Source organism: Paenisporosarcina sp. FSL H8-0542, assembly GCF_038632915.1.
Taxonomy (GTDB): Bacteria; Bacillota; Bacilli; order Bacillales_A; family Planococcaceae; genus Paenisporosarcina.
Window position 1 is genome coordinate 156,666 of record NZ_CP152050.1, and the last position, 57,671, is coordinate 214,336.

Below are 57,671 nucleotides of genomic sequence, written 5' to 3' on the forward strand. Positions count from 1 at the left end.
TTACCAAAACGGTTCCAGAAAAATCATTTTCGCTTTGAAGGGAAACAATTCGATCCATAATCGTGTTTTTCATGTGAGATTCCTCCATTTCTTTAACTACCATTTACATTAAATTCTTGCTAGTCCGCCCTCCTTAATCGAAAGGGAACGATCCATATTTGCCAAGTTTCGTAAAGCAAATGATGTATCTATTTATTATTCGCCAACCACCTAGTCTCTTCCTTTTTCTTTAAGAGAATCTAACTAAAACGAGGATTTCGAGGAATGGAAACGAATAGGTATGTATAGATGGAAAGAAAAATGAAATGAGGAAACGCAATGTTGGAACAAGAGGGACCTGCATTTGTTATGTTTTCGACGGCACATCAGATCGTAATTGTGGGATTGGTTCTATTAATTGTTTTGTTATTTGCTTTCAAAAATAGATGGACGCTTCAACCTCGCAAAGCGCAACAAATCGAACGTCTTTTTGCCCTGTCCTTACTGGGCATGGATATCGCGTTTTATATTTGGCTCTTTCAAACCGGAAGATGGAACTTGAGTAGTTCGTTGCCACTCGAATTGTGTAGCATTAGTTTAGTGTTGACCATCGTCCTGCTGTGGACCGGAAATAAGCATGTCTATGATTTTGTTTTCTATGCAGGAATAGGCGGTGCACTTCAAGCAATTGCAACACCAGTATTGGATTTAAGCTTCCCGCATTTCAGGTACTTCCACTTCTTTTTCACGCATGCGGGAATTGTCCTTGTAGCGCTATATTTTACATGGGTGAAAGGGTGCCGCCCTACTTTTAAAGGAATCCTCAAAACGATGCTCGCATTGAACGTATTGCTGCCACTCGTGTTTGTCATCAATGTTTTAGTTAACGGAAACTATATGTTTTTACGGACAAAACCAGTGAACGGAAGTCTGCTTGATTACCTGGGACCATATCCATGGTACATCGTATCTCTTGAATTGGTGGCTTTCTTCATTTTCGTATGTTTATGGTTGGTTTTCAGAAAAAGGCGTTCAGGATAGGGGGAACTATTATTAAAAGCAAAAGAACAGGGACGCAATCGTCACGTGGTCAAGAATGGTGAGCGATCATCTGTTTATGCATAAGCCGAATCTCCTCGATGTTGTTGAGGAGATTTTTTATGTTCATTTGTAGATAAAAACAAAAGTACCCCACACTAACACAGCAAACCAAATCATGAGGATAATCCCCGCAGCAAACCAATTTTTGGGTTTGTCCGATAGCAAATGTTCTTCAGCTAATTTAGTGCTGTCCTGAATGACGATTTGAGGAAGCATTTTCAGTGCAAAATAAATGCCGACGGGTACAATCAATACATCATCGACATATCCGAGAATCGGTATGAAGTCGGGAATCAAATCAATTGGGCTAAATGCATAAGCGACGACTGCGATAGTAAATACTTTCACAGGCAAAGAAACACGTGTGTCTTTTGTTGCGAAGTAAAGCGTATAAAGAGATTTCTTCATGAAACGTGCCCATTCCTTCAATTTTCTCCACATAGGTTGAATCCTCCTTTCTACAATACTTGTTTTTTTCATCATATACCCCGCTCCAATTTGTCACAAGACCATCATTGACTTTGCATAGTTTACCCCCTAAACTACTATTATTGGTTTAGGGGGTAAACTATTATGGATGAAAGAATAAAAGAAGCGGTATCACTCTTTGAAGAGGTACTCATATATGGGACTGAACGCGTCATTCGAAGTGTGGATGAACCGATATGGAAAGAATATTCACCTGAACAAATTCAAGTATTGAAACTGATTTACAAAGAAGGGGAAATAACATCAAGTCGACTCGCCATTTTGCAAGGCGTACATAAAAGCGCCATATCCAATCGTATAAAAAAACTGATGGAAAAAGAGTTGATTGACACAAAGCCTTCAGGAGATAAGCGAGAGAAGATTCTTGTGCTGACGAGTTTAGGGGAAGATGTCATCAATGAATCAGACCGAGTATTGCATGAATATATTGGAAAATTGATGTCCAATCAAGTTGATGATCGGGAAATTGACCAATTTTTAGTGACGTTCCGCAAGTTAAGAGAAATTTTGAAAATGAATGGAGTCTGACGAATGAAAACGATATTAAAATGGAAATGGCCGATCACCATTGGTTTGCTCGCCATCACGATTCTCTTATTTATCATCGCCCCAAATTTGACGAAACTAGCGGAAGAAGCGGGCTCAATTCAGCTGTCTGGAGATGCGTCGTCACAACAAGCCGCCAAAATGTTGGCGGATGCAGGCGAAAGTGACCAAACGATTTCCGTTGTTGTGGAACTTGATAAAGCACTGAGGGATGTTGACCGTGAACAATTGGGCAATATGGCGAAGAAAATCTCAGCACTTTCAGAAACGGTGACCAGTGTCTTAAATCCCGTTGAAAGTGAAGAGCTCGAGAGTCAACTCGTTTCGGAAGATAAAAAAACAGTACTCATTCCCATTACAGTGGATGGGTCTGATGAAGAAGTTAATGATGTTGCACAAGAAATTCGCGATTCAATCATTCCGTCAGACATGACAGCTTACGTGACAGGCGAAGCCATCATCAACAATGATGTTAATAAAAGTGCGCAAGAAGGCTTAAAGCGGACAGAGATTATTACAGTTGTTTTGATTTTTGGTTTGTTGCTTGCGGTTTTCCGTTCGATTGTCACACCATTCATTCCTTTGGTGGCAGTGGGTCTTACGTATTTATTGAGCCAATCACTTGTAGCATTTTTCATCGATTGGTTTGGTTTCCCGGTTTCTAACTATACCCAGATTTTCTTGGTGGCGATATTGTTCGGGATTGGAACGGACTACTGTATTTTACTGCTGAGCCGTTACAAGGAAGAATTATCTGCAGGTCACGCGGTAGAAGAAGCCATTGTAAACACCTACAAAACTGCCGGCCGTACGTTACTGATCAGTGGTCTTGCTGTATTTATTGGGTTCTTCGCGATCGGTTTTGCGGATTTCCCAATATTTAAATCGGCCGTAGCCGTTGCGGTAGGGATAGCTGTTCTATTGCTCGTGTTGTTTACGATTGTGCCAGTGTTTATGTTGGTATTGAGAGAAAAACTATTCTGGCCTTCGAAAAAATCGGCAGCGCACCACGACAGCGGCTTATGGGGATGGATGAGCAAGCTTTCCGTCAATCGCCCCGTTCTATCTATGCTGGTTGTCGCAATTATGACGGTTCCTTTGTTGCTGACATACGATAACTCCTTGTCATTTAACACAGTGGATGAAATCGGCAGTAACTATGAATCGGTTAAAGGCTTACGCGCCATAGAAAATGGCTTTGGCAAAGGGGACTCGTTGCCAGTTCAAGTCATTATTGAATCGGATGAGAAGCTAGCAAACGAAGAAATGATTCCGTATGTGGAGAGTTTAAATCAACGCTTTGAACAAATCGAAGGTGTTGAGAAGATTAGAACAGTCACCCGACCTACTGGGGAAATGATCGAAGACTTATATGTCGATCATCAACTTGGTTTGATGGCGGATGGATTAACGGAAGCTCACGAAGGACTCACTGAAATTGGAGCGGGTCTTGAGCAAATTCAAAGGGGATTGGCTGGAGCTGGCAATAGTGGTGGACTTGGAGAAGTTGCGGCAGGACTTGGTCAGCTAAACGACCAGTTGGCACTGACAACACAAGGGTTACAACAGACCGGTAATGTGCAACAAACAGTCGGTGCTTTGACTGCCATCAGTGGTCAACTTGATCAAATTCAGCAAGGCCTTGCCGGAGCAAGTGGTGGCGGTGAAGGATTATCTCAGGTAACTGAGGGGCTTGCAGCTTCCAGCCAGGGTCTTACACAAATTGCAGATGGACTTACGGAAGTCAGCGACATGATGAAGGCGATGAGTGAAAGTGATAGTGTTCGTGATACTGGACTGTATATTCCTGCAGGCACACTTGAAAGTGAAGAGTTTTCTCAAGTATTGGACCGATATACATTCGCTGATGGCAAGGGGATAAAAATGGAAGTAGTCCTTTCGGATGACCCATATTCTCCTGAAGCCATTAAAACTGTGCAACGCTTGAAAGACGCGGTGGCATCCGAAGTAAAGGAAACGCCGTTTGAAGATGCAAGCATTGCCTTTGGTGGCATATCGAGCGTAAATAGTGATTTAGCCGATATCTCTTCGAGCGATTTTTCAAGCACTGTCATGATTATGTTGATTAGTTTGTTTGTCGTCTTGACAATTTTATTCCGTTCCATGATCATGCCATTGTTCATGATCGGCTCGTTATTACTGACGTACTTTACGTCAATTGCCATTGCTGAACTGATTTTCGAGAATCTACTTGGATATGACGGCATCAGCTGGGCAGTTCCATTCTTCGGTTTCGTCATGCTGATTGCACTTGGCGTCGATTATTCCATTTTCCTTCTCGACCGGTTCCGAGAAGAGGCGGAAAGTGGTTTGTCTGTTCGAGAAGCTATGCGTGTTTCGATGGCCAAAATGGGAACGGTCATCATCACGGCAGCTATTATATTAGCGGGTACATTTGGTGCCATGATGCCTTCAGGGGTTCTGAGCCTGATGCAAATCGCGTCCATCGTGGTTATTGGATTATTGCTGTACGGTTTGATTGTCTTACCATTACTCATACCGGCCATTACCGTATCATTTGATCGTGGTGTATGGTGGCCATTCGGCATTAAAAAGAAAAAATAGCTGTAAGAAAAGCCCTTCGAATTATTCTCGAAGGGCTTTTTGATTTACTATGATATTGTTTATCGTACATTTGCGCGAGCACGCATGTTCCGCAGGAGCCAACAAGTATGAAAACCAAATACTTGTGGGTCTCACGCTTCAAAAGTGCTACTCCTGCGGTTACTCGTCGCAAAGAATCGGTCCAAATCAAAACCTTTGGCCCGCTTCTTTCCTGCGGAATAATGGGCAGGCAAGACCCCGCAACGAGGACAAAGGAGCGAAGGCTAAGAACGCCACCTCGTGTGGCAACGCCTTCGTGACCAACATCCTGTTGGCCCGAGCCGATTCATTTCTCTATTTAAAAGAGAATAAATTTACAACCCAATCGGCAATTGAAAGAGCAGGAAATTGCCTGTCCATTGTTGACTTTCAATGAATACTTTTTCATTGCCCTTTTCAAACAAATAGCTGGAGCCGTTCTGTTCGACAAATTCCCATCCATTCTTTTTCATTCGCTGCTTGAGGGAGTTAAGTGCCACATCGAGAGAATCATCCGTTACAAGCCAAACAAAGCCGTCTTGCTGTGCCACTTTAGAAAGCGGCAATTCCGATGAGACAGCAAGTTTTGCGACTTCCTGCTTGGTTTTATTAGAAAATGGAAGCTCGGGATAATGAAATTTAGTTGACAGAGCAGCATATACCGCAAGAAGGAACAGTATGACAAACAGAAGTATCCACTTTTTCATCTCAAAACCCATCCCATCCATCACGAAATTAATAGTTACTTATTAGACTCTAAAACCCACTCAAAAGTTCCAACATTTCACTAAATTACCAAACAAATTAACTGAAACTTCATCTTTGGAATTTCGTATAGTAGCTAAGGGAGTGATGGGCTATGTGGTCAACGTTTCAACAAAGACAATCGGAGCTAAAACTATTAATCAATGAACAAGAACGCTTGCAAAAGAAATTAGCTTCTCTTCAAACGGAAATCCTGGAACACACACACAAACGAAATGAACTCGAAAGTAAGCTGACAAAAGAACAACGGGATGTCGCAAAATTGGATGAGTTTTCATTTTCCAACGTGATGAGAAAGTGGAAAGGGACGCAGGAAGATGTCCGTGATCAAGAAATGGCTGAAGCAGCTTCAATAGAATTGAAGTGGAACGAAGCGGTGAAGGTGGTTCGAGACCTGGAAGTAGAATCAGCTATCATTCGTCAAGCATTAGCAGATGTACAGTTCCAAGACCTTCATGCGAACTGGCAACGGTTAATGATTGAAAAAGAGCGATGGTTGCGAGTCAATTCCCCGCAAGATAAAGCGGTGATGGAAGAACTGTATGACCGGAAAACAGTTGTCCAAACGATGCTTCGTGAAATCGAAGAAGCACGGGATGCAGGAAGTAGAGCAAATGTACTTTTATCCAAAGCAATTAGTCAGCTCGAATCTGCCCGCAACTATTCAACATGGGATACGTTTTTGGGTGGCGGAATGATTGTGACTGCAATGAAGCATAGTGCAATCGATGACTCAGAAGATATGATTCATAAAGCACAAATGGCTCTCCATCGCTTCAGAACGGAAGTCAAAGATGTGCAGGCACTTGAAGCCAATTCTTTTATCGTGGAACGCGGAGAGTTTATCAAAATGGCCGATTACTTTTTTGATGATATTTTCAGTGAGTGGACCATTCATTCACGAATATCCAAATCTCAAGGGAACTTGCAAAATACGGTAAAAGAAATCATGAAAGTCATGAACTCATTAGCCGGCAAAAAGCATGTATTGGATGCTGAACTCGTTGACATTGAAGAGAGAAGAAAACAATTAATCGAAGCGTAAGGAAGGTATTTTGACTATTGTCACGAAAGATACTTAAGAGGAAAGAAATCTTAAGGAGGAAAATTATGTATCATACAATTGATGAGTTTTTAACTGAATGGACTTACGAGAGTGACTCTACCCAACAAATACTGGACTTGTTTAACGATGATTCGTTAGGAACAAGAGTCAAAGAAGGAGAGCGTTCGTTAGGTTTCCTTGCTTGGCATACGATCGTTTCTATCAATGAAATGATGTCACGTGTCGGACTGAAGTTTGAAGCACCACATCACGATGCACCAATGCCGGAATCAGCAGCAGAAATTGCTGCTGGATACAAACAGGCGAACATGGCATTCAAAGAAGCCATTCGTTCACAATGGACGGATGTCAATCTTTCTGAAGAACACGACATGTATGGAGAAATGTGGACGAATGCTACTACACTGAACGTTATCGTTAAGCACCAAATCCACCACCGCGGCCAAATGACAATGTTGATGCGCCTGGCAGGACTGCCGATGATCGGAGTGTATGGTCCATCCCGTGAAGAATGGACATCCTATGGGGGCGACGTTCCAAAATAAGGTAAACAAAAGCAACTTCGAAAATGGAGTTGCTTTTTTGTATGCGAAAATCGATGTTCGCCTCATCTATTGAATGACTTTCCAACCTAACGTGGTCATAACCACTTGGCATGCCATATACCTAAAGTAAGTCAATTTTGGGAGATGGAATTATGGTGGTTTGGATTGATGTAAATGTAAGTAAACGCCAGCTGAAACTTTACGATGCCAGTAGATTGCTGAAAACATATCCGATAGCAGTCGGGAAAATGTTAACACCTACACCAAGAGGAAATTATATTGTTGTGAACAAAGAGTATGACCCAGGTGGCCCATATGGGGTGTTATGGATGGGTTTATCTAAACCACATTACGGAATACACGGCACAAATAATCCCTCGTCCATTGGCAAGAAAGTTTCGCACGGGTGTATTCGGATGTATAACGATGACGTAACGGAGCTTTCATCCTTCGTGCCAATCGGAACAAATGTCTATATACATGCTTGAAGAAGAACAAAAAAAGCCCTCACAAGGGGCTTTTTTGATGTCTATATATGATTGATGGAAATTAAACGGGTACGTTTGCTTCTTTCTTAAAGACAGTTATTTTTCCGTTATCCGTAGAAAGTTGAACCGTATTCGTGCCACTTCCGAAAGTCGTGCGGGAATTCTTCTCCCCAAACACATCAATTTTTCCATGGTCAACCCTTGCACGAATCGAAACATCTGTCGGATTATTTTCAGTCGCAACCGATATGCTGCCATTGTCCGTTTCCAAATCAATCATGCGGTCAAGGCTCGTTGTTAAAAGTGAAATCCGTCCGTTATCCGTTCTTCCGGTAATATTTCCATTCACATATTCCATGATGATTCGTCCGTTATCTGTTTCTGTGTGAACCTGTTCGGCATCGACATTCCGCATTTCAATTCTGCCATTGTCCGTCCCGGTAGTTAGTTTGTCGACTTGAACGTTATCGATTGCTATACGGCCATTATCTGTTTCAACGTCCAGAACCATTGCTGCAATTTCTTTTATTTCAATGCTTCCATTGTCAGAAGTTGCTTTCACTGTTTTTCCAAGAACTTTTATCGCTACAATGCCTCCATTATCTGTCTTCATGGAAATAGCTGTATATAGTTTTTTGGGGAGAGCCACATTGACCTTTACGCCTTTGAAGATCTGAAGAAAACCAAAGAATGCAAATTTGGGGGCTTTAAGGTCAATCGATAGTGTGTCTCCAATAACGTCTGCTGTTAATGCTAATTTTTCATGCGCGTTTATTAGCTCAATAGTGGTGACATCTGAATCAGATGGATATACATGTAAAGAGCCAATTTTGATGTTCATGGCAACTTTTGTGAAGTTATCATTCGTTATAAGAATCTTTTTCGTGTCTGCATTTGTATCAATTTTCTCGGGCACATAATTGGCAAGAAGCTCTTCAGCAATTTCTTTTGGAGAGCCAAGGGACGCGGCAATTTCGCTATCAGATTTACCATCTACACGTCCATCCGTAAAATACTCTTTAATATCCTGGAAAATATCGTTTCTTTCATCGGAAGGAAGTTTAGTCAAAGCCATTTCAAGTTCATTTAGAAATTGTTGTTCCGTCATCTTTTACACTCTCCTCAATTAAAGTATTCACGCCGTTTGTGAAGCTTTTCCATTCATTTAACTGTTCCTGTAAATATGTTCTGCCTAAATCGGTCAGTTTGTAATATTTACGGGAAGGACCTTCTGTAGACTCTTGTAAATAAGTAGTGAAATAACCTTCCTTGGTCAGACGTCGCAATAACGGATATACAGATCCCTCGGAAATTGAGATTTGGTCCGAGATTTTTTGTACAAGTTCATACCCATATCGATCTTTTTGATCCAATAACACAAGGACGCAAAGATTAAGTACGCCTTTCTTGAATTGAATATTCACCTTAAACCCCCTCCTTCCACTACTAGACAATATGCAGTACTGTTAAGAACAATATATCATGCAGTATTATTCTATGCAAGGTACTGAAAAATAATTATTTTTTTGTGAAAGGGTCTTTGAGATTTTTCAAAAGTTCTTGCTTATGAAGAGAGCAGACATGACAATGTACGTATATTCTTTACCTGTACCTAAAGTGTTTATGGGCACTTTTTATAGATGTTTGTGCGAATGATAAGTAATGGAAGAAGGGGGTTTCTTTATGCATGTATACGTTCTGACGAAGGACTCACTAGAAGCACAAGGAATAAAATGGATGATTTCTTCGCAGTTACGAGATGTTTTTGTGGAATTGGGGGACTCAGTCACTACTCTACAAAAAGATATGGTTTCCAGGGAATTTGATTTTTATATTATTGATATGGACTTATGGTCTGCCTCGGAAGAAAGTATCCTGCCTTCAGGAGCGAGGTGGCTAGGGGTATCCTCAGATCGAACGTTTCAAACTGCATACCGTGCACTTAAACATAAAGCGGAAGATTTATTGTTCCGTCCTTTCCAGCCCGAACATCTGATTAAGCATATCCAGCAAACGCGTTTTCGTGTGCGCAACGAAAAGAAAGGGATTCCTCAACTGGATGCATATCAAGAATCGAATTTTACATATGAAGATTTATTGTTGGCGAAAACGTACCCAAGGACTTCTGTACTCTTAAGTGCAATTGTTCCTGCGAGCCGGGAAGAGGGAACGCAATTGGTGAAATCGCTGGAAGAGTTCGCATTCCCCTCGCATTTTGAACTATTTCCGTTTACTAATTTTATTGTTGTTGTACACCGACTACCTGAACTTGAAAGCATGCAGGAAGCCTATCTGGCGTTTTATGCGTCTTGGAAACGCCAATCCAATACACTATTGTCCATTTACTTATACGAATCACCTGGCGACCAAGATATTCGTTCACTTTATCAAAAAATGCGTCGCTTCCAAGAACGTGTTTTTTATGATGGCTATGATATTTTATCCGTTGAAGCTGAAGATTTATCGTGGTGTGAAATGGATCCGTTTTTGTCTCCCATAGAGCAACGCATGTGGATTGAAATGCTAGGAAAACAGGACGTTAAAGCAATTCGTCAATGGTTGGAGCAAGATTTTCTAACCCTTGAAGCACCTTACCCGGATCCTGAAATGGTGCGAATCCGTTTGACTAGTGTTCTTGCGCAAATCAGAAGATATATGTCGGCCAATTCGATTCAAAATCCCCCCCTTGAAAAACAGTACCATCAACTATTTCAAGACATCATCCGCGAGCCGGTTATGTATCACATCATTCAAAGCTTTGGTGACTTCACAGCGGATTTGATGAAAGTAACAAGTTTAGTGGAATCAGGGACGTCTAATTTCTCAGATAGAGTAAGAATGATGATGGAATCAAATTATTGGGATTCGAATTGGAACTTGGCGGCTTGTGCAGATGCTTTGCAAATGAATAAAAGCACATTAAGTCGAAGGTTTTCGAAAAGTACAGGCAAGAATTTCAGGGAAACGCTACAAGAAATTCGCCTTGGAGAAGCAAAACGATTATTAAAAGAAACAAACGCAACTTTAGAAGAAGTATCGAGATTGGCGGGTTTCACACATCAATCTTATTTCAATGCGAAGTTCAGAGCATCAACTGGAAAGACCCCAACCCAGTATCGATTTAATTGGGGAAGATGAATCGAGTTTTTCGATTATAAATTAGTTTCTTTGGTTATATCATTAGTTGTCTCTCCGAAGAAAAGATTATTTAAAAAGGCCGATAATCCAATCGGTCTTTTTGTATGTAAAAATGATTGAAACGGGAACAGATTATAAAAATATTTTCAAATCAAAGAAATAATTCAATAAAACATAAAGAATGAACTAAATTATAAATAAATTATCAGAACTTTCACGATACAATGAAACTATTAATAAGGGGGCGAATGAAAATGAAAGCGAATACAATTGAACGAGTTATCCAATATAGAGGAACAGAATTGAACACGAAAGGATGGCAACAAGAAGCCGCACTTCGTATGTTAAACAACAATTTACACCCAGATGTGGCAGAGCATCCTGAAGATTTAGTGGTATACGGAGGAATCGGTAAAGCTGCGCGTAACTGGGAAAGCTACGACGCTATTGTGCGCTCATTAAAAGAGTTGGAGAACGATGAAACCTTGCTGGTTCAATCCGGAAAACCGGTAGCGATTTTCAAAACTCATACAAATGCACCACGTGTGTTGATTGCCAATTCGAATATTGTGCCAGCGTACGCAAATTGGGAAACGTTCCATGAGCTAGATAAAAAAGGCTTGATGATGTACGGCCAAATGACAGCAGGTAGCTGGATTTATATCGGATCACAAGGGATTGTCCAAGGAACATATGAAACATTTGCTGAACTTGCAAAACAACACTTCGGAGAATCGTTGAAAGGTACCATTACATTGACAGCTGGTCTTGGTGGAATGGGCGGTGCTCAACCATTAGCAGTAACAATGGCTGGCGGAGTTTGTATCGGTATTGAAGTAGACGAGACGCGTATCGATCGACGTATTGAAACGCGCTATACTGACGTAAAAACAGATTCGTTGGACGAAGCAATCCGTTTAGCGGAAGAGGCAAAAGCGGAAGGTAAAGCGTTATCGATTGGGTTGCTTGGCAATGCCGCAGACGTCTTACCGGAAATGATCGCACGGGGCTTTATTCCGGATGTGTTAACGGATCAAACTTCTGCACATGATCCATTGAACGGCTATATCCCATCAAAAATGTCATTGGAAGAAGCAGCGAAGCTCCGTTCAGAAAACCCGACGGAGTACGTCAAGCTTTCTAAAGCATCGATGGCGAAGCATGTTTCTTCAATGGTAGAGATGATGGACAAAGGCGCCATTACATTTGATTACGGCAACAACATCCGTCAAGTGGCAAAAGATGAAGGGGTTGAACGTGCGTTTGACTTCCCAGGATTCGTTCCAGCTTACATTCGACCACAGTTCTGTGAAGGTAAAGGGCCATTCCGTTGGGTAGCACTTTCTGGTGACCCGGAAGATATTCGCAAAACAGACGAAGTGATTTTACGCGAATTTAGCTACAACAAGCATTTATGTAACTGGATTAAAATGGCTCAGGAGAAAATTCAGTTCCAAGGCCTTCCTTCACGCATTTGTTGGTTGGGTTATGGCGAACGTGCACGTTTCGGGAAAATCATTAACGATATGGTAGCAAGCGGCGAATTGAGTGCGCCAATCGTTATCGGACGTGACCATTTGGACTCAGGATCAGTAGCTTCACCGAATCGTGAAACCGAAGCAATGAAAGACGGCTCGGACGTTGTTGCGGATTGGCCGATTTTGAACGCGATGGTCAATGCAGTGGGCGGCGCGACATGGGTATCCGTTCACCATGGCGGCGGTGTAGGCATGGGCTATTCCATTCATGCCGGAATGGTCATTTTAGCGGACGGTACAAAAGAAGCAGAAGTTCGTCTGGAACGTGTATTAACAACTGATCCAGGAATGGGTATCGTCCGTCACGTCGATGCAGGCTATGATTTGGCGATTGAGACTGCGCGTGAAAAAGGCGTCAACATTCCGATGCTAAAGGGGTCTGAAGCATGATTCCGGTTTGGATAAAAAATGCAGCACAACTTGTAACGGTAGCCGGTGAAAACGGCCCCCGAGTTCGGGAAGGAATGTCTGACCTCGGGTTGATCGCAGATGGCAGTGTGTGGATGGAAAATGGAAAAGTAGTGGCGGTGGGCACGACGTCTGAGCTTGAAGCTTTATATGGCACACGTGCCCATGAAGCGGATATTATCGATGCAACAGGGCGTTTGGTGACACCGGGTCTGGTCGATCCGCATACGCACATAGCATATGGAGGAAGCCGCGAACGTGAATTCGAAATGCGTCTCGAAGGTGCAACGTACATGGAAATCATGAATGCTGGTGGCGGTATTCATGCGACAACACGTATGACACGAGATGCGTCAGAAGACGAACTGGTGGAACAAACAACGCGCCGCCTAGACTCGTTCCTTGAGCATGGCGTGACAACCGTGGAAGGCAAAAGTGGCTATGGACTAGATTTGGAAACAGAATTGAAACAACTGAGAGTGATGAAACGATTGAATGAAAGTCATCCGATTGACTTGGTTCCAACGTTTATGGGCGCTCATGCAGTCCCTCAGGAATATAAAGGACAAGAAGACGAGTACATCGATCTTTTGGTAAATGACATGTTGCCGAAAGTTGCGGAAGAAAAATTAGCTGTTTTTAACGATGTTTTTTGTGAAGTCGGAGTATTCACACCAGAACAGTCCGAACGAATTTTAGAAGCAGGCAAAAAACTCGGCTTGATTCCCAAAATTCATGCTGATGAAATTGAGTCTTACGGTGGCGCGGAACTGGCTGCCAAAGTTGGTGCAATTTCAGCGGAACATCTATTGAAAGCATCTGATGAAGGTGTGCGTTTAATGGCTGAAGCAGGCGTCATTGCCTGTCTTTTGCCAGCGACCGCTCTGTATTTACGTGAAGAAGCAGCAAAAGGCCGTGCGATGATTGATGCAGGTGTAGCCGTAGCCATCTCAACAGACTGCAATCCTGGTTCGTCACCAACGACTTCGATGCCCTTGGTCATGAATTTGGCCTGCATCTCTATGCGTCTAACTCCTGCAGAAGCATTGGTTGCCGCAACGATGAACGCTGCGTGTGCCATTGGCATGCAAGAGAAAGTCGGTTCATTGGAAGCGGGCAAACAAGCGGATGTCGTAATGTGGAATGTATCCAATTACCAGGAGCTACAATATCTTTTCGGCGTGAATCACGTTGGTTCGGTGTGGAAAAAAGGCGTGCAGGTGGTGGGTTAAATGAAACATTTACAACCGCCTGAATGGTCGTGGCGCGATACTTCCGGAGATTTCGTACATCAGTGGGTAAAACCTCTTGCTGAACAGTCTCCGGACATGGTGATTTATGGCGCGCCCATTTCCCGTTCTTCAATCAGTGTTTCCGGCGCTTCCTTATATCCAATGGAATTCCGCAAATTGTGGAAAGGGTTCTCCTCGTATAACTTAGATGAAGACTTGGATTTGTCTAGCTACATCGTTCGTGATGCGGGAGATGTCGTTATGCATACGACCGATATTTTAATGTCACATGAACGCATTGAAGACACTACATATGAATTAGTCCGCACATTTGAACAATCAACTACATGTTTAATTGGTGGCGATCATTCTGTAACTGCATGTGCGGTAAGAGGTCTTAAGAAGGCCTACCCAGACGAGCGGATTGGCATTTTACAACTAGATACACATCTAGATGTGCGCGACCCGGCCGATTTGGGACCTGCAAATGGTACACCCATTCGTCAACTGATTGATGGGGGCACTGTCTACGGGGAAGATGTCGTCAATATTGGTCTTCACGGGTACTTCAACGCAGCACCATTGGTGGCTTATGCGAAGGAACACGGTATTCGAATGATTACTTTACGTAAAGCACGTGAGCTAGGGGTGGCTCAGTGCGTCGAAGAACAATTAAAGGAATTAGCACAACGAGTGGACCGTGTTTATGTAACTGTCGATATGGATGTGTTGGACATTGCAGTCGCACCGGGTGTTCCCGCTTCTACACCAGGAGGCATGACGGCGGAAGAGCTATTCCAAAGTTTAGTGCGGATCGGCCAACAGGATGCGGTTCGACATATCGATTTTGTCTGTCTGGATCCAACACGAGATGTACCGACAAGTGCCACGGTCAAAACAGGAGTGTATGCATGGTTGGAATTTATCACGGGGAGAGTTCTATCACAAAGGGGGATTTAATATGCAACAAGTGGGAGAACGTTCAAAAATACGTTCAAGTACGGGAATGTGGAAGTTTTTTGTATACAGTTTTATTGGTGCGTTCATGTTTTTCGTGCCGGTCACAATTGGTGAAAAAAATTCAATCATGCTTGACCACATCGTGTCATGGATTCAAGCAAATGCAACTGGGGTTTTACCATATTACTCATTAGTACTTATTCTAGCTGGTGCATTATACCCGTTTTACTCGGGGACTTGGAAAAAATCGACCGTCAACATGGTGTTTTCATTCTTTAAAATCATAGGTTTAGTCGTTGGGATTATGATTGTTTTTGGATTTGGTCCGGCGTGGTTATTTGCTCCTGATATGGGACCATTCTTGTTCGATAAATTAGTGATTTCCGTAGGTTTATTAGTCCCAATCGGGGCGGTATTTTTAGCATTATTAGTAGGTTATGGATTACTTGAATTTATTGGGGTTCTCATGCAACCGATTATGCGGCCAATTTGGCGAACACCAGGTCGATCTGCAATTGACGCAGTAGCTTCTTTCGTTGGTTCATATTCATTGGGCTTGCTAATAACGAATCGTGTTTATAAAGAAGGGAAATACACAGCACGAGAAGCAGCAATTATTGCAACGGGCTTCTCGACTGTATCTGCTACGTTCATGGTTATCGTTGCGAAAACACTTGGCTTAATGGATATGTGGAATTTGTACTTTTGGGTAACACTAATCGTCACGTTCATCGTGACGGCAATTACAACTCGCATCTGGCCGCTGAATCGTATTAAAGATGATTATTATGAAGGCAGTGTGCCACAACCAGAGGTGAAACCTGAAGGAAGTCGCTTGACAGCCGCTTGGAATGAAGCGCAGGAAACCGTTAAACAATCACCTAGTTTACTTGCGAACATATGGGAGAACTTGCGAGACGGTTTATTAATGGCTATGGCGATTTTACCATCAATTTTATCAATTGGATTACTTGGTTTAGTGTTAGCGGAATTCACGCCGATATTTGACTGGATTGGTTACATCTTCTATCCGTTCACCTACATTTTGCAGCTTCCTGAACCGATGCTAGTCGCAAAAGCAAGTGCACTTGGAATAGCTGAAATGTTCCTACCTGCATTGCTGGTTGTGAAATCGGGGATGATTGTAAAATTCGTAATTGCGGTTGTATCTATATCGTCCATCATTTTCTTCTCTGCAGTTGTTCCTTGCATCGTGGCAACAGAAATTCCGATTTCAATACCGAAATTAATCGTTATCTGGGTTCAACGTGTCATTCTGACTTTAATCATTGTTACGCCGATTGCTTTCATGCTGTTTTAATAGAAGTGCCATCCTTGCATAAAAGGATGGCACTTTTTTGTGTTATAGGAGCGTAGCGGAAATAAAAACCATTAAATCAATGAACTTGTAGAAGTATCTCTAAAAGTTAACAAGGATGTGAGACGTGTTTGAGTGATAATCTTGCTCGTTTAATTGATAAATTTTCACAAACTCAAAGTAGGCCGTGAAATCGTCACACTATCTAAGTATACTAGTCAATAAGATTGATAATATCTGAATATTCTTGCTATAATTTTCACTTAAGAAAATAGCTTTTTATTTTAGAAAAAACGGAACGAAAGCATATGAATTGCACACTTCCTATCTCCCCTTATATAATAAAGTCAAAGTTAGTCAAAGTCAGGTACATGGTGCATCCTATTGGGATGCCCACGTGAAATATAGCCACTAACCTTAATCGCACTCAGAGTTAATTGATCAGGAGGTGATTGCATGCGGAATATATCAGATATTATTGAAGGGTATTTAAAGAAAGTTATCGAATTAGATGAAAAAGGGCATGTTGAGATAAAGCGCAGTGAGATTGCGGAGCAGTTTCAATGTGTGCCTTCACAAATTAATTATGTGATTAATACGCGCTTCACCGCTGACCGTGGTTACCTCGTTGAAAGTAAGCGGGGGGGCGGGGGGTATATTCGAATAGTTCGGGTACGCGCTCATACGAAGGCTGATTTAATTGAAACCATTCTGGCAAGTTTAGAGCGTGGAGCTTCTCAAACGATGACGGAAGATATTATCTTTCGTTTAATCGATGAGAATGTAGTGACGAAGCGTGAGGCGAAAATGATGCTCGCGGCACTCGATCGTACAACCCTCAATACCCCATTGCCGCATCGAGATGAATTGCGTTCACGCATATTGCAAGCGATGCTTATGACATTCAAGTATGAACAGTTAAAGTGAGGCGAGCGCGAGATGATTTGTGAGAATTGTAAACATCGTCCGGCAAAAGTTACCGTGACGCAAATACAAAATGGAGAACAGGTGCAACGACATTATTGTGAGGTCTGCGCAAAAAATTTCCATCCGTTTCATTTGGATTTTCAGCAGGATCCACTTTCGCTACATCAGTTATTGTCCAATTGGTTTGGCGTCCCGGAAAGCAAACAAGTGCAACAAAAACCTCAACCAGAAGCTAAGACATGCAGTTCATGTGGATGGACATTCCGACAGTTTTTAAACCAAGGGAAGTTTGGGTGTGCACATTGTTATGAAAGTTTTCACGAACAATTACCGGATGTCTTCAAAAAATTGCACAACGGCAATGTGAAACATGTGGGAAAAGCGCCAGGTACATTTGGCCAAACACTGCAATTAAAAAAACAAATTGAAGCAATTCGCACGTCCATGCGCACGGCGATTGAGATTGAAAATTTTGAAGAGGCGGCACGACTTCGGGATGAAGCTCGCTCGTTAGAGGAACAGCTGCACAGCGGAGGTGAAAACCGAGATGTCCATTGAACGTTTTCTGAATAATTCCGTTACAAGTTGGATGGCCGGCGAGGGAGAGCATGCAGATATCGTGATGAGCACGAGAATCCGGCTCGCCCGAAATTTAACAGGTTACCGATTTCCACTTTCTTTTACGGAAAATGAAGCGCTGCAAGTAGATCAAGCGATTTCCTCAGTTTTACTTGATGCAGAAGCGGAACTTGAGTCGACCTTTTCGTATATAGATATAAAAGAGCTATCTGCGCTCAATCGGCAAGTGCTGGTTGAAAAGCATTTAATCAGTCCGAAATTGGCTCACTCGGAAATAGCAGGGTCCGTTTTATTATCAGATGATGAAGCGGTCAGTGTGATGGTCAATGAAGAAGATCATATTCGCATACAATGTATTTTCCCGGGAATGCAGTTAAACGAAGCATGGCGTCAGGCAAACCATATAGATGACGTCCTTGAAAAAGAACTGCCCTATGCATTTGATGAACAGTTTGGCTATTTAACGAGTTGTCCGACGAATACGGGCACTGGCCTACGGGCATCGGTGATGATGCATTTACCAGCACTCACTATGACAAAGCAAATGGATCGCATTGTAACAGCGATTACACGTCTCGGGATGGTCGTACGAGGAATCTACGGAGAAGGTAGTGAAGCCCTCGGCAATGTGTATCAAGTATCAAATCAAACAACTCTCGGGAAATCAGAAGAAGATATCTTAACTGATTTGCAAAGCATCACGGAACAAATTATTCAAAAAGAACGTGAAGCAAGAGCGGCTCTCTTACATACGAGACCGAATGTATTGGAAGATCGTCTGTATCGTTCACTTGGTGTTTTGACGTATGCACGGCTTTTAACAACAGAAGAAGCGGGACGCTGTTTATCAGACGTGCGTCTTGGCATCGATCTAGGTTTGATTAAAGGTGTCGATGTTTCAATTTTGAATGAATGCATGGTTTTCATGCAACCAGGTTTTTTACAGAAGTATGCAGATACGTCCCTGCAACCCGAAGAACGCGATGTGTTTCGGGCAAAGTTGTTTAGGGAACGGTTGCAAGTAGACAATAATTTAGACAATGAAGGAGAGGAACCTCATGATGTTTAATCGATTTACACAACGCGCACAAAAAGTACTCCAATTAGCTCAAGAAGAAGCCATTCGTATGAAGCACGAGTCAATTGGTACTGAACATATATTATTAGGATTAATTCGAGAGGGTGGCGGAATTGCTGCCAAAGCAATGGAAGCAATCGAAGTCAGTCCGCAAATGATTGAAGAAGGCATTGAAGAACTGGTAGGAATGGGAACTGGTGACGTAGGTCCAATCGTTCATTACACACCACGTGCGAAGAAAGTCATTGAGTTATCAGTAGACGAATCGCGTAAACTGGGCCATTCATACATCGGCACAGAGCATTTATTGCTGGCATTGATTCGCGAAGGTGAAGGTGTAGCTGCTCGTGTGCTTAACAATTCAGGTGTCAGTTTGAATAAAGCACGTCAACAAGTGCTGCAATTACTAGGGAGCAACGATCATGTTCAAGCGAACAGCGGAAACAATCCTGCTGCGAGCACACCAACGCTTGATAGCTTGGCTCGTGATTTAACACAAATTGCACGCGAAGGAAGCTTGGATCCAGTCATTGGACGTAGCAAAGAAATCACGCGTGTCATTGAAGTGCTATCACGTCGTACGAAAAACAACCCTGTTCTTATTGGGGAACCGGGTGTCGGTAAAACAGCCATCGCTGAAGGTTTGGCACAACAAATTGTGCAAAATGAAGTACCGGAAATTCTGCGTGACAAACGCGTCATGACATTGGATATGGGTACAGTTGTTGCGGGTACAAAATACCGTGGTGAGTTTGAAGATCGCTTGAAAAAAGTGATGGATGAAATTCGCCAAGCGGGTAACGTCATTCTATTTATCGATGAGCTCCACACATTGATTGGTGCCGGTGGTGCAGAAGGCGCTATTGATGCATCAAATATCTTGAAACCGTCACTTGCTCGTGGCGAACTTCAATGTATTGGTGCAACAACGCTTGATGAATACCGTAAATATATTGAAAAAGATGCTGCTTTGGAGCGTCGTTTCCAACCGATTCAAGTGGATGAACCTTCAGTTGAAGAGTCCATTCAAATCATCAAAGGACTTCGTGATCGTTATGAAGCCCATCACCGTGTGAAAATTACGGATGCAGCGATTACTGCAGCGGCTAAAATGTCAGACCGTTACATTTCAGACCGTTTCTTACCGGACAAAGCCATTGATTTAATTGATGAAGCCGGTTCGAAAGTGCGTTTGCGTTCATACACGACACCGCCGAATTTGAAAGAACTGGAAACTCGTTTAGAAGCAATCCGTTCGGAGAAAAACGCGGCTGTTCAAAGCCAGGAGTTTGAAAAAGCAGCATCATTCCGTGATACGGAACAAAAGCTGAAAGAAGAACTCGAAAGCACGAAGAAGTCTTGGAAAGAAGAACAAGGCAGAGCCGAGTCTGAAGTAACTGTGGAAGATATCGCGGCAGTTGTTTCCATGTGGACGGGAATTCCGGTTTCAAAACTGGCACAAACCGAGTCTGAGAAATTATTGAAATTAGAAGATACATTGCACCAACGTGTTATCGGTCAAGCGGAAGCAGTTACAGCGATTTCTCGTGCAGTACGCCGAGCACGCGCTGGATTGAAAGATCCAAAACGTCCAATTGGTTCATTCATTTTCCTTGGGCCAACTGGTGTCGGTAAAACAGAACTTGCCCGTGCACTTGCAGAGAGCATGTTTGGCGACGAAGATGCAATGATTCGCGTCGACATGTCCGAGTACATGGAAAAACACTCGACTTCACGACTTGTCGGTTCACCTCCTGGTTATGTTGGATTTGAAGATGGCGGTCAATTGACAGAAAAAGTTCGTCGCAAACCGTATTCTGTTATTCTTTTAGATGAAATCGAGAAAGCACATCCAGATGTCTTCAATATTTTGTTGCAAGTGTTGGAAGATGGTCGCCTAACTGATTCTAAAGGACGCACAGTCGACTTCCGCAACACGGTTGTTATTATGACATCCAACGTTGGCGCGGAAGCGTTGAAGAAAAACAAATACGTCGGCTTCAACTTGCAAGACGGCGAACAGAAATACAAAGACATGAAAGGCAAAATGCTCGAAGAGTTGAAAAAAGCCTTCCGTCCTGAATTCTTAAACCGTGTCGATGAAATGATTGTGTTCCATTCTTTAGAAAAAGAACACTTGAAAGAAATCGTGACATTAATGACTGCTCAATTAACGAAACGCTTGAAAGAGCAGGAAATTGAGCTTGTGTTAACAGAAGCGGCTCAAGAAAAAATCACAAAAGAAGGGTACGACCCAGAGTACGGTGCACGTCCGCTCCGTCGTGCACTTCAAAAACACGTGGAAGATCGCTTGTCTGAAGAACTATTAAAAGGTACGGTGTTGACAGGAAACAATATTGTGTTCGATGTTGAAAACGATGAATTTATCGTTCGTACAAAAGAAGCAGTAACAGAATAAAACTATTGGAGCATTCCGGCGAGGCTGTTCGGAATGCTCTTTTTTACATAATGCTCTATGTAAACGATGTTGTTGATAGTAGTAAAGGAATCTGCGAAAGTAGGAGGTACTATGGCTAAACGTAAAACAAAATTCTTGTGTAACTCATGTGGCTATGAATCTGCTAAATGGATGGGACGCTGCCCTGGTTGTGGCGCATGGAACACCATGGTGGAAGAAGTGGAAGTGGTCGTAAAAGGACCCCGCCGCACGTTCCAGCATTCTGAAAAAATCGCACAAAAAGCGACCCCGATTACAGCTGTTGAAACGGTTGATGAACCACGCGTAGATACGGATCTTGCTGAATTGAACCGTGTACTTGGAGGCGGAATTGTACCTGGGTCACTTATTTTGATTGGTGGAGACCCCGGTATCGGTAAATCCACACTGTTGCTGCAAGTTTCCTCATTACTGGCGAACAAAGGGCAACGCGTATTGTATATGTCTGGGGAAGAGTCCATCCGACAAACGAAACTTCGTGCAGAACGTTTGGGTGTGGCATCTTCTGAGCTCTATATTTATTCAGAAACCAACTTGGAACTAGTGAATGAGGCAATCGATCAAGTCGAACCAAAGTTTGTCGTAATTGACTCCATTCAAACAGTTCACCATCCTGAAGTTACGTCTGCCCCAGGTAGCGTTTCACAAGTGCGGGAATGTACAGCGGAATTGATGCGCATTGCCAAAACGAAAAACATTGCGATTTTCCTTGTGGGTCATGTAACGAAGGAAGGTCAGATTGCCGGACCGCGATTACTTGAACATATGGTGGATACAGTTCTGTACTTCGAAGGCGAACGTCACCATACGTATCGCATTTTGCGTTCACAGAAAAACCGTTTTGGTTCAACCAACGAGATTGCTATTTTTGAAATGTTACAAGGTGGATTAAAAGAAGTATTGAACCCTTCTGAATTGTTCTTGCAAGAACGTTCACAAGGAGCGGCAGGTTCAACCGTTGTCGCTTCTATGGAAGGGACACGACCGATTCTGGTTGAAATTCAGGCTTTGATTACGCCGACGAGTTTCAACTATCCGAAGCGTATGGCAAGCGGGATTGATCAAAACCGGATTTCTTTACTGATGGCCGTATTAGAGAAGCGGGTCGGAATGCTGCTGCAAACGCAAGATGCCTACATTAAAGTAGCCGGTGGCGTGAAGCTGGATGAGCCAGCCATCGATTTGGCTGTCTTGACGACCATCGTTTCCAGTTTCCGTGATGTTGCGGCGAGTGCACATGACTGCTTTATTGGAGAAGTGGGGTTAACAGGTGAAGTGCGTCGTGTGTCCCGAGTGGAACAACGCGTGCAGGAAGCGGCGAAACTTGGATTCAAACGCGCAATTATTCCAGCGTCGAACCTTGGCGGCTGGGACTATCCGAAAGGTATTCAAGTGGTTGGCGTTGAAACCGTAAATCAGGCATTAAAAGAAGCTTTCCCGAACGCTTAGGCGTTTTGGGAAAGCTTTTTCTCTAGTATCTCGAAGGAGGAGATTCCGCTGGGAGAATCTAGGTGAAACCGAACCGTGCGGATTAAAACCTCTGCCACGCCGATTAACTTCCCTACACCATAAATTCCAAGTGACTGACGCTTTTCATAAGAAACTTTACGATTGCCTTCTTCGTCAAGTAGGTGTTTCCGTTTGAAAACGTGTATAATCAAAAACAGGAGGTGGGCCAGTGTTAAAGTGGATTATTCGAATTACATTTATCTTGATTGGTGGAACGCTCGGGTTACTTTTTTTACCGCAATTATACGATCTTATACATTTATCTTCTAACCCGTGGCTGAACAATCCGTATGTGTCTGTGCTAATAGGAGCCATTCTTTTGTTTGTACTTGCTTTACTGTTGACCGACTATTTGATCGAGTTTTTAAGTTGGATGGAAGATCGATTGCTGAAAGCGCCAATTGGTGATTTGTTGTTTGGTACACTCGGTCTGATTATTGGGCTTAGTGTCGCATTTCTTTTGAATTTTGCGGTGGATTCCATACAGCTTCCAGTCATTGATGCGGTACTTCCCATATTGCTGACCATCACTTTAGGATATCTTGGTTTCCAGGTAGGCTTCAAGAAGCGCGATGAAATTGTTCAAATGTTTACTGCTAATAAAACGGTTGTACAAAAGAAAAAGTTCGATGAAAACAACCCTCAGGAATTGCAACAAGCATCATATAAATTACTCGATACAAGTGTCATTATCGATGGTCGGATTTCTGATATTTCTGCAACGGGTTTCCTTGAAGGGGTGCTTGTCGTACCTCAGTTTGTATTAACTGAACTTCAGCATATTGCCGATTCTTCGGATACATTGAAACGTACACGAGGTCGACGTGGTCTTGATATCTTGAAACAACTTCAGTCCGAGCGAGCTTCAGCTGTTTTGATTACAGAAGAAGATTTTGATGATGTGGCAGAAGTTGATTTGAAACTGATGCGTCTTGCGAAGAAAATGGACGGCATGGTAGTGACCAATGATTTCAACTTGAATAAAGTGTGTGAATTGCATCAAGTGCCTGTTCTGAATATCAATGATCTTGCGAATGCGGTCAAACCAGTCGTGATTCCCGGTGAAGAAATGCATATCGTGGTCATCAAAGATGGCAAAGAACAAAATCAAGGTGTAGCTTATCTAGACGACGGAACGATGATTGTCGTGGAAGATGGCAAGTCGTATATCGGCCAAGCAATTAACGTCATTGTTACAAGTGTTCTTCAAACTTCGGCTGGGCGAATGATTTTTGCTAAAACGAAATAAACAATTACACCTAAAATAAGAGGCTGCCCTTTCTGTCAACAACACCAGACAGCTAAGGCGGCCTCCTTTTCCATCAAGAAAGAGGAGAATACTTGAAATGAAATATATCGTTGTATTACCGGCTGCGGGTAGCGGGAAACGGATGAAGGCCGGACGTAATAAATTATTTCTTACATTGCGCGATAAGCCAATTCTCATCCATACACTTGAGGTCTTTGAACAAGATACAAATTGCGTTGGGATCTGGCTCGCAGTGAAGCCTGAAGAGCGTGTGACGATTCAGGAGATGTTGAACGAGTATAACATTACGAAAGTGAAAGGGATGCCTGAAGGTGGCGAGGAACGTCAATACAGTGTGTATGCCTGCGTCCAAGCAGCTGAGCATGAGGCTGACTTGATTCTCGTGCACGATGCGGCAAGGCCTTTCATCGAACCAGCCGTGATTTCCCAATTGGTTCAAAAAGCTCATGAGACCGGTGCTGCCATCGCTGGTGTGAAAGCAAAAGACACCATGAAACGTGTACGCAATCACATTATTGAAGAAACGGTGGACCGTGATCAATTGTGGATGATCCAGACTCCACAAGCTTTCCGTAAGGACATTTTGATGAAGGCGCAACAGCAAGCAGAACAAGATGGGTTTCTCGGGACAGATGAATCCATGTTAGTCGAACGACTGAATATCCCTGTGTACGTGGTAGAGAGTACGTATGATAATGTAAAAATGACGACACAAGAAGATTTATTGATAGGCGAAGCCATCTTACAAAAACGACAGCAGGAGGAAAACTAAATGTTTCGAGTTGGACAAGGGTTTGATGTACATGAATTTGCAGAGAATAGACCGCTTATTTTAGGTGGCGTGACGATTCCATACGAAAAAGGTTTAATCGGGCATTCAGATGCCGATGTTTTATTACATACAGTAACGGATGCGGCACTGGGCGCAATTGGTGAAGGGGATATTGGACGTCATTTTCCCGATACGGACCCTGAATTTAAAGATGCAGATTCCGCAAAATTACTTGCATACATTTGGAACATCGTTGAAGAAAAAGGCTATAAATTAGGCAATGTGGATTGCACGATTATTGCACAGGCACCAAAGATGGCACCTTATATTAATCAAATGCGTGACCGCATCGCACAACTGCTAAATGCGGAACCAACGCAAGTGAATGTCAAAGCGACAACAACCGAAAAGCTTGGCTTTACGGGACGTGGAGAAGGCATCGCGGCACAGGCGACGATATTACTCATTCAAAAATAAGTATGACCTGTGTTAAACTGGACAAAGTTTAGCACGTATTCGAGGAGGACACACACATGACACAAGAAGTTCGCGTACGCTACGCACCAAGCCCAACAGGAAATTTACATATTGGTGGAGCCCGCACTGCCTTATTCAACTATTTATTTGCACGCCATCACGGCGGTAAATTCATTGTTCGTATTGAAGATACGGATATTGAACGTAACATTGAAGGTGGCGAATTATCGCAACTGGAAAACTTGAAATGGCTTGGCATGGAATATGATGAGTCTGTTGATATCGGTGGACCATATGCTCCTTACCGTCAAATGGAACGTTTGGACATTTACCAAAAGCATGCAGTAGAAATGCTTGAAAATGGTCATGCGTATAAATGTTTCTGCACAACGGAAGAGTTGGAAGTTGAGCGTGAAGAGCAAAAAGCAAAAGGTGTCGCTGCACCAATGTACAAAGGTACATGCCGTAACTTAACGAAAGAACAAGTGGCGGAAAAAGAGGCGGCAGGTCTTGCACATACCATTCGCATGCGTGTACCTGCAGATGTAACGTATACATTTGAAGACTTGGTGCGCGGTTCGGTTTCATTTGAATCGAAAGATGTTGGTGACTGGGTGCTTGTTAAAGCAAATGGTATTCCGACTTATAACTATGCAGTTGTTTTGGATGATTATTTCATGAAGATTTCTCACGTATTCCGTGGGGAAGAACATTTATCAAATACACCAAAACAAATGATGGTATTTGACGCATTTGGTTGGAAAGCGCCTGAATACGGTCATATGACATTAATCATCAACGAAAGCCGTAAAAAACTTTCAAAACGTGACGAATCGATTATTCAATTCGTTGCTCAGTATAAAGATCTTGGTTATATCCCAGAAGCAATGTTCAATTTCTTTGCGCTTCTTGGCTGGTCTCCTGAAGGAGAAGAAGAAATCTTCACGAAAGAAGAATTCATTCGCCAGTTTGACGTCAATCGCTTATCTAAATCACCATCGATGTTCGATAAACAAAAACTAACGTGGATGAACAATCAATATGTGAAGCAACTGTCTCTTGAAGAAGTAGTTGAACTTGCATTGCCTCATTTACAAAAAGCTGGTCGCTTGCCTGAAACATTGACAGAAGAAGAAAAACAATGGGCAACGGGCGTTATCGCGCTTTACCATGAACAAATGAGTTTCGGTGCTGAAATTACTGAGCTAACTGACCTATTCTTTAAGGATGAACTTGCATATGATGAAGAAGCTACTGCTGTTTTAGCTGGCGAACAAGTGCCGGAAGTTATGGCATCTTTCAAAACGCAACTTGAGCAACTGGAAGTGTTTGAAGCAGATGCTGTCAAAGCAGCAATCAAAGTCGTGCAAAAAGAAACGGGACATAAAGGCAAGAACTTATTCATGCCAATCCGTGTTGTGACGACTGGTCAAACACACGGTCCGGAATTGCCTAACGCAATCGCGTTAATCGGCAAAGAAAAAGTACTTGCGCGTGTGGAGAAATTCGCAAAACAATAAGTTTGACTTTCATGCATGATGGTGTGAAAATGAAGCTATCTTTAACCAAAACATCAAAACGCTTTGATGAGGAGAAGTACATAAGGCACGCTCTTTAGAGAGGACCACCACCGGCTGAAAGTGGTCTGAGCTTAGGCACTATGGAAATGCACCTCTGAGCGCTCAGCTGAACCATTTAGTAAGCGAGCCGTACCGTCTACGTTACAAGACGCCAAGTGGGAAGGACCGCAAAACATCCTTCCAATCAGAGTGGAACCGCGCTATTACAGCGTCTCTGTCAGTCAATGACAGGGGCGCTTTTTATTTTGGTCAAAAAACTGTGAGGTTGTCTCGTAAAGTAAACTTGGAGATGAGACCTGTTTGAGCGTTAAATTATTCACAAGCCAAATATAGGGCTACCGATCGAATCAAAATCAAACAAAACATTTAACAAAAACTAACACAGGAGGAACGATGATGTTCAGTCGAATGAAAGAAGATGTTGAAGTCGTCTTCGAGCAAGATCCAGCTGCCAGACGTGTGCTGGAAGTTGTGCTGACGTATGCCGGGTTACATGCGGTTTGGGCACACCGTGTCGCACATGCGCTCTTTAAGCGAAAATTCTTTTTCCTGGCGAGAGTCGTATCGCAAGTGAGTCGATTTTTCACCGGAATTGAAATCCATCCGGGTGCCAAAATTGGTCGCCGCTTTTTCATAGACCACGGAATGGGTGTAGTCATAGGGGAAACGTGTGAAATTGGCGATAATGTAACGATATTCCAAGGAGTGACACTTGGTGGTACAGGTAAAGAACGAGGGAAACGACATCCCACGTTACACGATAATGTATTGGTAGCAACAGGAGCAAAAGTACTTGGGTCGATTACGATCGGCGAAAACAGTAAAGTCGGTGCAGGCTCGGTTGTATTGAAAAATGTTCCGCCAAATTCAACGGTTGTAGGTATTCCTGGAACAGTCGTCGTGCAAGATGGAATCAAAGTGAAACGTGACTTGGATCACCAGGACTTGCCGGATCCAGTAGCGGATAAATGCAATATGCTAGAAGAAAAAATTGCCGTCTTGCGCGAGCAAGTCGCGCTTGTCAGTGAACAATTCGAAAAGGAGCGAAACGTTAAATGAGCATTCATATTTACAACACATTGACGCGTCAAAAAGAACCATTTGTGCCGCTTGAAGAAGGCAAGGTGAAAATGTACGTATGTGGACCGACAGTATATAACTACATCCACATCGGGAACTCCCGTCCGGTAATCGTCTACGATACCGTACGTCGCTACTTGAAGTACCGTGGATATGAAGTGAATTTCGTTTCTAACTTTACGGATGTTGACGATAAAATCATCAAAACGGCAAATGAACTGGGTGAAGAAGTATCCGAATTAACCGAACGTTTTATCGCCGCTTATTTTGAAGATGTGGTTGCACTTGGTTGCCAGAAAGCGGATGCTCACCCACGTGTCACGGAACATATGGACTCTATCATCGAATTCATCGAAGTCTTAATCGAAAAAGGCTATGCTTACGAGTCGCAAGGTGACGTTTATTACCGCACACGCAAGTTTGAAGGGTACGGCAAATTGTCCCAACAATCGGTTGATGATTTAAAAATCGGCGCACGCATTGAAGCGGGCGAAAAGAAAGAAGATGCACTTGATTTTGCATTGTGGAAAGATGCGAAGCCGGGTGAAATTTTCTGGAAGAGTCCTTGGGGCAATGGTCGTCCGGGATGGCATATTGAATGTTCCGTTATGGCTCGTGAAATTTTGGGAGATACGATTGACATTCATGCAGGTGGACAGGATTTGACATTCCCGCATCATGAAAACGAAATTGCACAGTCTGAAGCATATACAGGTAAGCAATTTGCGCGCTACTGGATGCATAATGGATATATCAATATTGACAACGAAAAAATGTCGAAGTCCCTTGGTAACTTTGTATTGGTGAACGACATTCGTAAACAAATCGATCCTCAAGTGTTGAGATTCTTTATGTTGTCGGTTCATTACCGTCACCCAATCAATTTCTCGCAAGAGCTTGTGGAAAATGCGGAAAATGGGCTGGCGCGCATTCGAACATCATACTCGAATTTGGCGCATCGTCTTGAAGCATCTCCTGAACTAGGGGATCACAAGGATATCTGGTTAAACAAAATCGAAGAAGTCCGCACCCAATTCGTTACGGCAATGGACGATGATTTCAATACGGCCAACGGAATTGCTGCCTTGTTTGAACTGGCGAGTCTGGCTAATGTATATCTAATTGAAAAACATACGGAAGCGGTTGTTCTTACTGCATTCATGAAAGCATTGAAAGAACTTTCACTTGTTTTGGGTATTGAAGTGGAAGTAAAAACAGAAGTACTGGATGAAGAAATTGACGCTCTTATTGCGGAGAGAATCCAGGCGCGTAAAGATAAAGATTTCGCTCGTGCAGATGCCATCCGGGATCAATTGAAAGAAATGAATATTTTATTGGAAGATACGGCGCAAGGCATCCGTTGGAAACGCGGATGAACAAAGAATATTCACTTCGTCCGGCAGATGTAAAACAATTGAATTCACTGGCCCTTGCGTATATGGGGGATGCCGTCCTGGAGCAAGCGATTCGTGAACATTTGATTCGTTCAGGACGAGTTAGACCCAATACACTGCATAAAGAAGGAACTAAATATGTTTCGGCGAAAGCCCAGGCATCCGTGGTGCGTGTGCTACTCCAAGAAAAGTTTTTGACGGAAGATGAAGAAGCGGTGCTAAGACGCGGGCGTAATGCCAAGTCTGGCACCATTCCCAAAAATACAGATGTACAAACGTACAAATATAGTACGGCGTTTGAAGCGGTTCTCGGAAGTTTGTACCTATCCGGCAACTTCGAACGCGTGAAGGAAATAATCGAAAAAGCTATTACCACTATAGAAGAACCGAAAGGAGAATCGATATCGTGACTGAACTTGACAATGAAATCGTATCAGGGAAAAATCCAGTGCTGGAGGCCCTTCGCTCCGGGCGAGATATGAACAAAGTATGGGTAGCGGAAGGTGTCAAGAAAGCGGGAATCGCCGAGTTGTTACAACTTGCGAAAGAAGCGGGCATCATCGTCCAGTTTGTGCCAAAAAACAAAGTGGACCAATTGACGGACGGAGCCAATCACCAAGGGGTAGCAGCTTCAGTAGCAGCTTATCGTTATGCAGAAATTGATGAGCTTTTCGAACGTGCTGCTTCACGCAATGAAGATCCATTCTTTTTGATTTTGGATGAGTTGGAAGATCCACATAACCTGGGTTCTATTTTGCGAACAGCTGATGCGACTGGCGTGCATGGTGTCATTATTCCGAAGCGTCGTGCAGTTGGACTAACTGCAGTCGTGGCGAAAACATCTACAGGGGCAATTGAGCATGTGCCGGTAGCACGCGTTGGTAATCTAGCACAAACTGTTGAAGATTTGAAAAAGCGTGGCGTGTGGATCGCGGGAACGGATGCTAAAGGCTCGGCTGATTACCGTCGCATGGATGCGAAATTACCATTGGCAATCATTATAGGCAGTGAAGGAAAAGGAATGAGTCGCTTGCTGAAAGAGAAGTGCGACTTCCTCTATAACATGCCGATGGTTGGGCGCGTAACGTCGTTAAATGCATCCGTAGCAGCTGCTATCCTGATGTACGAAGTATTGCGGAACCGCCTGCCGGTTAATTGAGATGGACATTTTACTCGTCGATGGCTATAACATTATCGGCGCATGGAAAGAATTGCGTGCATTAAAAACAGACAAGCTCATTGATGCCAGAGACAGGCTGATTGAAATGATGGCGGAATACAAAGCTTATTCAGGTTGGCGAGTCATTGTAGTGTTTGATGCACATCTCGTACCTGGGATTGAAAAAAAGAAGAAACAATATGATGTCGAAGTTATTTTCACCAGGGAAAACGAAACTGCGGATGAACGTATTGAAAAATTAACATCACAATTAATGACAAGACGTGATCAAGTGCATGTAGCTACATCTGATTTGACGGAACAATGGGTGATTTTCGCACAAGGCGCACTAAGAAAGTCTGCACGAGAACTTGAAATTGAAATGGAGTTAGTTCAGGAGAATATCACGAAGAAGGTGAAGGCTATCCAGGAGCAGCGCCCGTTTTCCAAAATCCAGCTAAGTAATGAAGTGGCAGAAATTTTTGAAAAATGGCGCAGAGGGATGAAATGAGTCGTTGACGCTCGATTTCCACATCCTGTATACTAGGGTCAAACTATGCAGACGGCCGAGGTGATACTGTTGATTAAGAGTGACTATGTACACGTGAAGCTGCACCAATTTGAAGACTTACTAGATGACGAGCTTGTGGAATTGGTCCACACTGGCGATTCTGATGCGCTTGACTTTTTAATCACCAAATATCGATCTTTTGTGCGTATGAAAGCCAGGTCTTACTTTTTAATCGGGGCTGATAAAGAAGATATCATTCAAGAAGGAATGATTGGACTTTACAAAGCGATTCGTGATTTCAGAGGGGACAAGCTCTCATCGTTTCGAGCATTCGCAGAACTTTGTATTACACGTCAAATTATAACTGCTATCAAAACAGCTACACGTCAAAAGCATATCCCACTCAATTCATATGTGTCATTGGACAAGCCGATTTTTGATGAAGAATCAGACCGCACACTAATGGATGTGATTTCGGGCTCTGCTATTGATGATCCCGAAGAACTGATGATTCACCGTGAAGATTTTGATTACATGGAAGAAAAAATGAGTGAAATTCTGAGCGAATTGGAGAGGCAAGTACTTGCCTTGTATTTGGATGGACAGTCTTACCATGAAATTTCAGAAGAATTAAATCGTCATGTAAAATCCATAGACAACGCATTACAGCGTGTGAAGCGGAAACTTGAACGGCACATTGAAATTGGTGGCGTTCATTGAAATCTTCACCTGGGCGTTTGTTGACAGTCTAAACCGTAGGTGATAGTCTTTAAAAAGACAAATGCTGACTTAAAAGGTGATAAAATGGCTAATAAAGTCGTCTTAAGCTGTGTGCAATGTGGTTCGCGAAACTATACAGTTCCTGCTTCAAAAGAAGGATCGAGTGAGCGTCTGGAACTGAAAAAGTATTGCTCCCATTGCAAAGCGCATACGGTTCATAAGCAAACGTTGTAAATATAGACATAGATAATTTTTACTCGGAGGGTTAAATCAGAATGACTAATATCAGTGGTTTCTTTGGTAATGTTGTCTCGGAAATGAGAAAAGTTAGTTGGCCTAAACGTAAGGAAATGACTCGTTATACAGTCATTGTACTTTCAACGGTCGTAATTATGGCAGTATTTTTCGCAGTCGTTGACCTAGGAATTTCACAAGCGTTTCGCTGGTTCCTTAAACTGTAATTTGATAACAGATAGCACTTGTGGAGAATAGCCCGTCAGAAACTTAGAACGGGTTTTTTCATTTGTCTAAGAAATGGAGGGACGGACGAACAGTCCTGCTACTTATGGAAAAGAATTGGTATGTTGTTCACACGTATTCTGGATACGAGAACAAAGTAAAAGCAAATCTTGAAAAGCGTGTTGAAACGATGGGTATGTCCGATCTGATCTTCCGCGTCATTATCCCGGAAGAGCAAGAAACGGATTTTAAAGATGGTAAAAAACGTACAGTTATGCGTAAAACATTCCCTGGGTATGTTTTAGTTGAACTTGTGATGACAGACGATTCTTGGTATGTCGTGCGAAATACTCCAGGCGTTACTGGATTTATCGGTTCTTCAGGTGGTGGAGCAAAACCGACACCATTATTGCCGGAAGAAGTAGAATTCATCCTGAAACAAATGGGCATGACAGAGCGCAAAATTGAAGCGCAATACACGGTTGGGGAAATGGTTGAAGTTCTTGAAGGACCATTTGCACACTTCCAAGGTAAAGTGGAAGAGATTGATGATGCAAAAGGTAAGTTGAAAGTTTCTGTTGATATGTTTGGACGCGAAACGAAAATGGAACTTGACTACGACCAAGTTATTAAAATGTAATTAGAAAAGTGAAAACGCCACTCGATGCGAAAGCTAGCTTTCGCTAGATTAGGGGAAGGAAGGCTAAATTCCCGACATCGTGTCGGAACGCCTTCATGACCCACATCCTGTGGCCCTAAGCTTAGGTGAGAGCTGGCGCTTGCAACTAGACATTAGCAATCTTGAATGGAAAAAAAGCATTTAAAATCTAGTTCATAGAACCTTTTTCCAAAAGCTACTTGCTTAAGTTTTGGAAAAATGGTATTATTTCAAAGGTCAGACTGAAATAGTGTAGTCTGCGAAAATTTTAGCTTATGCTCAGCTAGTAGCTGACAGACAGATATTGAGTGGGAGGGGCAACCCAATTACCACATCACGGACTTAAGGAGGTGTGTCTCGTGGCTAAAAAAGTTGTTAAGGTAGTAAAATTACAAATTCCTGCTGGTAAAGCAAATCCAGCACCGCCGGTTGGTCCAGCATTGGGTCAAGCAGGTGTTAATATCATGGGATTCTGTAAAGAATTCAACGCACGTACGGCAGATCAAGCTGGACTAATTATCCCTGTTGAAATTTCTGTATTTGAAGACCGTTCATTTACATTCATTACAAAAACTCCACCTGCAGCAGTATTACTTAAAGTGGCGGCTGGTATCCAGTCAGGTTCTGGTGAACCAAACCGCAAAAAAGTTGCTACGGTGAAGCGTGATAAAGTTCGCGAAATCGCTGAACAAAAAATGCCAGACCTAAACGCAGCATCAGTTGAAGCAGCTATGTTGATGGTTGAAGGTACTGCGCGCAGCATGGGTATCGTCATCGAAGACTAATCCCTGCACTTGATGATGCATTAGTTTTTGGGGGGTTGCGGATGTCTATAAGACACGCAACCCTTATTCGTGGGAGGTTTATTCCGCTAAAACCACAATCAAGGAGGACATTTTACAATGGCTAAAAAAGGTAAAAAGTTGCAAGATGCAGCGAAATTGGTAGACCGTACTAAATTGTACGCAGCTCAAGAGGCAATCGAACTTGCTAAAAAAACGAGCACTGTTAACTTTGACGCAACAGTTGAAGTGGCATTCAAATTAGGAATCGACACACGTAAAAATGACCAACAAATCCGTGGAGCAGTAGTACTTCCAAACGGAACTGGTAAAACTCAACGTGTATTAGTTTTCGCTAAAGGCGAAAAATTAAAAGAAGCAGAAGCTGCTGGCGCTGACTTTGTTGGCGATACAGAGTTCATTAACAAAATCCAACAAGGATGGTTTGACTTCGATGTAATCGTAGCTACTCCTGACATGATGGGTGAAGTTGGTAAATTAGGTCGCGTTTTAGGACCAAAAGGCTTAATGCCAAACCCTAAAACTGGTACTGTAACATTCGACGTAACTAAAGCGATCGAAGAAATCAAGGCTGGTAAAGTTGAGTACCGTGCTGACAAAGCTGGTATTATCCATGCACCAATCGGTAAAGTTTCTTTCGACGACAACAAGTTAGTTGAAAACTTCTTGGCAGTATTTGATGTAGTTCAAAAAGCTAAGCCTGCGGCAGCTAAAGGAACTTACATGAAATCAGTTAACGTTACAACTACAATGGGTCCATCTGTAAAAGTGGATTCTTCTAGCGTAAAAGTTAACAAATAAGGTTGACAGTTTAAAGTCTATCTGTTAAGATGACTTTTGTTGTAAATAAATTATTTGTACCGTAGACAGTAGGGGCGACTTGTCGCATAATGATCCTACCGAGGACATGCATTCAGATTCTTTTTAAGATGACGTTTCAGCCCCTGTGTCTATATAGATCCAGGGGCTTTTCTTTTGGCGGTATAAATGACTCATTCTATTAGGAGGTGTCCAGATGAGCAGAGCAATCGAAGCTAAAAAAGTTCGTGTTGAAGAAATTACTGAAAAGTTCCAAACAGCAGCAACTGCAGTAGTAGTTGACTACCGTGGCTTGAGTGTTTCTCAAGTAACTGAACTTCGTAAACAACTTCGTGAAGCTGGCGTTGAATTCAAAGTGTATAAAAACACAATGACTCGCCGTGCAGTTGAAGTTGCTGGTCTTGAAGGCTTGAACGAAAGTCTTACAGGTCCAAACGCAATTGCGTTTTCAACAGAAGACGTAGTAGCGCCAGCGAAAATCCTTAACGATTTCGCTAAAAAGAACGAGAACCTTGAAATCAAAGCTGGTGTGATCGAAGGTGCAATCGCAACTGCTGAAGATATTAAAGCACTTGCAGAACTTCCTTCTCGCGAAGGTTTGTTGTCAATGCTACTCAGCGTTCTACAAGCTCCAATGCGCAACTTCGCGCTTGCAACAAAAGCTGTTGCAGAACAAAAAGAAGAGCAAGGCGCGTAATTCGTTACAAGGCTTAGCTGTTTAAACCCGGGTATAACCCAAACAAAAAAATATTCCTATTAGGAGGAACATACAATGAACAACACTCAAATCCTTGAAGCAATCAAAGGTATGACAGTTCTTGAATTAAACGACTTAGTAAAAGCAATCGAAGAAGAATTCGGCGTTACAGCTGCTGCACCAATGGCTATGGCTGCTGGTGGCGGTGCTGCTGCTGAAGAAGAAAAAACTGAATTTGATGTAATCCTTAACTCTGCAGGAGATCAAAAAATCAAAGTAATCAAAGTGGTTCGTGAAATCACTGGATTAGGTCTTAAAGAAGCTAAAGAAGTTGTAGATAACGCTCCTAAAGCTCTTAAAGAAGGCGTAACTAAAGAAGAATCAGAAGAAATCAAAGCTAAACTTGAAGAAGTTGGCGCTTCAGTAGAAGTTAAATAATTTCTTTTAATAAGTAATGGAAAGCTCGTCAGTTAACGGCGGGCTTTTTCTTCATTTCATCAACAGGTTGGAGGGTGCCCGAATGGCTGATCATTATTATTCAAAAAAACCTCAAACTGAAAGTAAGCCTAAGTCATGGAGTTTTACACTGCGTGGTGAGCTGTTTCATTTTGAAACGGATACGGGTGTTTTCAGTAAAAGCGAAGTAGATTTTGGGTCCCGTGTTTTAATTGATGCGTTTGTAATGCCTGCGACTGAAGGACCTGTGCTTGATGTAGGGTGTGGGTATGGACCAATTGGTTTATCCATCGCTAAAACTGAGGCAGATCGTACAATTCACATGGTGGACATCAACGAACGTGCAGTGCAACTTTCGCGTAAAAATGCGGAGGGTAACGGGGTACAAAATGTACGAATCTATGAAAGTGACGGGTTAACCGACGTTACGGAAACTGACTTTGCTGCAATATTAACAAACCCGCCGATCCGTGCTGGAAAACAAACGATTTTTCGTTTTTATTTAGATGCCTATGCGAAATTGCGTGTGGGTGGAGAGTTGTGGGTTGTCATTCAGAAGAAACAAGGAGCTCCGTCAACTTTCGATCGATTAGAAGGAATTTTCGGTCAAGTTGAAGTGATCGATAAGGTAAGAGGTTACTGGATCATTAAGGCTGAGAAAGTCAAATGATTATTGACTTGACAAAATCGCTATGATATTATAATAAAATGCAAAAATATTATTTTGCGGTCGTATGCCCTTTTGTATAAAGGTGTTTTGCGAGTGGGTATACTTACCAAGAATAAATTTAGTTAACCGAAAATGAGCTCTTATAGAACTCGTTTTCTTTTTGTCTTTTCGACATCATACACTAAATATGGTGTGCCGAAAAGTCCTAATATTGCTTTATTGAGGGGTGAATGAGTTGGCAGGTCAACTAGTTCAGTACGGACAACACCGCCAGCGCAGAAGTTTTGCGCGTATTAATGAGGTGCTGGAACTTCCGAATTTAATCGAAATTCAAACAGCATCTTATGAATGGTTCCTGGAAGAAGGTTTGCGTGAAATGTTCCGAGACATTTCTCCGATTGCAGACTTCACAGGTAATCTTTCACTGGAATTCATCGATTATACATTAGGTGAACCTAAGTATCCGGTCGATGAATCAAAAGAACGTGACGTAACTTACGCTGCACCACTTCGCGTAAAAGTACGTTTGCACAACAAAGAAACAGATGAAGTGAAAGAACAAGATGTGTTTATGGGTGATTTCCCACTCATGACAGAAACAGGTACTTTCGTCATCAACGGTGCTGAGCGCGTAATCGTATCTCAGTTAGTCCGTTCACCAAGTGTTTACTTCCATGATAAGACAGATAAAAACGGTAAAAAAGGTTTCGGTGCAACGGTTATTCCTAACCGTGGCGCATGGTTGGAATACGAAATCGATGCGAAGGACGTAGTATATGTACGTATCGATCGCACACGTAAATTACCAGTAACGGTACTTCTGCGTGCACTTGGCTTTGGTTCTGATCAAGAAATTATCGACCTTATCGGCGATAACGAATACCTTCGTAATACTTTAGAAAAAGATAACACGGAGAGCACAGATAAAGCGTTGCTTGAAATTTATGAGCGTCTTCGTCCAGGCGAGCCGCCAACAGTTGAAAGTGCGAAGAGCCTGTTGTACTCACGTTTCTTCGATCCAAAACGCTATGACTTAGCGAATGTTGGTCGTTACAAAATGAACAAAAAACTGCACATTAAAAACCGTCTATTCAACCAGACAGTAGCTGAAACGCTAGTTGATCCAGAAACTGGTGAAATTTTAGCGGAACAAGGTGCAGTGATTGACCGTCGTTTACTTGATCGTTTAATCCCACATCTTGAGAATGGAATCGGATTCCGCACAATTTCTCAAGTAGGTGGCGTATTAGAAGGCGATATCACGTTACAATCAATCAAAATTTACGCTCCAAACAATGAAGCGCAACAAGAAATTAATGTCATCAGCAATGCTTATATTGAAGATGCGATAAAAAACATCACACCTGCTGATATTATTTCTTCTGTTAGTTACTTCTTCGGCCTACTTTACAACATTGGAAACACGGATGACATTGATCATCTAGGTAACCGTCGTTTACGTTCAGTAGGGGAACTATTACAAAATCAATTCCGTATTGGTCTTTCCCGTATGGAACGTGTGGTACGTGAGCGTATGTCAATTAACGACACACAATCTATAGTGCCACAACAATTGATTAATATCCGTCCGGTTATTGCATCAATTAAAGAGTTCTTTGGTAGTTCTCAGTTGTCTCAATTCATGGATCAAACAAATCCACTTGCTGAATTGACGCACAAACGCCGTCTATCGGCATTAGGACCCGGTGGTTTAACGCGTGAACGTGCTGGTTTTGAAGTACGTGACGTTCATTACTCCCACTACGGTCGTATGTGTCCGATTGAAACGCCTGAGGGACCAAACATTGGGTTGATCAACTCACTTTCAAGTTTCGCGAAAGTGAACAAATTCGGATTTATTGAAACACCTTACCGTCGCGTAGATCCTGAGACAGGCCTTGTGACAACTCGCATCGATTATTTAACAGCAGATGAAGAAGACAACTACGTAGTAGCGCAAGCTAATGCCCGTCTTTCTGACAATGGTGAATTTGTCGACGAAGAAGTTGTTGGTCGTTTCCGCGGAGATAACACGGTATTCAAACGTTCATCAATCGATTATATGGATGTATCGCCTAAACAAGTTGTTTCTGCAGCGACAGCGTGTATCCCGTTCTTAGAGAACGATGACTCCAACCGTGCCCTTATGGGTGCGAACATGCAACGTCAAGCGGTTCCATTGTTAAATCCTGAAGCTCCTTTTGTAGGAACAGGGATGGAACATGTGAATGCGCGTGACTCGGGTGCTGCGGTCATCGCTAAGTTTGACGGAATCGTTGAACATGTAGAAGCGAAAGAAATTCGAGTTCGTCGCATTGAAGAAATCGACGGCAAAGAAGTTAAAGGCGATTTAACAAAATATAAATTACAAAAATTCATTCGTTCTAACCAAGGGACGAGTTATAACCAACGCCCAATCGTTAAAGTTGGCGATCGCGTGAAACCACTTGATATTCTTGCTGATGGTCCTTCTATGGAGCGCGGTGAGATGGCACTTGGACGTAACGTGCTTGTTGCTTTCATGACATGGGACGGTTTCAACTATGAAGATGCTGTTATCATGAGTGAACGTCTTGTAAAAGACGATGTGTACACTTCTGTGCATATCGAAGAATACGAGTCAGAATCCCGTGATACTAAGCTCGGACCTGAAGAAATCACACGTGATATTCCAAACGTGGGTGAAGAAGCGCTTCGTAACTTAGATGACCGCGGAATCATTCGTGTCGGTGCGGAAGTTCGCGACGGCGATATCTTAGTAGGTAAAGTAACACCTAAAGGGGTTACTGAGTTAACGGCTGAAGAACGTTTATTACATGCAATCTTTGGTGAAAAAGCACGTGAAGTCCGTGATACTTCTCTACGTGTACCTCATGGTGCAGGCGGAATTATCCTGGATGTTAAAGTGTTTAACCGCGAAGATGGCGACGAGCTTCCACCAGGTGTGAACCAACTCGTTCGTGCATACATCGTTCAAAAACGTAAAATCTCTGTTGGGGATAAAATGGCTGGACGTCATGGTAACAAAGGTGTTATCTCGCGTATCCTTCCAGAAGAAGACATGCCTTTCCTTCCGGACGGCACACCAGTTGATATCATGCTTAACCCTCTAGGGGTTCCATCTCGTATGAACATCGGTCAAGTATTGGAGCTTCACTTAGGTATGGCTTCCCGTACTCTTGGCATTCATATGGCTTCACCAGTATTTGATGGTGCCAATGAAGCTGACGTTTGGGATACGATGGAAGAAGCAGGTATGAACCGTGACGGTAAAACAACATTGTATGATGGTCGCTCAGGTGAGCCATTCGACAACCGCGTTTCTGTCGGGATTATGTATATGATTAAGTTAGCCCACATGGTTGACGATAAATTACATGCTCGTTCTACTGGACCTTACTCTCTTGTTACGCAACAACCGCTTGGTGGTAAAGCACAATTTGGTGGACAACGTTTCGGTGAGATGGAGGTTTGGGCACTTGAGGCATACGGTGCCGCTTACACACTTCAAGAAATCTTGACAGTGAAGTCCGATGACGTGGTAGGTCGTGTGAAAACATACGAAGCCATCGTTAAAGGTGAAAGCGTTCCAGAACCAGGTGTTCCAGAATCATTCAAAGTATTAATTAAAGAACTTCAAAGTTTAGGTATGGACGTTAAGATGATGACAATCAACGACCAAGAAATTGAATTGCGTGATTTGGATGAGGAAGACGATCTTCAACCAGCTGATGCACTCAACATCCTGCCAATGACGGACGAAGTGCCAGTCGGCTCAGCCGAATAAGGCAATATATATAAATTAGTTTTAAGAAATAAGGGCAGGCCATCATACCTGCCCGCATTTCCATTTCCATAAAAGTTATCCGCCTGAGCTAAGTGGATAAAGTCTTTAAAAGACCCAGACTAAGGGAGGTAGGCTCCTTGATAGACGTTAATAATTTTGAGTACATGAAGATTGGTTTAGCATCTCCTGACAAGATTCGTTCTTGGTCATACGGTGAAGTGAAGAAGCCTGAAACGATTAACTACCGCACACTTAAACCTGAAAAAGATGGTTTGTTCTGTGAACGCATTTTCGGACCAACAAAGGACTGGGAATGTCATTGCGGTAAGTATAAGCGTGTTCGTTATAAAGGTGTCGTTTGTGATCGTTGTGGCGTTGAAGTTACACGTTCAAAAGTGCGCCGTGAGCGCATGGGTCACATTGAATTAGCAGCTCCAGTATCACATATTTGGTATTTCAAAGGGATTCCAAGTCGTATGGGACTTATCCTGGATATGTCTCCACGTTCTTTGGAAGAAGTGATTTACTTTGCTTCTTACGTAGTTGTAGACCCAGCGAATACACCACTTGAGCGTAAACAACTATTGTCTGAGAAAGAATACCGTGCATACCGTGAAAAATACGGTACGAAATTCTATGCTGCAATGGGTGCTGAAGCGATCAAACGTCTTCTTCAAGAACTTGATCTTGAAAAAGAAACAGAAATGCTGAAGGAAGAGCTTAAAACTGCAGCTGGTCAACGACGTACGCGTGCAATTAAGCGTCTTGAAGTAGTTGAATCATTCCGTAACTCTGGGAACAAACCAGACTGGATGATTTTAGACGTACTTCCGGTAATTCCACCAGAATTACGCCCGATGGTTCAATTAGATGGTGGCCGTTTTGCCACTTCTGATTTAAATGACTTGTATCGTCGTGTTATCAACCGTAACAACCGTCTAAAACGTTTATTAGACCTTGGTGCACCTAGCATCATCGTTCAGAACGAAAAACGTATGTTACAAGAGGCTGTTGATGCGTTGATTGATAATGGTCGTCGTGGCCGTCCAGTTACTGGACCAGGTAACCGTCCATTGAAATCACTTTCACATATGTTGAAAGGGAAACAAGGTCGTTTCCGTCAAAACTTACTTGGTAAACGTGTTGACTACTCTGGTCGTTCGGTTATCGTTGTAGGTCCAAACTTGAAAATGTATCAATGTGGTCTTCCAAAAGAAATGGCGATTGAATTATTCAAGCCGTTTGTGATGAAAGAACTTGTTGAGCGTGGCTTAGCTCACAACATTAAGAGTGCAAAACGTAAAATTGAGCGTATGCATTCAGAAGTTTGGGATGTATTAGAAGACGTCATTAAGGAGCATCCGGTTTTACTAAACCGCGCACCGACGCTTCACCGTCTTGGAATTCAAGCTTTCGAACCAACTCTAGTAGAAGGTCGCGCAATTCGTCTTCACCCTCTAGTATGTACAGCTTATAACGCTGACTTCGATGGTGACCAAATGGCGGTTCACGTTCCTTTATCAGCAGAAGCGCAAGCTGAAGCTCGCTTATTGATGTTGGCTGCACAAAACATTTTGAACCCGAAAGATGGAAAACCAGTTGTTACACCATCTCAAGATATGGTATTAGGTAACTACTACCTAACACTTGAGCGTAAAGGTGCAACAGGCGAAGGTTCTACATTCTACGGTCCAAATGAAGTGTTGATTGCTTATCAAAACGGACATGCGCATTTGCATACACGTATTGCAATCGCTGCAGGTTCATTGAACAACCAAACATTCACTGAAGAACAAAACAAAATGTTGTTATTGACGACAGTGGGTAAAGTAATTTTCAATGAAATTTTACCTGAAACATTCCCGTACATTAACGAACCAACGGATTTCAACCTTCAAGTTGAAACACCGTCTAAATACTTTGTTCCAACAACTACTGATGTGCGTACACACATTGATGAAATGGAACTTGTGTCACCATTCAAGAAGAAAATTCTTGGAAACATCATCGCTGAAGTATTCAAACGTTTCCATATTACTGAAACGTCGAAAATGCTTGACCGTATGAAGAATCTTGGTTTCAAATACTCAACTAAAGCTGGTATTACAATCGGTATCTCAGATATCGTGGTACTTCCAGACAAAGGTAAAGTATTAGAAGAAGCTCAAGACAAAGTAGATAAAGTTCTGAAGCAATTCCGTCGTGGATTAATTACAGAAGAAGAGCGCTATGATCGTGTTATTTCTTACTGGAGTGCTGCGAAGGACGTTATTCAGGAAAAACTAATGAAATCATTAGACAACTTGAACCCAATCTTCATGATGAGTGACTCTGGAGCGCGTGGTAACGCATCCAACTTTACTCAACTTGCAGGTATGCGTGGTTTGATGGCCAATCCGGCCGGTCGTATTATCGAGCTTCCGATTAAATCATCATTCCGTGAAGGTTTAACGGTACTTGAATACTTCATCTCTACGCATGGTGCTCGTAAAGGTCTTGCGGATACAGCTCTTAAAACGGCTGACTCAGGTTACTTAACACGTCGTTTGGTTGACGTTGCTCAAGATGTTATTGTTCGTGAAGATGATTGCGGAACGGACCGTGGCTTATTGATCGGCGCATTAATGGACGGAACAGAGGTAATCGAAGGGTTCGACGAGCGTATTGTCGGTCGTCATACACGTAAAACTATTTTCCATCCAGAAACGAAAAAAGTTATTCTGGAGAAAGATGCTTTGATTACTGAAGACGTAGCTCGCGTTATTTTGGATGCTGGATTCGAAGAATTAACTATTCGTTCTGCTTTCACATGTAACACGAAACACGGCGTATGTAAAAAATGTTACGGAATCAACTTGGCAACTGGTGAAAACGTTGAGGTTGGAGAAGCAGTTGGTATCATTGCTGCCCAATCAATCGGTGAGCCAGGTACTCAGTTAACGATGCGTACGTTCCATACAGGTGGGGTAGCTGGAGACGATATTACACAAGGTCTTCCGCGTATCCAGGAGATTTTCGAATCTCGTAATCCTAAAGGTCAAGCGGTCATTACTGAAATTACAGGTGTTATCTCTGCAATTGATGAAATCCGTGAAGGTCAAAAAGAAATTACAGTTCAAGGTGATGTTGAAACACGTAAATACCTAGCTCCTTATAATGGTCGTTTGAAAGTTCAACTGAATGATGCCATTAAACGCGGTGAAGTATTGACTGAAGGTTCGATTGATCCGAAAGAATTGTTGAAAGTTAAAGACGTTTCAACTGTACAAGAGTACTTGTTGAAAGAAGTTCAAAAAGTATACCGTATGCAAGGGGTAGAAATCGGAGACAAACATATCGAAGTAATGGTTCGCCAAATGCTTCGTAAAGTGCGCGTCATCGAGGCGGGTGAAACGGAACTGTTACCAGGTTCGTTACTCGACATTCACCAATTTGCGGATGCGAATAAAGAGGCAGTGTTAAATGGTAAACTACCTGCAACATGTCGCCCAGTTATTCTCGGTATTACAAAAGCTTCACTTGAAACAGAATCGTTCTTATCAGCTGCATCATTCCAAGAAACTACGCGTGTGTTAACAGACGCGGCGATCAAAGGAAAACGCGACGAATTGCTTGGCCTGAAAGAAAATGTTATTATCGGTAAACTCGTTCCGGCGGGTACTGGTATGCAACGTTACCGTCAGATCAAGATTGTTGATGAGAAGAAAAACGAAGCTGCAGTAGCAGTGAGCGCAGAATAATTTCATCCTGTTCCGGGGGTTTGTATAAGCGGCCCCCCGGAATTTTAATGACAACCGATAAGTGTTGCGGTCTTTCCGCTTTTCTTGTGAAATGGGTTGACAGAAAAAATAATGGATGATAATATATTTAAGGTTGATAGTTGAAGGTCTGGGTCTTTGGAGGATATGCTAAATGTCTTATGAAAAAGTAAATCAGGCGATGAAAACCGTCATCGGTACTAAGCAAACAGTAAAAGCAATCCATGGTGGCCATGTAGTAGAAATTCTCGTGGCTCGTGATGCAGACAACCGGATCACCCAACCAGCTATTCTATTAGCGGAAGAAAAAGGTGTGAAGATTGACTTTGTAGAGTCTAAAATAGAACTCGGTAAAGCCTGCGGACTTCAAGTGGGTGCAGCAGTTGTTGCAATTACTGTGTAACAGTTTTTGTGTATGAAAACACAAAGACTTTGTTTTTTACCCAAAAATGAACCACCTGGATGTGTGGTATTACAACGATAACAAGAAGGGAGGAATAATCGATGCCTACAATTAACCAATTGGTACGTAAGCCTCGTAAATCCAAAACAGTCAAATCTGGCTCACCAGCATTGAACAAAGGGTATAACAGCTCTAAAAAAACGTTAACAAACGTTAGTTCACCGCAAAAACGTGGGGTTTGTACTCGTGTTGGTACAATGACACCAAAAAAACCAAACTCAGCGCTTCGTAAATATGCGCGTGTACGTTTAACTAACCTAATTGAGGTTACTGCGTACATCCCGGGTGAAGGTCATAACCTTCAAGAACATAGTGTTGTTCTAATCCGTGGAGGACGAGTTAAAGATTTACCGGGTGTTCGTTACCATATCGTACGTGGTGCTCTTGATACTGCCGGTGTAAACGGTCGTATGCAAAGCCGCTCACTATACGGTACTAAACGCCCTAAAGTTAAAAAAAGCTAATTAAAAATAAAACTATAGATCTCATCGAAAGGAGGAAAACACATGCCTCGTAAAGGTCCTGTTTCCAAACGTGACGTGTTACCAGATCCAATTTATAATTCAAAACTTGTAACTCGTTTAATCAATAAAATGATGGTAGATGGTAAAAGAGGTACTTCTCAAAAAATTCTTTATGGAGCGTTTGAACTTGTTCAAGAACGTTCAGGTAAAGATCCTTTGGAAGTATTTGATGCAGCATTAGCTAACATCATGCCAGTACTTGAAGTTAAAGCTCGCCGTGTTGGTGGTTCTAACTATCAGGTGCCAATCGAAGTTCGTCCAGAACGCCGTTCTACATTAGGTCTTCGCTACCTAGTTAACTATTCTCGTCTTCGTGGGGAGAAAACTATGGAAGAGCGTTTAGCTAATGAAATTCTTGACGCTTCTAACAACACAGGTGCTTCTGTGAAGAAACGTGAAGATATGCACAAAATGGCGGAAGCGAACAAAGCATTCGCTCATTACCGCTGGTAGGATTTTTCATCCACTAATCATTCTAATTTGAGATGGAAGGAGAAATACAAAATGGCTAGAGAATTCTCCTTAGAGAATACACGTAACATCGGTATCATGGCCCATATTGATGCTGGTAAAACAACTACTACAGAGCGTATTCTTTATTACACTGGTAAAATCCATAAAATTGGTGAAACGCACGAAGGTGCATCACAAATGGACTGGATGGAGCAAGAGCAAGAGCGTGGAATCACGATCACTTCTGCTGCAACAACAGCTGCATGGAAAGGCCACCGCGTAAACATCATCGATACTCCAGGTCACGTAGACTTCACTGTTGAAGTTGAACGTTCACTTCGCGTACTTGATGGTGCTGTAACGGTTCTTGATGCACAATCTGGTGTTGAACCACAAACTGAAACAGTATGGCGCCAAGCTACAACATACGGCGTACCACGTATTGTTTTCATTAACAAAATGGATAAATTGGGTGCAGACTTCTTGTATTCTGTAGGAACTCTACACGAGCGTCTTCAAGCGAACGCGCATCCAGTACAACTTCCAATTGGTACAGAAGAAGATTTCAGTGCAATTATCGACCTTATTGAAATGAATGCTACTTTCTACGGTAACGAAGATGGTACTGCAATTACAGAAGGCGAAATTCCTGAATCACATAAAGCTCAAGCTGCAGAATATCGTGAGAAATTAATCGAAGCGGTAGCTAGCGTTGACGAAAATCTTATGGAGAAATACCTAGAAGGTGAAGAAATCTCAAATGCAGAGTTGAAAGCGGCTATCCGTAAAGCAACAATCGCAGTTGAATTCTACCCAGTTATTTGTGGTTCAGCATTCAAACACAAAGGTGTTCGAAAAATGCTTGACGCAGTAGTTGATTATCTTCCAGCTCCAACAGACGTACCAGCAATAAAAGGTATCTTACCTGATTCTGATGAAGAAGTTGTTCGTGAATCTAACGACTCACAACCATTCTCTGCATTAGCATTCAAAGTAATGACTGACCCTTATGTTGGTAAATTAACATTCTTCCGTGTGTACTCTGGTGTTCTTGAATCAGGTTCATACGTACAAAACTCTACAAAAGGTAAACGTGAGCGCGTAGGTCGTATCTTACAAATGCACGCGAATAGCCGTGAAGAGATTTCTAAAGTTTTTTCTGGTGATATCGCTGCTGCTGTTGGTCTTAAAGACACTACAACAGGTGATACTCTATGTGACGAGAAAAACCAAGTTATTCTTGAATCAATGGAATTCCCAGAGCCAGTTATCTCTTTATCTGTAGAACCGAAGTCAAAAGCTGACCAAGATAAAATGGGTCAAGCTTTACAAAAACTTCAAGAAGAAGATCCTACTTTCCGTGCTCATACTGACACAGAAACTGGACAAACAATCATCTCTGGTATGGGTGAACTTCACCTTGATATCTTAGTTGACCGTATGCGCCGTGAATTTAAAGTAGAAGCTAACGTTGGTGCTCCAATGGTATCTTACCGTGAGACATTCCGTGAGTCTGCTCAAGTTGAAGGTAAATTCGTTCGTCAATCAGGTGGTCGTGGTCAATTCGGACACGTTTGGATTGAATTCTCTCCAAACGAAGAAGGAAAAGGCTTTGAATTCGTAAATGGCGTTGTCGGTGGTGTTGTACCACGTGAATACATCCCAGCTGTTGAAGCAGGTCTTCGTGACTCTTTAAACAATGGTGTACTAGCTGGATATCCACTTATCGACATTAAGGCTCGTCTATTTGATGGTTCTTACCATGATGTCGATTCAAATGAAATGGCGTTCAAAATTGCTGCATCTATGGCATTGAAAAACGCAATTTCAAAATGTAAACCAGTTCTTCTTGAGCCAATGATGAAAGTGGAAGTAGTAATTCCTGAAGAATACTTAGGAGATATTATGGGTAACATCACTTCTCGCCGTGGTCGCGTAGAAGGTATGGACGCTCGTGGTAATTCACAAGTTGTTCGTTCAATGGTTCCACTTGCAGAAATGTTTGGTTATGCGACAACACTTCGTTCTGCAACTCAAGGTCGTGGAGTATTCTCTATGACTTTCGATCACTACGAAGAAGTACCAAAATCAATTTCAGAAGAAATTATCAAAAAAAATAAAGGTTAATCATTGAAGTTTGATTTTTAATCTTGTATAACTATTTTGTAAGCTATGAATGGTGATGGATCTAGACCATCATCATTCATAACAAAAACTAATCATATAATTTTGAGGAGGACATCCCTAATGGCAAAAGCTAAATTCGATCGTTCTAAAACACATGCTAACATTGGTACAATCGGTCACGTTGACCATGGTAAAACAACTTTAACAGCTGCAATCGCAACAGTTCTTGCAAAACGTTCTGGTGGTACTGCAATGAGCTATGCACAAATCGATAACGCTCCTGAAGAAAAAGAGCGCGGAATCACAATCAACACTTCTCACGTTGAGTATGAAACTGCAGCTCGTCACTATGCACACGTTGACTGCCCAGGACATGCCGATTATGTTAAAAACATGATCACTGGTGCTGCACAAATGGACGGCGGGATCCTAGTAGTATCTGCTGCTGACGGCCCAATGCCACAAACTCGTGAGCACATCCTTCTTTCACGTCAAGTTGGTGTTCCTTACCTAGTAGTCTTCATGAACAAATGTGACATGGTAGACGACGAAGAGTTACTTGAATTAGTAGAAATGGAAGTTCGTGATCTTCTTTCTGAATATGACTTCCCTGGCGACGACATTCCAGTAATCAAAGGTTCTGCTCTTAAAGCTCTTGAAGGTGAAGAATCTTGGGAAGAGAAAATCGTTGAATTAATGGACGCTGTTGACTCTTATATCCCAACTCCAGAACGTCAAACTGACAAACCATTCATGATGCCTGTTGAGGATGTATTCTCAATCACAGGTCGTGGTACAGTTGCTACTGGTCGTGTTGAGCGTGGACAAGTTAAAGTTGGAGACGTTGTTGACATCATCGGTATCGTTGAAGAGCCGAAATCAACTACAGTAACTGGCGTTGAAATGTTCCGTAAACTTCTTGACTATGCAGAAGCTGGTGACAACATCGGTGCTCTTCTTCGTGGAGTAGCTCGTGAAGATATCCAACGTGGACAAGTATTGGCTAAACCAGGTTCAATCACTCCACATACTGAATTCAAAGCAGAAGTTTATGTTTTATCAAAAGAAGAAGGTGGACGTCACACTCCATTCTTCACTAACTACCGTCCTCAGTTCTACTTCCGTACAACTGACGTAACTGGTATCTGTAACTTACCTGAAGGCGTTGAAATGGTTATGCCTGGAGACAACATCGAAATGACTGTTGCTCTTATCGCTCCAATCGCGCTTGAAGAAGGTACTAAGTTCTCTATCCGTGAGGGTGGACGTACTGTTGGTGCTGGCGTAGTTGCTACTATCACTAAATAATTTAACCTTTTCATAAACCTTGCCGGGACGCTGGCAAGGTTTTTTTCTGTTTAAGCAATGTTAATTAAAGATGTTGATCTTGAATAAGGAAAAAAGTGCATTTGCACCTTAGATGGTACAAGCGAAATGTATGATAAATAGCTATCGTTCAACAAGCTCATAATAAAAGAGGGAATGCTTCTCCCTTTCAGCGGACGAAGCAAGTGTAGCGATGCAGAAACAGAAGCAGTGCTTTTTCATAGATTCACTAAAGCGCAAACACTGAATTTAGCTATTTCTATAGAAAGCTAATTAACTAAGGTAATAAATAATTAATAAAGAACGAAAGTCTGCATTGCGACTAGCTATCCGCAAGAGTGTGAAGTGTGAGTCTCACGTGCACGCCGAATATGTGGCAAGTGCAAATGTACGGTAAACAACAATATCGTTTAAATTAGCCTCGGTTTAGGTACCCCTTCTATTAACCTCTAAATCCACTACCAATATTATTATTGGAATGATTCTCAACACCTTGGATTGTTGACTTTTTCAACACAACTTGATATTCTTTAATCTGTTGTTCTACTACACTAGTGAACTAAAGCGCAAAGGAGATTATATAGATGAATGCTGTATTAATCGCTGTAGGAGTCATGCTGCTATTAAGCTTGTTGAGAGTTAACGTTGTGTTTGCATTACTTGTAGGGGCCGTTTCGGGTGGGCTAGCAGGTGGTTTAACCATGACAGATACAATCACTGCTTTTACAGACGGACTAGGCGGAGGGGCTTCCATTGCGTTGAGCTATGCATTGCTCGGTGGGTTTGCCGTCGCTATTTCTAAAACAGGGATTCCAGAGCTTCTTGTTGCAAGCATACTAAAACTAATTAAAAAAGATGGAGAAACAGAAAAGACCGCTTTGGCTAAAACGCTCATTATTTTGACGTTACTATTAATGGCTGTATTCTCCCAGAATTTAATCCCTATTCATATTGCTTTTATTCCATTACTTGTACCTCCCATTTTGAATGTAATGAATATGCTTAAACTTGATCGTCGGCTGATTGCATCTGTTCTGACATTTGGTTTAACAGCACCTTATATTTTATTGCCGTATGGGTTCGGATTTATCTTCCATGAGATCATCGCAACGCAAATGGAAGCCGCGGGTCTTGCAATTGATATGAAAGATATCCCGTATGCCATGTTAATTCCAACAGGAGGATTGGTCGTCGGACTGTTGATTGCCATCTTCTTTTCTTACAGAAGACCAAGAGAGTATGAACAAGATATTACTATAGAAGCTTCAGAAGCAATTCTAGTTAGTAAAAAAGATATTGTCTTTACAATTGTTGCGTTAGTTGCTGCTCTCGTAGCTCAAATACAAACCGAGTCAATGATAATTGGAGCTCTTGCTGGAATTCTGACGCTGTACGTTGCTGGAGTTCTCAAATGGAAGGAAGCCGATAACTTATTAACTGAAGGTATGCGCATGATGGCATTCATCGGTTTCGTAATGATTGCTGCAAATGGATTTGCTTCTGTTATTCAAGCAACTGGAGACATTGAATCATTGGTAGGCAGTGCTTCTTCATTATTAGAAGGAAACAAAGCGCTCGCAGCAATGCTCATGCTTGTCATTGGATTATTAATCACGATGGGAATTGGTTCTTCATTCGCGACGATACCGATTATCGCAGCAATCTTCGTGCCGCTTGCTGTAGAGTTCGGATTCAGCACGCTCGCCATTATTTCTTTGATTGGCACAGCTGGTGCACTTGGAGATGCTGGATCGCCAGCGTCAGATAGTACGCTGGGACCAACTGCTGGATTGAATGTAGACGGCCAACACAATCACATTTGGGATACGTGCGTACCGACGTTTATCCATTACAATATTCCGCTACTGGTTTTCGGTTGGATTGCGATTATGGTTCTTTAATGGAAGAACTTAATGTTCGGACAATTACTCAAGCTATTGAAAGAAAAAAGGATTCATCATACAATAGGAAAGCGATAAAAAGAATTTCGTGAAACCACTTGCGTTATTCTTTTTCTTTATGTATAATATTGAAGTTGGTCTTTATCTGACTGCGATGATGCGAGAGGTTACCGACACACCCGGCCGCTTTGCCATGGCGGGATGTTGGAAAATTTTCGTTGAGAATGTCTAGTAAATAGGCGAAAAGGAGGGAAAATTATGGCAAAACAAAAAATTCGTATCCGTTTGAAAGCGTATGATCATCGAATTCTTGATCAGTCTGCTGAAAAAATTGTGGAAACTGCGAAACGTTCAGGTGCAAGTGTATCAGGTCCGATTCCACTTCCAACTGAGAAGTCTGTGTACACAATTCTTCGTGCGGTTCACAAGTACAAAGATTCTCGTGAACAATTCGAAATGCGTACGCATAAACGTCTGATCGATATCGTTAACCCAACACCACAAACTGTTGATGCGTTAATGAAGCTTGACTTACCATCTGGCGTTGATATTGAAATCAAACTTTAATGGTAAACAACAAATAGAACTAAACACAATTACTGTAGGAGGTGTGACAAATGACCAAAGGAATCTTAGGTAGAAAAATCGGTATGACGCAAGTATTTGCTGAGAACGGTGACTTAATCCCTGTAACTGTAATTGAGGCGTCTCCAAACGTAGTGCTTCAAAAGAAATCAGTTGAAACAGACGGCTACGAAGCGATCCAGTTAGGTTTTGAAGATAAGCGTGAAAAGCTTTCTAACAAACCTGCTAAAGGACACGTAGCAAAAGCTAGCACTGCTCCTAAGCGCTTCATCCGCGAATTCCGCGGCTTGAATATTGCTGAGTACGAAGTTGGTCAAGAAGTCAAGGTTGAAAGTTTCGCAGAAGGCGATGTAGTAGATGTATCAGGTGTGACAAAAGGTAAAGGTTTCCAAGGTGTTATTAAACGCCACGGACAATCTCGCGGACCTATGGCTCACGGATCTCGTTACCACCGTCGTCCTGGTTCAATGGGGCCTGTTGCTCCGAACCGCGTATTCAAACAAAAGAAATTACCTGGTCAAATGGGTGGCACAATGGTAACGATCCAAAACTTAGAAATCGTAAAAGTTGATGCTGATCGTAACTTGCTACTTGTTAAAGGTAATGTTCCTGGTTCTCGTAAAGCATTAGTAGTAGTTAAAACTGCTATCAAAGCTAACTAATTATATAGAGGAAGGAGGAAACAGGAATGCCAAAGGTATCTTTACTTAACCAAACAGGTTCATCTGTTGGTGAAATCGAATTAAACGATGCGGTTTTCGGAATCGCGCCAAACAGTAATGTATTATTTGATGCTGTAGTCGCTCAACGTGCGTCACTTCGTCAAGGTAATCATAAAGTTAAAAACCGTTCTGAAGTTGCTGGTGGTGGTCGTAAGCCATGGAAACAAAAAGGAACAGGTCGTGCTCGTCAAGGTTCGATTCGTTCTCCACAATGGCGTGGCGGTGGTGTTGTATTCGGTCCAGTTCCACGTAGCTACAGCTACAAATTACCGAAGAAAGTTCGTCGCTTAGCTCTACGTTCTGCTCTTTCTGCGAAAGTGTTAGAAGAGAATTTCGTAGTTCTTGAAGGCTTAGCTTTCAACGCACCAAAAACTAAAGATTTCTTGAAAGTGTTGAAAGACCTTTCTATCGAGAAAAAAGCTTTGTTCGTTACAGCTGAACTTGATGAAAACGTAGCATTATCTGCTCGTAACATCCCAGGAGTAACAGTCGTAACAGCAACAGGCATTAATGTTCTTGACTTGCTTGGACACGACAAAATTGTTGTGACAAAAGCTGCAGTAGAAAAAATCGAGGAGGTGCTTGGATAATGGAAGCACGTGATATTATTAAACGTCCGGTCATTACCGAGCGTTCTTCTGAAATCATGGAAGAGAAAAAGTACACTTTCTTAGTGGACACTCGCGCCAACAAAACTCAAGTTAAACACGCAATCGAAGAAATCTTTGGAGTAGATGTTGAGAAAGTTAACATCATGAACTACAAAGGTAAATTCAAACGCGTTGGTAAATTTGGTGGATACACTAACAAACGCCGTAAAGCAATTGTTAAGTTGACTGCTGATAGCAAAGACATCGAATTATTCGAAGTTTAATCCATACAGGATTCAAATTGAACTAACAAGAAGGAGGGAATAAACATGGCGATTAAAAAGTACAAACCTACCTCCAATGGTCGACGTAACATGACAGCTTCTGATTTCGCTGAAATCACGACTAACAAGCCTGAGAAATCATTGCTTGAGCCTGTCAAACGTAAAGGCGGCCGTAATAACCAAGGTAAGTTAACTGTTCGTCATCATGGTGGCGGCCATAAGCGTCAATACCGTGTCATCGATTTCAAACGATTTAAAGATGGCATTCCAGGACGCGTTGCTACTATTGAGTATGATCCAAACCGCTCTGCGAATATTGCATTAATTAACTACTTAGACGGTGAAAAACGTTACATCCTAGCACCTAAAGGCTTAGAAGTTGGCATGACTATCATGTCAGGTCCAGAAGCTGATATCAAAGTAGGTAACGCACTACCATTACAAAACATCCCTATGGGTTCTACAATCCATAACATCGAAATGAAACCTGGTAAAGGTGGACAATTAGTACGTTCTGCTGGTACTTCTGCGCAAGTACTTGGTAAAGAAGATAAGTACGTAATTATTCGTCTTCAATCTGGTGAAGTTCGCATGATTTTGGGAACTTGCCGTGCTACAATTGGTCAAGTTGGTAATGAACAACATGAGTTAATCAACATCGGTAAAGCAGGTCGTAACCGTTGGTTAGGTAAACGCCCAACTGTACGTGGATCTGTAATGAACCCGAACGACCACCCACACGGTGGTGGTGAAGGACGTTCTCCAATCGGTCGTAAATCACCAATGACTCCTTGGGGTAAACCAACTCTTGGTTACAAAACTCGTAAAAAGAAAAACAAATCCGACAAACTTATCATTCGTCGTCGTAAAAAATAATGTGATTCTTCTGCGGTTCGAACAGAGAGCCGTAGCGAGATCACTGAGGGAGGTTCCAAAATGGGTCGTAGCTTGAAAAAAGGACCTTTTGTTGATGACCATCTTATGAAGAAGGTTGACGCACAAAAGGACTCTGAGAAAAAACAAGTGATCAAAACTTGGTCTCGCCGTTCAACAATTTTCCCGACTTTTATCGGATTAACGATCGCAGTATATGACGGACGTAAACACGTTCCTGTATATGTGACTGAAGATATGGTAGGGCACAAATTGGGCGAATTCGCACCAACACGTGCGTATAAAGGCCATGGCAATGACGATAAGAAAACAAGACGCTAATTGAGAGGAGGATATCCTGATGCAAGCTAAAGCTATTGCTAAAACAGTGCGTATTGCCCCTCGTAAAGTACGATTAGTCGTTGATTTAATCCGAGGCAAGCAAATCGGTGAAGCAGTTGCGATTTTGCGCCTTACACCTAAGGCGGCATCACCTGTTGTTGAAAAGGTGTTGAAATCTGCGGTTGCAAACGCTGAGCACAACTATGATTTAGATGTAAATAAACTAGTTATTTCTGAAGTTTTTGTTGACGAAGGTCCAACATTAAAACGTTTCCGTCCACGTGCAATGGGGCGTGCAAGCGCAATTAACAAACGCACAAGCCACATTACAATCGTGGTATCTGAGAAGAAGGAGGGATAATTCGTGGGTCAAAAAGTACATCCAATAGGATTACGTATCGGCATTATTCGTGACTGGGAGTCTAAATGGTACGCAGAAAAAGACTATGCAACTCTTCTTCACGAAGACTTAAAAATTCGTAGCTACATCGAAACACGTTTGAAAGAGGCTTCTGTTTCTAAAGTAGAAATCGAGCGCGCTGCAAACCGTGTTAATGTTACAATTCACACTGCGAAACCAGGTATGGTAATTGGTAAAGGTGGTACTGAAGTGGAAGCACTTCGTAAAAACCTAAACGCTACTACTGGCAAGCGTGTTCATATCAACATCGTTGAAATCAAACGTGCGGATCTAGACGCAAAATTAGTTGCTGAAAACATTGCGCGTCAATTAGAAAACCGCGTATCTTTCCGTCGTGCACAAAAACAATCATTACAACGCACTATGCGTGCAGGCGCTAAAGGTATTAAAACTCAAGTATCTGGACGTCTAGGCGGCGCTGACATCGCGCGTGCTGAACACTACAGTGAAGGAACTGTACCACTTCATACTTTACGTGCTGACATTGATTATGCACACGCTGAAGCTGACACAACTTATGGTAAGCTTGGTGTTAAAGTCTGGATCTATCGTGGTGAAGTCCTTCCAGTTAAGAAGAATTCTGTGGAAGGAGGCAAATAATATGTTAATGCCTAAACGCGTTAAATATCGTCGCGAACACCGCGGAAAAATGCGCGGAGAAGCGAAAGGCGGTAAAGAAATCACTTTCGGTGAATTCGGCTTACAAGCTGTTGAAGCTAGCTGGATCACTAACCGTCAAATCGAGTCTTCTCGTATTGCAATGACACGTTACATGAAACGTGGCGGTAAAGTATGGATTAAAATTTTCCCACATAAACCTTACACTAAAAAGCCTCTTGAGGTTCGAATGGGTTCCGGTAAAGGTTCTCCTGAAGGTTGGGTAGCGGTAGTTAAACCAGGAAAGATCATGTTCGAAATCGCTGGTGTCTCTGAAGAGGTAGCACGCGAAGCACTTCGACTTGCATCACATAAGCTTCCTGTGAAATGTAAAATCGTAAAACGTGAAGAAATTGGTGGTGAATCTAATGAAAGCTAATGAACTCCGTGACCTTACCACTGCAGAAATCGAACAAAAAGTGAAATCACTGAAAGAAGAGCTTTTCAACCTTCGCTTCCAATTGGCGACTGGTCAATTAGAAAACACAGCTCGCATTAGCCAAGTACGTAAAGCTATTGCGCGTATGAAAACTGTGATTCGTGAAAGAGAAATCAGTGCAAATAACTGATAAAGGAGGTTTTCGAGCATGACTGAGCGTAACCAACGCAAAGTATACACGGGCCGTGTTGTTTCTGACAAAATGGACAAAACTGTAACTGTTATGGTAGAAACATACAAAAAGCATAAGCTTTACGGTAAGCGTGTTAAGTACTCTAAAAAGTTCAAGGCGCATGATGAGCAAAACGAAGCTAAATTAGGCGACGTAGTTCGTATCATGGAAACTCGTCCGTTGTCTGCTACAAAACGTTTCCGCCTAGTGGAAGTTGTAGAAAAAGCGGTTATTATCTAAATAGAAATTTCGGAACAGACCAAATTCCGAGAGGAGGTTACCTAAGTGATCCAACAAGAGAGTCGTATGAAAGTTGCTGACAACTCAGGTGCACGTGAAGTTTTAACAATTAAAGTGCTTGGTGGTTCTGGTCGTAAAACTGCTAACATCGGCGATATCGTCGTGTGTACAGTTAAGAAAGCAACACCAGGTGGCGTTGTCAAGAAGGGTGACGTCGTTAAAGCTGTTATCGTTCGCACTAAAAGCGGTGTACGCCGTAAAGACGGTACTTATATCAAATTCGATGAAAACGCATGCGTTATCATTCGTGACGATAAAGGCCCGCGCGGAACTCGTATTTTCGGACCTGTTGCACGTGAATTACGTGACAATAGCTTCATGAAAATCGTATCTTTAGCTCCGGAAGTTCTTTAATCAACTCGAAAGTGCTAAACAAGGAGGTGCGACAGAATGCATGTTAAAAAAGGCGACAAAGTTATGGTGATCTCAGGGAAAGAAAAAGGCAAAACTGGTACAATCATTGCTGCTTTTCCAAAGAAAGACCGTGTGCTAGTTGAGGGTATGAATCTTGTGAAAAAGCACATGAAACCAAACCAGGCAAATCCACAAGGTGGAATTGTCAGCCAAGAGGCATCAATTCACGTATCGAACGTTATGTTAATCGACCCTAAATCAGGCGAGCCGACTCGCGTAAGTTATAAAGTGGAAGATGGCAAAAAAGTTCGTGTTGCAAAAAAATCTGGCGAACAAATCGATAAATAAGTAAAAGAAGAAGGGAGGTACACACATGAACCGCCTAAAAGAAAAATTTCTTAAGGAAGTTTCTCCTGCTCTAATGAGCAAGTTTGAATATAAATCAGTAATGCAAGTGCCACAAGTGGACAAAATCGTTATCAACATGGGTGTTGGTGACGCTGTTCAAAACACTAAAGCACTTGACGCTGCTGTAGAAGAATTAACTATCATCACAGGTCAAAAACCTGTTGTAACTAAAGCTAAGAAATCAATCGCTGGCTTCCGTCTTCGTGAAGGTATGCCAATCGGCGCGAAAGTAACATTACGCGGTGAGCGTATGTACGAATTCTTGGACAAATTAATTGCTATCTCTCTTCCACGTGTACGTGACTTCCGTGGTGTTTCTAAAAAAGCATTCGACGGTCGCGGTAACTACACATTAGGTGTGAAAGAACAATTGATCTTCCCTGAAATCGACTACGATAAAGTGTCTAAAGTACGCGGTATGGATATCGTAATTGTAACAACTGCGAACTCTGACGAAGAAGCTCGTGAGTTACTAACACAATTCGGAATGCCGTTCCAAAAGTAAACATAAGGGAGGCGTAAACGTGGCTAAAAAATCAATGATCGCTAAACAAAAGCGCACGCCAAAGCATAATGTACAAGCTTACACACGTTGTGAACGTTGCGGACGTCCGCATTCGGTCTTACGTAAATTTAAACTTTGCCGTATTTGTTTCCGTGAACTTGCTTACAAGGGACAAATTCCTGGCGTGAAAAAAGCCAGCTGGTAATCCCCTAAACTGGGAAGGAGGTTAATGTAATGACAATGACAGATCCGATTGCAGATATGCTTACACGTATTCGTAACGCGAACATGGTTCGACACGAAAAACTGGAAGTACCTGCTTCAAACATGAAAAAAGAGATCGCTGAGATCCTTAAACGTGAAGGTTTTGTTCGTGACGTAGAGTATGTTGAAGATAGCAAACAAGGTATCATTCGCATTTTCTTGA

At 42.4% G+C, this 57,671-nt stretch carries 63 protein-coding genes and 2 other annotated features (2 of these 65 cut by a window edge); of the genes, 58 read left to right on the top strand and 5 right to left on the bottom strand.

All coding sequences use genetic code 11. The features are described 5' to 3' along the window. Positions 1–73 carry the 5' end (the start) of a serine hydrolase gene (locus tag MHH33_RS00880; RefSeq protein WP_342542675.1) on the bottom strand. It extends 959 nt beyond the left edge of the window, so only the first 73 of its 1,032 coding nucleotides appear in the window; the start codon lies at positions 71–73; its stop codon lies beyond the left edge, outside the window. Positions 74–318: 245 nt separating this feature from the next. Between MHH33_RS00880 and MHH33_RS00885 the strand changes: the two genes are divergently transcribed. Continuing rightward, positions 319–1,020 (top strand): TIGR02206 family membrane protein, encoded by a 702-nt coding sequence (locus MHH33_RS00885; RefSeq protein ID WP_342542676.1) that lies wholly within the window; start codon positions 319–321, stop codon positions 1,018–1,020. A 123-nt stretch (positions 1,021–1,143) separates the two neighbouring features. Here MHH33_RS00885 and MHH33_RS00890 read toward each other — a convergent pair whose 3' ends face one another. Continuing rightward, positions 1,144–1,521 carry a YkvA family protein gene (locus MHH33_RS00890; protein WP_342542677.1) on the bottom strand — a complete coding sequence of 126 codons (378 nt, stop codon included), beginning with the start codon at positions 1,519–1,521 and terminating at the stop codon, positions 1,144–1,146. A 132-nt stretch (positions 1,522–1,653) separates the two neighbouring features. On the opposite strand from MHH33_RS00890, the gene MHH33_RS00895 reads away from it, so the two are divergent. Together MHH33_RS00895 and MHH33_RS00900 are read left to right on the top strand one after the other, a co-directional pair. Next, positions 1,654–2,097: a MarR family transcriptional regulator gene (locus tag MHH33_RS00895; protein WP_342542678.1), complete on the top strand. Its 444-nt coding sequence runs from the start codon at positions 1,654–1,656 to the stop codon at positions 2,095–2,097. Positions 2,098–2,100: 3 nt separating this feature from the next. After that, on the top strand, positions 2,101–4,701 hold the full coding sequence (locus tag MHH33_RS00900) for an MMPL family transporter (RefSeq protein ID WP_342542679.1): 2,601 nt from the start codon (positions 2,101–2,103) through the stop codon (positions 4,699–4,701). Positions 4,702–5,054: 353 nt separating this feature from the next. Here the strand turns inward: MHH33_RS00900 and MHH33_RS00905 are convergent, their stop codons facing one another. Further along, positions 5,055–5,426, bottom strand: coding sequence for a hypothetical protein (locus tag MHH33_RS00905; protein ID WP_342542680.1), 372 nt, complete (start codon positions 5,424–5,426; stop codon positions 5,055–5,057). A gap of 152 nt (positions 5,427–5,578) precedes the next feature. On the opposite strand from MHH33_RS00905, the gene MHH33_RS00910 reads away from it, so the two are divergent. The 3 genes from MHH33_RS00910 to MHH33_RS00920 all read left to right on the top strand — a co-directional run bounded on the left by MHH33_RS00910 (position 5,579) and on the right by MHH33_RS00920 (position 7,583). After that, positions 5,579–6,529, top strand: a complete 951-nt coding sequence (locus MHH33_RS00910; protein WP_342542681.1) for a hypothetical protein — start codon at positions 5,579–5,581, stop codon at positions 6,527–6,529. A 65-nt stretch (positions 6,530–6,594) separates the two neighbouring features. Continuing rightward, positions 6,595–7,095, top strand: a complete 501-nt coding sequence (locus tag MHH33_RS00915; RefSeq protein ID WP_342542682.1) for a DinB family protein — start codon at positions 6,595–6,597, stop codon at positions 7,093–7,095. A gap of 152 nt (positions 7,096–7,247) precedes the next feature. Next, positions 7,248–7,583 carry a L,D-transpeptidase gene (locus MHH33_RS00920; RefSeq protein WP_016429843.1) on the top strand — a complete coding sequence of 112 codons (336 nt, stop codon included), beginning with the start codon at positions 7,248–7,250 and terminating at the stop codon, positions 7,581–7,583. A 61-nt stretch (positions 7,584–7,644) separates the two neighbouring features. Here the strand turns inward: MHH33_RS00920 and MHH33_RS00925 are convergent, their stop codons facing one another. Beyond that, a complete protein-coding gene (locus tag MHH33_RS00925) occupies positions 7,645–8,691 on the bottom strand; it encodes a DUF4097 family beta strand repeat-containing protein (protein ID WP_342542684.1) in 1,047 nt (348 codons plus the stop codon). Continuing rightward, positions 8,666–9,007 (bottom strand): PadR family transcriptional regulator, encoded by a 342-nt coding sequence (locus tag MHH33_RS00930; protein ID WP_342542685.1) that lies wholly within the window; start codon positions 9,005–9,007, stop codon positions 8,666–8,668. The genes MHH33_RS00925 and MHH33_RS00930 overlap by 26 nt, the downstream gene beginning before the upstream one ends. Positions 9,008–9,266: 259 nt before the next feature. On the opposite strand from MHH33_RS00930, the gene MHH33_RS00935 reads away from it, so the two are divergent. The 52 genes from MHH33_RS00935 to rpsH form a co-directional block, all read left to right on the top strand. Further along, on the top strand, positions 9,267–10,721 hold the full coding sequence (locus tag MHH33_RS00935; RefSeq protein WP_342542686.1) for a helix-turn-helix transcriptional regulator: 1,455 nt from the start codon (positions 9,267–9,269) through the stop codon (positions 10,719–10,721). A gap of 254 nt (positions 10,722–10,975) precedes the next feature. After that, positions 10,976–12,649, top strand: coding sequence for a urocanate hydratase (hutU, locus tag MHH33_RS00940; RefSeq protein ID WP_342542687.1), 1,674 nt, complete (start codon positions 10,976–10,978; stop codon positions 12,647–12,649). Further along, the gene (hutI, locus tag MHH33_RS00945; RefSeq protein WP_342542688.1) at positions 12,646–13,899 is read left to right on the top strand and encodes an imidazolonepropionase; all 1,254 of its coding nucleotides are present in this window, start codon (positions 12,646–12,648) and stop codon (positions 13,897–13,899) included. Before hutU ends, hutI begins: the two co-directional genes overlap by 4 nt. Further along, complete coding sequence (locus MHH33_RS00950) at positions 13,900–14,859, top strand: agmatinase family protein (RefSeq protein WP_342542689.1); 960 nt, start codon at positions 13,900–13,902, stop codon at positions 14,857–14,859. It abuts the gene before it with no gap. Position 14,860: 1 nt separating this feature from the next. Beyond that, positions 14,861–16,180, top strand: coding sequence for a YjiH family protein (locus MHH33_RS00955; protein ID WP_342542690.1), 1,320 nt, complete (start codon positions 14,861–14,863; stop codon positions 16,178–16,180). Positions 16,181–16,633: 453 nt separating this feature from the next. Then, entirely contained in the window at positions 16,634–17,104 is a 471-nt protein-coding gene (locus MHH33_RS00960; RefSeq protein WP_016429852.1) for a CtsR family transcriptional regulator, read from the top strand. 12 nt (positions 17,105–17,116) lie between these two features. Further along, entirely contained in the window at positions 17,117–17,662 is a 546-nt protein-coding gene (locus MHH33_RS00965; RefSeq protein WP_016429853.1) for a UvrB/UvrC motif-containing protein, read from the top strand. Further along, a complete protein-coding gene (locus tag MHH33_RS00970) occupies positions 17,652–18,752 on the top strand; it encodes a protein arginine kinase (protein WP_016429854.1) in 1,101 nt (366 codons plus the stop codon). Before MHH33_RS00965 ends, MHH33_RS00970 begins: the two co-directional genes overlap by 11 nt. Then, entirely contained in the window at positions 18,742–21,180 is a 2,439-nt protein-coding gene (gene clpC, locus MHH33_RS00975; RefSeq protein WP_016429855.1) for an ATP-dependent protease ATP-binding subunit ClpC, read from the top strand. Before MHH33_RS00970 ends, clpC begins: the two co-directional genes overlap by 11 nt. Positions 21,181–21,291: 111 nt before the next feature. Next, the gene (gene radA, locus MHH33_RS00980) at positions 21,292–22,668 is read left to right on the top strand and encodes a DNA repair protein RadA (protein WP_016429856.1); all 1,377 of its coding nucleotides are present in this window, start codon (positions 21,292–21,294) and stop codon (positions 22,666–22,668) included. 229 nt (positions 22,669–22,897) lie between these two features. Beyond that, the gene (locus MHH33_RS00985) at positions 22,898–23,977 is read left to right on the top strand and encodes a PIN/TRAM domain-containing protein (protein WP_016429857.1); all 1,080 of its coding nucleotides are present in this window, start codon (positions 22,898–22,900) and stop codon (positions 23,975–23,977) included. A gap of 97 nt (positions 23,978–24,074) precedes the next feature. Continuing rightward, positions 24,075–24,770, top strand: a complete 696-nt coding sequence (gene ispD, locus MHH33_RS00990; RefSeq protein WP_016429858.1) for a 2-C-methyl-D-erythritol 4-phosphate cytidylyltransferase — start codon at positions 24,075–24,077, stop codon at positions 24,768–24,770. Next, complete coding sequence (gene ispF / locus MHH33_RS00995; RefSeq protein WP_016429859.1) at positions 24,771–25,247, top strand: 2-C-methyl-D-erythritol 2,4-cyclodiphosphate synthase; 477 nt, start codon at positions 24,771–24,773, stop codon at positions 25,245–25,247. Positions 25,248–25,303: 56 nt separating this feature from the next. Further along, a complete protein-coding gene (gltX, locus tag MHH33_RS01000) occupies positions 25,304–26,767 on the top strand; it encodes a glutamate--tRNA ligase (RefSeq protein ID WP_016429860.1) in 1,464 nt (487 codons plus the stop codon). Positions 26,768–26,821: 54 nt separating this feature from the next. Next, positions 26,822–27,046, top strand: a binding site (T-box leader). Positions 27,047–27,223: 177 nt separating this feature from the next. Next, positions 27,224–27,886 (top strand): serine O-acetyltransferase, encoded by a 663-nt coding sequence (gene cysE / locus MHH33_RS01005; RefSeq protein ID WP_016429861.1) that lies wholly within the window; start codon positions 27,224–27,226, stop codon positions 27,884–27,886. Further along, on the top strand, positions 27,883–29,283 hold the full coding sequence (gene cysS / locus MHH33_RS01010; protein ID WP_342542691.1) for a cysteine--tRNA ligase: 1,401 nt from the start codon (positions 27,883–27,885) through the stop codon (positions 29,281–29,283). The genes cysE and cysS overlap by 4 nt, the downstream gene beginning before the upstream one ends. Then, positions 29,280–29,711 carry a Mini-ribonuclease 3 gene (locus MHH33_RS01015; RefSeq protein ID WP_016429863.1) on the top strand — a complete coding sequence of 144 codons (432 nt, stop codon included), beginning with the start codon at positions 29,280–29,282 and terminating at the stop codon, positions 29,709–29,711. Before cysS ends, MHH33_RS01015 begins: the two co-directional genes overlap by 4 nt. Further along, positions 29,708–30,460: a 23S rRNA (guanosine(2251)-2'-O)-methyltransferase RlmB gene (gene rlmB, locus MHH33_RS01020; protein WP_016429864.1), complete on the top strand. Its 753-nt coding sequence runs from the start codon at positions 29,708–29,710 to the stop codon at positions 30,458–30,460. The genes MHH33_RS01015 and rlmB overlap by 4 nt, the downstream gene beginning before the upstream one ends. A 1-nt stretch (position 30,461) precedes the next feature. Beyond that, positions 30,462–30,971 carry an NYN domain-containing protein gene (locus MHH33_RS01025; RefSeq protein ID WP_016429865.1) on the top strand — a complete coding sequence of 170 codons (510 nt, stop codon included), beginning with the start codon at positions 30,462–30,464 and terminating at the stop codon, positions 30,969–30,971. Between the two features lie 69 nt (positions 30,972–31,040). Beyond that, entirely contained in the window at positions 31,041–31,691 is a 651-nt protein-coding gene (sigH, locus tag MHH33_RS01030) for an RNA polymerase sporulation sigma factor SigH (protein ID WP_016429866.1), read from the top strand. 84 nt (positions 31,692–31,775) lie between these two features. After that, positions 31,776–31,925 carry a 50S ribosomal protein L33 gene (rpmG, locus tag MHH33_RS01035; protein WP_081637847.1) on the top strand — a complete coding sequence of 50 codons (150 nt, stop codon included), beginning with the start codon at positions 31,776–31,778 and terminating at the stop codon, positions 31,923–31,925. Positions 31,926–31,966: 41 nt separating this feature from the next. Further along, on the top strand, positions 31,967–32,152 hold the full coding sequence (secE, locus tag MHH33_RS01040) for a preprotein translocase subunit SecE (protein WP_016429867.1): 186 nt from the start codon (positions 31,967–31,969) through the stop codon (positions 32,150–32,152). Between the two features lie 104 nt (positions 32,153–32,256). Further along, entirely contained in the window at positions 32,257–32,790 is a 534-nt protein-coding gene (gene nusG / locus MHH33_RS01045; RefSeq protein WP_016429868.1) for a transcription termination/antitermination protein NusG, read from the top strand. Between the two features lie 377 nt (positions 32,791–33,167). Then, a complete protein-coding gene (rplK, locus tag MHH33_RS01050; protein WP_016429869.1) occupies positions 33,168–33,593 on the top strand; it encodes a 50S ribosomal protein L11 in 426 nt (141 codons plus the stop codon). A 117-nt stretch (positions 33,594–33,710) separates the two neighbouring features. Continuing rightward, the gene (gene rplA, locus MHH33_RS01055) at positions 33,711–34,412 is read left to right on the top strand and encodes a 50S ribosomal protein L1 (protein WP_016429870.1); all 702 of its coding nucleotides are present in this window, start codon (positions 33,711–33,713) and stop codon (positions 34,410–34,412) included. A gap of 41 nt (positions 34,413–34,453) precedes the next feature. Next, positions 34,454–34,593 (top strand) — a sequence feature (ribosomal protein L10 leader region). A gap of 33 nt (positions 34,594–34,626) precedes the next feature. Further along, positions 34,627–35,127, top strand: coding sequence for a 50S ribosomal protein L10 (gene rplJ / locus MHH33_RS01060; protein ID WP_016429871.1), 501 nt, complete (start codon positions 34,627–34,629; stop codon positions 35,125–35,127). 75 nt (positions 35,128–35,202) lie between these two features. Next, the gene (gene rplL / locus MHH33_RS01065; protein ID WP_016429872.1) at positions 35,203–35,565 is read left to right on the top strand and encodes a 50S ribosomal protein L7/L12; all 363 of its coding nucleotides are present in this window, start codon (positions 35,203–35,205) and stop codon (positions 35,563–35,565) included. 82 nt (positions 35,566–35,647) lie between these two features. Beyond that, a complete protein-coding gene (locus tag MHH33_RS01070) occupies positions 35,648–36,253 on the top strand; it encodes a methyltransferase (protein WP_342542692.1) in 606 nt (201 codons plus the stop codon). 235 nt (positions 36,254–36,488) lie between these two features. After that, the gene (gene rpoB, locus MHH33_RS01075) at positions 36,489–40,040 is read left to right on the top strand and encodes a DNA-directed RNA polymerase subunit beta (RefSeq protein ID WP_016429874.1); all 3,552 of its coding nucleotides are present in this window, start codon (positions 36,489–36,491) and stop codon (positions 40,038–40,040) included. A 137-nt stretch (positions 40,041–40,177) separates the two neighbouring features. Beyond that, positions 40,178–43,780: a DNA-directed RNA polymerase subunit beta' gene (gene rpoC / locus MHH33_RS01080; RefSeq protein ID WP_016429875.1), complete on the top strand. Its 3,603-nt coding sequence runs from the start codon at positions 40,178–40,180 to the stop codon at positions 43,778–43,780. Positions 43,781–43,952: 172 nt separating this feature from the next. Next, positions 43,953–44,201 carry a ribosomal L7Ae/L30e/S12e/Gadd45 family protein gene (locus MHH33_RS01085; RefSeq protein WP_016429876.1) on the top strand — a complete coding sequence of 83 codons (249 nt, stop codon included), beginning with the start codon at positions 43,953–43,955 and terminating at the stop codon, positions 44,199–44,201. A 101-nt stretch (positions 44,202–44,302) separates the two neighbouring features. Next, positions 44,303–44,725, top strand: coding sequence for a 30S ribosomal protein S12 (gene rpsL / locus MHH33_RS01090; protein ID WP_016429877.1), 423 nt, complete (start codon positions 44,303–44,305; stop codon positions 44,723–44,725). 42 nt (positions 44,726–44,767) lie between these two features. Next, positions 44,768–45,238 (top strand): 30S ribosomal protein S7, encoded by a 471-nt coding sequence (gene rpsG, locus MHH33_RS01095; RefSeq protein WP_016429878.1) that lies wholly within the window; start codon positions 44,768–44,770, stop codon positions 45,236–45,238. 51 nt (positions 45,239–45,289) lie between these two features. Further along, positions 45,290–47,365 (top strand): elongation factor G, encoded by a 2,076-nt coding sequence (fusA, locus tag MHH33_RS01100; RefSeq protein WP_016429879.1) that lies wholly within the window; start codon positions 45,290–45,292, stop codon positions 47,363–47,365. 120 nt (positions 47,366–47,485) lie between these two features. After that, complete coding sequence (tuf, locus tag MHH33_RS01105; protein WP_016429880.1) at positions 47,486–48,673, top strand: elongation factor Tu; 1,188 nt, start codon at positions 47,486–47,488, stop codon at positions 48,671–48,673. Positions 48,674–49,275: 602 nt separating this feature from the next. After that, positions 49,276–50,592 carry a Na+/H+ antiporter family protein gene (locus tag MHH33_RS01110; protein WP_342542693.1) on the top strand — a complete coding sequence of 439 codons (1,317 nt, stop codon included), beginning with the start codon at positions 49,276–49,278 and terminating at the stop codon, positions 50,590–50,592. 258 nt (positions 50,593–50,850) lie between these two features. Continuing rightward, positions 50,851–51,159: a 30S ribosomal protein S10 gene (gene rpsJ, locus MHH33_RS01115; protein WP_004233624.1), complete on the top strand. Its 309-nt coding sequence runs from the start codon at positions 50,851–50,853 to the stop codon at positions 51,157–51,159. A gap of 50 nt (positions 51,160–51,209) precedes the next feature. After that, entirely contained in the window at positions 51,210–51,839 is a 630-nt protein-coding gene (gene rplC / locus MHH33_RS01120; RefSeq protein ID WP_269926748.1) for a 50S ribosomal protein L3, read from the top strand. 26 nt (positions 51,840–51,865) lie between these two features. Beyond that, positions 51,866–52,489, top strand: a complete 624-nt coding sequence (gene rplD / locus MHH33_RS01125; RefSeq protein ID WP_016429883.1) for a 50S ribosomal protein L4 — start codon at positions 51,866–51,868, stop codon at positions 52,487–52,489. Then, positions 52,489–52,773 carry a 50S ribosomal protein L23 gene (rplW, locus tag MHH33_RS01130; RefSeq protein ID WP_016429884.1) on the top strand — a complete coding sequence of 95 codons (285 nt, stop codon included), beginning with the start codon at positions 52,489–52,491 and terminating at the stop codon, positions 52,771–52,773. Before rplD ends, rplW begins: the two co-directional genes overlap by 1 nt. Before the next feature lie 45 nt (positions 52,774–52,818). Beyond that, on the top strand, positions 52,819–53,649 hold the full coding sequence (rplB, locus tag MHH33_RS01135) for a 50S ribosomal protein L2 (protein WP_016429885.1): 831 nt from the start codon (positions 52,819–52,821) through the stop codon (positions 53,647–53,649). Between the two features lie 60 nt (positions 53,650–53,709). After that, positions 53,710–53,988, top strand: coding sequence for a 30S ribosomal protein S19 (gene rpsS, locus MHH33_RS01140; protein WP_016429886.1), 279 nt, complete (start codon positions 53,710–53,712; stop codon positions 53,986–53,988). A gap of 19 nt (positions 53,989–54,007) precedes the next feature. Further along, on the top strand, positions 54,008–54,349 hold the full coding sequence (gene rplV / locus MHH33_RS01145) for a 50S ribosomal protein L22 (RefSeq protein ID WP_016429887.1): 342 nt from the start codon (positions 54,008–54,010) through the stop codon (positions 54,347–54,349). Between the two features lie 3 nt (positions 54,350–54,352). Beyond that, entirely contained in the window at positions 54,353–55,009 is a 657-nt protein-coding gene (rpsC, locus tag MHH33_RS01150) for a 30S ribosomal protein S3 (protein WP_016429888.1), read from the top strand. 1 nt (position 55,010) lies between these two features. Next, on the top strand, positions 55,011–55,445 hold the full coding sequence (gene rplP, locus MHH33_RS01155) for a 50S ribosomal protein L16 (protein ID WP_016429889.1): 435 nt from the start codon (positions 55,011–55,013) through the stop codon (positions 55,443–55,445). Next, a complete protein-coding gene (gene rpmC / locus MHH33_RS01160) occupies positions 55,435–55,635 on the top strand; it encodes a 50S ribosomal protein L29 (protein WP_016429890.1) in 201 nt (66 codons plus the stop codon). The genes rplP and rpmC overlap by 11 nt, the downstream gene beginning before the upstream one ends. Positions 55,636–55,653: 18 nt before the next feature. Beyond that, complete coding sequence (gene rpsQ, locus MHH33_RS01165) at positions 55,654–55,917, top strand: 30S ribosomal protein S17 (protein ID WP_016429891.1); 264 nt, start codon at positions 55,654–55,656, stop codon at positions 55,915–55,917. A 45-nt stretch (positions 55,918–55,962) separates the two neighbouring features. Then, positions 55,963–56,331 carry a 50S ribosomal protein L14 gene (gene rplN, locus MHH33_RS01170; RefSeq protein ID WP_016429892.1) on the top strand — a complete coding sequence of 123 codons (369 nt, stop codon included), beginning with the start codon at positions 55,963–55,965 and terminating at the stop codon, positions 56,329–56,331. 36 nt (positions 56,332–56,367) lie between these two features. Beyond that, the gene (rplX, locus tag MHH33_RS01175; RefSeq protein ID WP_016429893.1) at positions 56,368–56,679 is read left to right on the top strand and encodes a 50S ribosomal protein L24; all 312 of its coding nucleotides are present in this window, start codon (positions 56,368–56,370) and stop codon (positions 56,677–56,679) included. Positions 56,680–56,704: 25 nt separating this feature from the next. Next, positions 56,705–57,244, top strand: a complete 540-nt coding sequence (rplE, locus tag MHH33_RS01180; RefSeq protein WP_016429894.1) for a 50S ribosomal protein L5 — start codon at positions 56,705–56,707, stop codon at positions 57,242–57,244. Between the two features lie 19 nt (positions 57,245–57,263). Continuing rightward, positions 57,264–57,449, top strand: a complete 186-nt coding sequence (locus MHH33_RS01185; RefSeq protein ID WP_016429895.1) for a type Z 30S ribosomal protein S14 — start codon at positions 57,264–57,266, stop codon at positions 57,447–57,449. 29 nt (positions 57,450–57,478) lie between these two features. Beyond that, positions 57,479–57,671 carry the 5' end (the start) of a 30S ribosomal protein S8 gene (gene rpsH / locus MHH33_RS01190; RefSeq protein ID WP_016429896.1) on the top strand. The gene runs 206 nt beyond the window's last position, so the window shows 193 of its 399 coding nt (coding positions 1–193); the start codon lies at positions 57,479–57,481; its stop codon lies beyond the right edge, outside the window.

Excerpts from the sequence above, each read along its gene's own strand:
- MHH33_RS00885 (WP_342542676.1), top strand. The coding sequence starts at position 319 with ATGTTGGAACAAGAGGGACCTGCATTTGTTATGTTTTCGACGGCACAT.
- MHH33_RS00890 (WP_342542677.1), bottom strand. The coding sequence starts at position 1,521 with ATGTGGAGAAAATTGAAGGAATGGGCACGTTTCATGAAGAAATCTCTT.
- MHH33_RS00895 (WP_342542678.1), top strand. The coding sequence starts at position 1,654 with ATGGATGAAAGAATAAAAGAAGCGGTATCACTCTTTGAAGAGGTACTC.
- MHH33_RS00900 (WP_342542679.1), top strand. The coding sequence starts at position 2,101 with ATGAAAACGATATTAAAATGGAAATGGCCGATCACCATTGGTTTGCTC.
- MHH33_RS00905 (WP_342542680.1), bottom strand. The coding sequence starts at position 5,426 with ATGAAAAAGTGGATACTTCTGTTTGTCATACTGTTCCTTCTTGCGGTA.
- MHH33_RS00910 (WP_342542681.1), top strand. The coding sequence starts at position 5,579 with ATGTGGTCAACGTTTCAACAAAGACAATCGGAGCTAAAACTATTAATC.
- MHH33_RS00915 (WP_342542682.1), top strand. The coding sequence starts at position 6,595 with ATGTATCATACAATTGATGAGTTTTTAACTGAATGGACTTACGAGAGT.
- MHH33_RS00920 (WP_016429843.1), top strand. The coding sequence starts at position 7,248 with ATGGTGGTTTGGATTGATGTAAATGTAAGTAAACGCCAGCTGAAACTT.
- MHH33_RS00925 (WP_342542684.1), bottom strand. The coding sequence starts at position 8,691 with ATGACGGAACAACAATTTCTAAATGAACTTGAAATGGCTTTGACTAAA.
- MHH33_RS00935 (WP_342542686.1), top strand. The coding sequence starts at position 9,267 with ATGCATGTATACGTTCTGACGAAGGACTCACTAGAAGCACAAGGAATA.
- hutU (WP_342542687.1), top strand. The coding sequence starts at position 10,976 with ATGAAAGCGAATACAATTGAACGAGTTATCCAATATAGAGGAACAGAA.
- hutI (WP_342542688.1), top strand. The coding sequence starts at position 12,646 with ATGATTCCGGTTTGGATAAAAAATGCAGCACAACTTGTAACGGTAGCC.
- MHH33_RS00950 (WP_342542689.1), top strand. The coding sequence starts at position 13,900 with ATGAAACATTTACAACCGCCTGAATGGTCGTGGCGCGATACTTCCGGA.
- MHH33_RS00955 (WP_342542690.1), top strand. The coding sequence starts at position 14,861 with ATGCAACAAGTGGGAGAACGTTCAAAAATACGTTCAAGTACGGGAATG.
- MHH33_RS00960 (WP_016429852.1), top strand. The coding sequence starts at position 16,634 with ATGCGGAATATATCAGATATTATTGAAGGGTATTTAAAGAAAGTTATC.
- MHH33_RS00965 (WP_016429853.1), top strand. The coding sequence starts at position 17,117 with ATGATTTGTGAGAATTGTAAACATCGTCCGGCAAAAGTTACCGTGACG.
- MHH33_RS00970 (WP_016429854.1), top strand. The coding sequence starts at position 17,652 with ATGTCCATTGAACGTTTTCTGAATAATTCCGTTACAAGTTGGATGGCC.
- clpC (WP_016429855.1), top strand. The coding sequence starts at position 18,742 with ATGATGTTTAATCGATTTACACAACGCGCACAAAAAGTACTCCAATTA.
- radA (WP_016429856.1), top strand. The coding sequence starts at position 21,292 with ATGGCTAAACGTAAAACAAAATTCTTGTGTAACTCATGTGGCTATGAA.
- ispD (WP_016429858.1), top strand. The coding sequence starts at position 24,075 with ATGAAATATATCGTTGTATTACCGGCTGCGGGTAGCGGGAAACGGATG.
- ispF (WP_016429859.1), top strand. The coding sequence starts at position 24,771 with ATGTTTCGAGTTGGACAAGGGTTTGATGTACATGAATTTGCAGAGAAT.
- gltX (WP_016429860.1), top strand. The coding sequence starts at position 25,304 with ATGACACAAGAAGTTCGCGTACGCTACGCACCAAGCCCAACAGGAAAT.
- cysE (WP_016429861.1), top strand. The coding sequence starts at position 27,224 with ATGTTCAGTCGAATGAAAGAAGATGTTGAAGTCGTCTTCGAGCAAGAT.
- cysS (WP_342542691.1), top strand. The coding sequence starts at position 27,883 with ATGAGCATTCATATTTACAACACATTGACGCGTCAAAAAGAACCATTT.
- MHH33_RS01015 (WP_016429863.1), top strand. The coding sequence starts at position 29,280 with ATGAACAAAGAATATTCACTTCGTCCGGCAGATGTAAAACAATTGAAT.
- MHH33_RS01025 (WP_016429865.1), top strand. The coding sequence starts at position 30,462 with ATGGACATTTTACTCGTCGATGGCTATAACATTATCGGCGCATGGAAA.
- rpmG (WP_081637847.1), top strand. The coding sequence starts at position 31,776 with ATGGCTAATAAAGTCGTCTTAAGCTGTGTGCAATGTGGTTCGCGAAAC.
- secE (WP_016429867.1), top strand. The coding sequence starts at position 31,967 with ATGACTAATATCAGTGGTTTCTTTGGTAATGTTGTCTCGGAAATGAGA.
- nusG (WP_016429868.1), top strand. The coding sequence starts at position 32,257 with ATGGAAAAGAATTGGTATGTTGTTCACACGTATTCTGGATACGAGAAC.
- rplA (WP_016429870.1), top strand. The coding sequence starts at position 33,711 with ATGGCTAAAAAAGGTAAAAAGTTGCAAGATGCAGCGAAATTGGTAGAC.
- rplJ (WP_016429871.1), top strand. The coding sequence starts at position 34,627 with ATGAGCAGAGCAATCGAAGCTAAAAAAGTTCGTGTTGAAGAAATTACT.
- rplL (WP_016429872.1), top strand. The coding sequence starts at position 35,203 with ATGAACAACACTCAAATCCTTGAAGCAATCAAAGGTATGACAGTTCTT.
- MHH33_RS01070 (WP_342542692.1), top strand. The coding sequence starts at position 35,648 with ATGGCTGATCATTATTATTCAAAAAAACCTCAAACTGAAAGTAAGCCT.
- MHH33_RS01085 (WP_016429876.1), top strand. The coding sequence starts at position 43,953 with ATGTCTTATGAAAAAGTAAATCAGGCGATGAAAACCGTCATCGGTACT.
- rpsL (WP_016429877.1), top strand. The coding sequence starts at position 44,303 with ATGCCTACAATTAACCAATTGGTACGTAAGCCTCGTAAATCCAAAACA.
- rpsG (WP_016429878.1), top strand. The coding sequence starts at position 44,768 with ATGCCTCGTAAAGGTCCTGTTTCCAAACGTGACGTGTTACCAGATCCA.
- fusA (WP_016429879.1), top strand. The coding sequence starts at position 45,290 with ATGGCTAGAGAATTCTCCTTAGAGAATACACGTAACATCGGTATCATG.
- tuf (WP_016429880.1), top strand. The coding sequence starts at position 47,486 with ATGGCAAAAGCTAAATTCGATCGTTCTAAAACACATGCTAACATTGGT.
- MHH33_RS01110 (WP_342542693.1), top strand. The coding sequence starts at position 49,276 with ATGAATGCTGTATTAATCGCTGTAGGAGTCATGCTGCTATTAAGCTTG.
- rpsJ (WP_004233624.1), top strand. The coding sequence starts at position 50,851 with ATGGCAAAACAAAAAATTCGTATCCGTTTGAAAGCGTATGATCATCGA.
- rplC (WP_269926748.1), top strand. The coding sequence starts at position 51,210 with ATGACCAAAGGAATCTTAGGTAGAAAAATCGGTATGACGCAAGTATTT.
- rplD (WP_016429883.1), top strand. The coding sequence starts at position 51,866 with ATGCCAAAGGTATCTTTACTTAACCAAACAGGTTCATCTGTTGGTGAA.
- rplW (WP_016429884.1), top strand. The coding sequence starts at position 52,489 with ATGGAAGCACGTGATATTATTAAACGTCCGGTCATTACCGAGCGTTCT.
- rplB (WP_016429885.1), top strand. The coding sequence starts at position 52,819 with ATGGCGATTAAAAAGTACAAACCTACCTCCAATGGTCGACGTAACATG.
- rpsS (WP_016429886.1), top strand. The coding sequence starts at position 53,710 with ATGGGTCGTAGCTTGAAAAAAGGACCTTTTGTTGATGACCATCTTATG.
- rplV (WP_016429887.1), top strand. The coding sequence starts at position 54,008 with ATGCAAGCTAAAGCTATTGCTAAAACAGTGCGTATTGCCCCTCGTAAA.
- rplP (WP_016429889.1), top strand. The coding sequence starts at position 55,011 with ATGTTAATGCCTAAACGCGTTAAATATCGTCGCGAACACCGCGGAAAA.
- rpmC (WP_016429890.1), top strand. The coding sequence starts at position 55,435 with ATGAAAGCTAATGAACTCCGTGACCTTACCACTGCAGAAATCGAACAA.
- rpsQ (WP_016429891.1), top strand. The coding sequence starts at position 55,654 with ATGACTGAGCGTAACCAACGCAAAGTATACACGGGCCGTGTTGTTTCT.
- rplX (WP_016429893.1), top strand. The coding sequence starts at position 56,368 with ATGCATGTTAAAAAAGGCGACAAAGTTATGGTGATCTCAGGGAAAGAA.
- rplE (WP_016429894.1), top strand. The coding sequence starts at position 56,705 with ATGAACCGCCTAAAAGAAAAATTTCTTAAGGAAGTTTCTCCTGCTCTA.